Annotated in this window: 52 protein-coding genes, 3 tRNA genes and 3 pseudogenes (2 of these 58 running past the window's edge); 28 read left to right on the top strand and 30 right to left on the bottom strand. The window is 71.8% G+C overall.

From position 1 onward, the window contains the following. From serS to ACIQ6Y_RS13170, 8 genes are all read right to left on the bottom strand, one after another. Nucleotides 1-191, bottom strand: the 5' portion of a protein-coding gene (gene serS, locus ACIQ6Y_RS13205; protein WP_404036802.1) for a serine--tRNA ligase. It extends 1087 nt beyond the left edge of the window; the window shows 191 of its 1278 coding nt (coding positions 1-191); the start codon lies at nucleotides 189-191; its stop codon lies off the left edge, out of view. Between the two features lie 569 nt (nucleotides 192-760). Beyond that, nucleotides 761-1693 (bottom strand): prephenate dehydratase, encoded by a 933-nt coding sequence (gene pheA / locus ACIQ6Y_RS13200; protein WP_404036799.1) that lies wholly within the window; start codon nucleotides 1691-1693, stop codon nucleotides 761-763. A gap of 113 nt (nucleotides 1694-1806) precedes the next feature. Further along, on the bottom strand, nucleotides 1807-3150 hold the full coding sequence (gene efeB, locus ACIQ6Y_RS13195; RefSeq protein ID WP_404036797.1) for an iron uptake transporter deferrochelatase/peroxidase subunit: 1344 nt from the start codon (nucleotides 3148-3150) through the stop codon (nucleotides 1807-1809). Nucleotides 3151-3155: 5 nt separating this feature from the next. Beyond that, complete coding sequence (locus ACIQ6Y_RS13190; RefSeq protein WP_404036794.1) at nucleotides 3156-5123, bottom strand: copper resistance CopC/CopD family protein; 1968 nt, start codon at nucleotides 5121-5123, stop codon at nucleotides 3156-3158. A gap of 13 nt (nucleotides 5124-5136) precedes the next feature. Beyond that, entirely contained in the window at nucleotides 5137-5577 is a 441-nt protein-coding gene (locus tag ACIQ6Y_RS13185) for a copper chaperone PCu(A)C (protein WP_404036791.1), read from the bottom strand. After that, on the bottom strand, nucleotides 5574-6230 hold the full coding sequence (locus tag ACIQ6Y_RS13180; RefSeq protein WP_404038297.1) for an SCO family protein: 657 nt from the start codon (nucleotides 6228-6230) through the stop codon (nucleotides 5574-5576). Before ACIQ6Y_RS13180 ends, ACIQ6Y_RS13185 begins: the two co-directional genes overlap by 4 nt. Before the next feature lie 96 nt (nucleotides 6231-6326). Then, nucleotides 6327-7079: a YcnI family protein gene (locus tag ACIQ6Y_RS13175; RefSeq protein WP_404036788.1), complete on the bottom strand. Its 753-nt coding sequence runs from the start codon at nucleotides 7077-7079 to the stop codon at nucleotides 6327-6329. A gap of 228 nt (nucleotides 7080-7307) precedes the next feature. After that, complete coding sequence (locus ACIQ6Y_RS13170; protein WP_404036785.1) at nucleotides 7308-8135, bottom strand: hypothetical protein; 828 nt, start codon at nucleotides 8133-8135, stop codon at nucleotides 7308-7310. A gap of 252 nt (nucleotides 8136-8387) precedes the next feature. Between ACIQ6Y_RS13170 and ACIQ6Y_RS13165 the strand changes: the two genes are divergently transcribed. Next, entirely contained in the window at nucleotides 8388-8837 is a 450-nt protein-coding gene (locus ACIQ6Y_RS13165; RefSeq protein ID WP_404036782.1) for an ATP-binding protein, read from the top strand. Here ACIQ6Y_RS13165 and ACIQ6Y_RS13160 read toward each other — a convergent pair. The 4 genes from ACIQ6Y_RS13160 to ACIQ6Y_RS13145 form a co-directional block, all read right to left on the bottom strand. Continuing rightward, a complete protein-coding gene (locus ACIQ6Y_RS13160) occupies nucleotides 8797-10122 on the bottom strand; it encodes an MFS transporter (RefSeq protein ID WP_404036779.1) in 1326 nt (441 codons plus the stop codon). The two genes, ACIQ6Y_RS13165 and ACIQ6Y_RS13160, sit on opposite strands and share 41 nt — an antisense overlap. A 131-nt stretch (nucleotides 10123-10253) precedes the next feature. After that, nucleotides 10254-11588 carry a PLP-dependent aminotransferase family protein gene (locus ACIQ6Y_RS13155; RefSeq protein ID WP_404038294.1) on the bottom strand — a complete coding sequence of 445 codons (1335 nt, stop codon included), beginning with the start codon at nucleotides 11586-11588 and terminating at the stop codon, nucleotides 10254-10256. 63 nt (nucleotides 11589-11651) lie between these two features. Beyond that, nucleotides 11652-13151, bottom strand: a complete 1500-nt coding sequence (locus tag ACIQ6Y_RS13150; protein WP_404036777.1) for an aminopeptidase P family protein — start codon at nucleotides 13149-13151, stop codon at nucleotides 11652-11654. 81 nt (nucleotides 13152-13232) lie between these two features. Beyond that, complete coding sequence (locus ACIQ6Y_RS13145) at nucleotides 13233-14630, bottom strand: PP2C family protein-serine/threonine phosphatase (RefSeq protein WP_404036774.1); 1398 nt, start codon at nucleotides 14628-14630, stop codon at nucleotides 13233-13235. 715 nt (nucleotides 14631-15345) lie between these two features. Between ACIQ6Y_RS13145 and ACIQ6Y_RS13140 the strand changes: the two genes are divergently transcribed. Next, the gene (locus ACIQ6Y_RS13140; RefSeq protein WP_404036771.1) at nucleotides 15346-16011 is read left to right on the top strand and encodes a bifunctional DNA primase/polymerase; all 666 of its coding nucleotides are present in this window, start codon (nucleotides 15346-15348) and stop codon (nucleotides 16009-16011) included. Between the two features lie 56 nt (nucleotides 16012-16067). Next, a complete protein-coding gene (locus tag ACIQ6Y_RS13135; protein WP_404036768.1) occupies nucleotides 16068-16814 on the top strand; it encodes a hypothetical protein in 747 nt (248 codons plus the stop codon). Between the two features lie 316 nt (nucleotides 16815-17130). Here ACIQ6Y_RS13135 and ACIQ6Y_RS13130 read toward each other — a convergent pair whose 3' ends face one another. The 3 genes from ACIQ6Y_RS13130 to ACIQ6Y_RS13120 form a co-directional block, all read right to left on the bottom strand. Beyond that, nucleotides 17131-18096 carry a DUF5926 family protein gene (locus ACIQ6Y_RS13130; protein WP_404036765.1) on the bottom strand — a complete coding sequence of 322 codons (966 nt, stop codon included), beginning with the start codon at nucleotides 18094-18096 and terminating at the stop codon, nucleotides 17131-17133. 126 nt (nucleotides 18097-18222) lie between these two features. Then, nucleotides 18223-18861: an ATP-binding protein gene (locus ACIQ6Y_RS13125; RefSeq protein WP_404038291.1), complete on the bottom strand. Its 639-nt coding sequence runs from the start codon at nucleotides 18859-18861 to the stop codon at nucleotides 18223-18225. A 70-nt stretch (nucleotides 18862-18931) separates the two neighbouring features. Further along, nucleotides 18932-19744 carry a glycerophosphodiester phosphodiesterase gene (locus tag ACIQ6Y_RS13120; protein WP_404036762.1) on the bottom strand — a complete coding sequence of 271 codons (813 nt, stop codon included), beginning with the start codon at nucleotides 19742-19744 and terminating at the stop codon, nucleotides 18932-18934. Nucleotides 19745-19972: 228 nt separating this feature from the next. Between ACIQ6Y_RS13120 and ACIQ6Y_RS13115 the strand changes: the two genes are divergently transcribed. From ACIQ6Y_RS13115 to ACIQ6Y_RS13095, 5 genes are all read left to right on the top strand, one after another. After that, complete coding sequence (locus tag ACIQ6Y_RS13115; RefSeq protein WP_404036759.1) at nucleotides 19973-21532, top strand: S1C family serine protease; 1560 nt, start codon at nucleotides 19973-19975, stop codon at nucleotides 21530-21532. A gap of 67 nt (nucleotides 21533-21599) precedes the next feature. Next, nucleotides 21600-21686, top strand: a tRNA-Ser gene (locus ACIQ6Y_RS13110). A 151-nt stretch (nucleotides 21687-21837) separates the two neighbouring features. Continuing rightward, nucleotides 21838-22281, top strand: coding sequence for a hypothetical protein (locus ACIQ6Y_RS13105; protein ID WP_404036756.1), 444 nt, complete (start codon nucleotides 21838-21840; stop codon nucleotides 22279-22281). A gap of 66 nt (nucleotides 22282-22347) precedes the next feature. After that, entirely contained in the window at nucleotides 22348-22689 is a 342-nt protein-coding gene (locus ACIQ6Y_RS13100) for a hypothetical protein (RefSeq protein WP_404036753.1), read from the top strand. 198 nt (nucleotides 22690-22887) lie between these two features. Continuing rightward, entirely contained in the window at nucleotides 22888-23481 is a 594-nt protein-coding gene (locus tag ACIQ6Y_RS13095) for a hypothetical protein (protein WP_404036750.1), read from the top strand. Nucleotides 23482-23566: 85 nt separating this feature from the next. Here ACIQ6Y_RS13095 and ACIQ6Y_RS13090 read toward each other — a convergent pair whose 3' ends face one another. Next, a complete protein-coding gene (locus ACIQ6Y_RS13090) occupies nucleotides 23567-24415 on the bottom strand; it encodes a bifunctional DNA primase/polymerase (protein WP_404036748.1) in 849 nt (282 codons plus the stop codon). A 369-nt stretch (nucleotides 24416-24784) separates the two neighbouring features. Here ACIQ6Y_RS13090 and ACIQ6Y_RS13085 point away from each other — a divergent pair, with 369 nt between their 5' ends. The 6 genes from ACIQ6Y_RS13085 (at nucleotide 24785) to ACIQ6Y_RS13060 (ending at nucleotide 30326) form a co-directional block, all read left to right on the top strand. After that, on the top strand, nucleotides 24785-25111 hold the full coding sequence (locus ACIQ6Y_RS13085; RefSeq protein WP_404036746.1) for a hypothetical protein: 327 nt from the start codon (nucleotides 24785-24787) through the stop codon (nucleotides 25109-25111). A 168-nt stretch (nucleotides 25112-25279) separates the two neighbouring features. Next, a complete protein-coding gene (locus ACIQ6Y_RS13080) occupies nucleotides 25280-26173 on the top strand; it encodes a bifunctional MaoC family dehydratase N-terminal/OB-fold nucleic acid binding domain-containing protein (protein ID WP_404036743.1) in 894 nt (297 codons plus the stop codon). Nucleotides 26174-26241: 68 nt separating this feature from the next. Next, complete coding sequence (locus ACIQ6Y_RS13075) at nucleotides 26242-26619, top strand: MaoC/PaaZ C-terminal domain-containing protein (RefSeq protein ID WP_404038288.1); 378 nt, start codon at nucleotides 26242-26244, stop codon at nucleotides 26617-26619. Continuing rightward, complete coding sequence (locus ACIQ6Y_RS13070; RefSeq protein ID WP_404036741.1) at nucleotides 26616-27758, top strand: lipid-transfer protein; 1143 nt, start codon at nucleotides 26616-26618, stop codon at nucleotides 27756-27758. Before ACIQ6Y_RS13075 ends, ACIQ6Y_RS13070 begins: the two co-directional genes overlap by 4 nt. Before the next feature lie 191 nt (nucleotides 27759-27949). Continuing rightward, on the top strand, nucleotides 27950-28516 hold the full coding sequence (locus tag ACIQ6Y_RS13065; RefSeq protein WP_404036738.1) for a SigE family RNA polymerase sigma factor: 567 nt from the start codon (nucleotides 27950-27952) through the stop codon (nucleotides 28514-28516). 163 nt (nucleotides 28517-28679) lie between these two features. Further along, nucleotides 28680-30326, top strand: coding sequence for a long-chain fatty acid--CoA ligase (locus ACIQ6Y_RS13060; protein ID WP_404038286.1), 1647 nt, complete (start codon nucleotides 28680-28682; stop codon nucleotides 30324-30326). 48 nt (nucleotides 30327-30374) lie between these two features. Here the strand turns inward: ACIQ6Y_RS13060 and ACIQ6Y_RS13055 are convergent, their stop codons facing one another. Together ACIQ6Y_RS13055 and ACIQ6Y_RS13050 are read right to left on the bottom strand one after the other, a co-directional pair. Beyond that, the gene (locus tag ACIQ6Y_RS13055; protein WP_404036735.1) at nucleotides 30375-30629 is read right to left on the bottom strand and encodes a GntR family transcriptional regulator; all 255 of its coding nucleotides are present in this window, start codon (nucleotides 30627-30629) and stop codon (nucleotides 30375-30377) included. After that, complete coding sequence (locus tag ACIQ6Y_RS13050) at nucleotides 30626-30769, bottom strand: hypothetical protein (RefSeq protein WP_404036732.1); 144 nt, start codon at nucleotides 30767-30769, stop codon at nucleotides 30626-30628. The genes ACIQ6Y_RS13055 and ACIQ6Y_RS13050 overlap by 4 nt, the downstream gene beginning before the upstream one ends. Before the next feature lie 45 nt (nucleotides 30770-30814). Between ACIQ6Y_RS13050 and ACIQ6Y_RS13045 the strand changes: the two are divergent. Further along, a pseudogene (locus tag ACIQ6Y_RS13045) lies at nucleotides 30815-31105 on the top strand (protein kinase family protein); the annotation flags it as partial. A gap of 66 nt (nucleotides 31106-31171) precedes the next feature. On the opposite strand, the gene ACIQ6Y_RS13040 reads toward ACIQ6Y_RS13045, so the two are convergent. Beyond that, nucleotides 31172-33412: an FG-GAP-like repeat-containing protein gene (locus ACIQ6Y_RS13040; RefSeq protein WP_404036729.1), complete on the bottom strand. Its 2241-nt coding sequence runs from the start codon at nucleotides 33410-33412 to the stop codon at nucleotides 31172-31174. Between the two features lie 134 nt (nucleotides 33413-33546). After that, a complete protein-coding gene (locus ACIQ6Y_RS13035) occupies nucleotides 33547-34755 on the bottom strand; it encodes an MFS transporter (RefSeq protein WP_404036727.1) in 1209 nt (402 codons plus the stop codon). 207 nt (nucleotides 34756-34962) lie between these two features. On the opposite strand from ACIQ6Y_RS13035, the gene ACIQ6Y_RS13030 reads away from it, so the two are divergent. Continuing rightward, nucleotides 34963-35553 carry a TetR family transcriptional regulator gene (locus ACIQ6Y_RS13030; protein ID WP_404036724.1) on the top strand — a complete coding sequence of 197 codons (591 nt, stop codon included), beginning with the start codon at nucleotides 34963-34965 and terminating at the stop codon, nucleotides 35551-35553. Nucleotides 35554-35568: 15 nt separating this feature from the next. On the opposite strand, the gene ACIQ6Y_RS13025 is transcribed toward ACIQ6Y_RS13030, so the two are convergent. The 3 genes from ACIQ6Y_RS13025 to ACIQ6Y_RS13015 all read right to left on the bottom strand — a co-directional run bounded on the left by ACIQ6Y_RS13025 (nucleotide 35569) and on the right by ACIQ6Y_RS13015 (nucleotide 40710). After that, nucleotides 35569-39960: a PAS domain-containing protein gene (locus tag ACIQ6Y_RS13025; protein WP_404036721.1), complete on the bottom strand. Its 4392-nt coding sequence runs from the start codon at nucleotides 39958-39960 to the stop codon at nucleotides 35569-35571. A gap of 289 nt (nucleotides 39961-40249) precedes the next feature. Continuing rightward, on the bottom strand, nucleotides 40250-40582 hold the full coding sequence (locus tag ACIQ6Y_RS13020) for an SSI family serine proteinase inhibitor (RefSeq protein ID WP_404036719.1): 333 nt from the start codon (nucleotides 40580-40582) through the stop codon (nucleotides 40250-40252). Then, nucleotides 40564-40710, bottom strand: a complete 147-nt coding sequence (locus tag ACIQ6Y_RS13015; protein WP_404036716.1) for a hypothetical protein — start codon at nucleotides 40708-40710, stop codon at nucleotides 40564-40566. The genes ACIQ6Y_RS13020 and ACIQ6Y_RS13015 overlap by 19 nt, the downstream gene beginning before the upstream one ends. A gap of 203 nt (nucleotides 40711-40913) precedes the next feature. Between ACIQ6Y_RS13015 and ACIQ6Y_RS13010 the strand changes: the two genes are divergently transcribed. Next, nucleotides 40914-41004 (top strand) — tRNA-Ser (locus ACIQ6Y_RS13010). A 135-nt stretch (nucleotides 41005-41139) separates the two neighbouring features. Here ACIQ6Y_RS13010 and ACIQ6Y_RS13005 read toward each other — a convergent pair. Beyond that, a complete protein-coding gene (locus ACIQ6Y_RS13005; RefSeq protein ID WP_404036713.1) occupies nucleotides 41140-41550 on the bottom strand; it encodes a peptidase inhibitor family I36 protein in 411 nt (136 codons plus the stop codon). Between the two features lie 101 nt (nucleotides 41551-41651). Next, nucleotides 41652-42671 (bottom strand): hypothetical protein, encoded by a 1020-nt coding sequence (locus ACIQ6Y_RS13000; protein WP_404036710.1) that lies wholly within the window; start codon nucleotides 42669-42671, stop codon nucleotides 41652-41654. A 279-nt stretch (nucleotides 42672-42950) separates the two neighbouring features. Between ACIQ6Y_RS13000 and ACIQ6Y_RS12995 the strand changes: the two genes are divergently transcribed. Next, nucleotides 42951-43023, top strand: a tRNA-Arg gene (locus ACIQ6Y_RS12995). Nucleotides 43024-43103: 80 nt separating this feature from the next. Here ACIQ6Y_RS12995 and ACIQ6Y_RS12990 read toward each other — a convergent pair. The 3 genes and pseudogenes from ACIQ6Y_RS12990 to ACIQ6Y_RS12980 form a co-directional block, all read right to left on the bottom strand. After that, nucleotides 43104-44387: a tyrosine-type recombinase/integrase gene (locus ACIQ6Y_RS12990; RefSeq protein ID WP_404036707.1), complete on the bottom strand. Its 1284-nt coding sequence runs from the start codon at nucleotides 44385-44387 to the stop codon at nucleotides 43104-43106. Further along, entirely contained in the window at nucleotides 44387-44587 is a 201-nt protein-coding gene (locus ACIQ6Y_RS12985; protein WP_404036704.1) for a helix-turn-helix domain-containing protein, read from the bottom strand. The genes ACIQ6Y_RS12990 and ACIQ6Y_RS12985 overlap by 1 nt, the downstream gene beginning before the upstream one ends. A gap of 183 nt (nucleotides 44588-44770) precedes the next feature. After that, nucleotides 44771-45094, bottom strand: a pseudogene (locus ACIQ6Y_RS12980) (DUF3631 domain-containing protein); the annotation flags it as partial. 44 nt (nucleotides 45095-45138) lie between these two features. Here ACIQ6Y_RS12980 and ACIQ6Y_RS12975 point away from each other — a divergent pair. Continuing rightward, the gene (locus ACIQ6Y_RS12975) at nucleotides 45139-45516 is read left to right on the top strand and encodes a UTRA domain-containing protein (protein WP_404036701.1); all 378 of its coding nucleotides are present in this window, start codon (nucleotides 45139-45141) and stop codon (nucleotides 45514-45516) included. Continuing rightward, nucleotides 45485-46210, top strand: coding sequence for a histone deacetylase (locus tag ACIQ6Y_RS12970; protein ID WP_404036698.1), 726 nt, complete (start codon nucleotides 45485-45487; stop codon nucleotides 46208-46210). The genes ACIQ6Y_RS12975 and ACIQ6Y_RS12970 overlap by 32 nt, the downstream gene beginning before the upstream one ends. Nucleotides 46211-46424: 214 nt before the next feature. Here the strand turns inward: ACIQ6Y_RS12970 and ACIQ6Y_RS12965 are convergent, their stop codons facing one another. Together ACIQ6Y_RS12965 and ACIQ6Y_RS12960 are read right to left on the bottom strand one after the other, a co-directional pair. Then, on the bottom strand, nucleotides 46425-46979 hold the full coding sequence (locus tag ACIQ6Y_RS12965) for a hypothetical protein (RefSeq protein ID WP_404036695.1): 555 nt from the start codon (nucleotides 46977-46979) through the stop codon (nucleotides 46425-46427). A 428-nt stretch (nucleotides 46980-47407) separates the two neighbouring features. Continuing rightward, a complete protein-coding gene (locus ACIQ6Y_RS12960; protein ID WP_404036693.1) occupies nucleotides 47408-47830 on the bottom strand; it encodes a hypothetical protein in 423 nt (140 codons plus the stop codon). Between the two features lie 210 nt (nucleotides 47831-48040). On the opposite strand from ACIQ6Y_RS12960, the gene ACIQ6Y_RS12955 reads away from it, so the two are divergent. The 8 genes and pseudogenes from ACIQ6Y_RS12955 to ACIQ6Y_RS12920 form a co-directional block, all read left to right on the top strand. Further along, the gene (locus ACIQ6Y_RS12955) at nucleotides 48041-48976 is read left to right on the top strand and encodes a Bro-N domain-containing protein (RefSeq protein WP_404036690.1); all 936 of its coding nucleotides are present in this window, start codon (nucleotides 48041-48043) and stop codon (nucleotides 48974-48976) included. Nucleotides 48977-49120: 144 nt separating this feature from the next. Continuing rightward, entirely contained in the window at nucleotides 49121-49996 is an 876-nt protein-coding gene (locus ACIQ6Y_RS12950) for a DUF2797 domain-containing protein (protein ID WP_404036687.1), read from the top strand. A gap of 7 nt (nucleotides 49997-50003) precedes the next feature. After that, on the top strand, nucleotides 50004-50501 hold the full coding sequence (locus ACIQ6Y_RS12945; RefSeq protein WP_404036684.1) for a hypothetical protein: 498 nt from the start codon (nucleotides 50004-50006) through the stop codon (nucleotides 50499-50501). A gap of 114 nt (nucleotides 50502-50615) precedes the next feature. Beyond that, nucleotides 50616-50987 (top strand): antibiotic biosynthesis monooxygenase family protein, encoded by a 372-nt coding sequence (locus tag ACIQ6Y_RS12940; protein ID WP_404036681.1) that lies wholly within the window; start codon nucleotides 50616-50618, stop codon nucleotides 50985-50987. 78 nt (nucleotides 50988-51065) lie between these two features. Further along, nucleotides 51066-51806 carry a response regulator transcription factor gene (locus ACIQ6Y_RS12935; RefSeq protein WP_404036678.1) on the top strand — a complete coding sequence of 247 codons (741 nt, stop codon included), beginning with the start codon at nucleotides 51066-51068 and terminating at the stop codon, nucleotides 51804-51806. Further along, a complete protein-coding gene (locus tag ACIQ6Y_RS12930; RefSeq protein ID WP_404036675.1) occupies nucleotides 51803-53398 on the top strand; it encodes an ATP-binding protein in 1596 nt (531 codons plus the stop codon). The genes ACIQ6Y_RS12935 and ACIQ6Y_RS12930 overlap by 4 nt, the downstream gene beginning before the upstream one ends. 56 nt (nucleotides 53399-53454) lie before the next feature. Continuing rightward, nucleotides 53455-54690: pseudogene (locus ACIQ6Y_RS12925) on the top strand (glycosyltransferase); the annotation flags it as partial. 35 nt (nucleotides 54691-54725) lie between these two features. After that, nucleotides 54726-54744: the start of an ArnT family glycosyltransferase gene (locus tag ACIQ6Y_RS12920; protein WP_404036672.1), read on the top strand. It continues 2135 nt past the right edge of the window; the window shows 19 of its 2154 coding nt (coding positions 1-19); the start codon lies at nucleotides 54726-54728; its stop codon lies off the right edge, out of view.

Genomic DNA, 54744 nt, shown 5'->3' with positions numbered 1-54744 from the left:
GGCGAGGCCTTGGGGATCAGCTTGCCGAGCGCCTTCTGCTCGGAACGGAGCTCGTCGAAGCGGACGCCGGACGACCTGCGCCGCTCGTCGGCAGACAGGAGAGCGTCGACGAGCTCGACATCCTCTCCACGGGCGCGCTGGGACGCGCGCACACGGTCGGGGTCCTCACGGAGCAGGCGAAGGTCAATCACGTGGTCAAGGCTACCGGGGACGGATGACGGCCCACGACTCACTATTCCGAGCGGCGGCTTACGTACCGTTATGGGGGAATTGCCTGCCGTGTCGATGTCTGTCGACGCCTGCTGATGTCCTGTCGATGCCCGTCGGGGGCGTGTCAATAAAAAGTGTCTCACTCCCTGGGACGGGGCAGGCCCGGGGCGCCCTGTTGACCGGATCTCCTTGTGGAGAACGGGATTTGAGGGGCCTACGGCCTGGCTTTGTCCACAGGGATCCACGACTCCCGAAAGTTATCCACAGGCTGTGTGGAAGATCTGTGGACGTCGGAATTGATCACTCCGCTAAGCGTTGTCGCCCCCTGCGATTCCCTGGGCAAACCTTGAATAGGCCCACCTTCGAGTGGAAATGCGTCGCCCCAAAGGATTGATCAAAGGAAACGAGTGGACGAAGGGTGACTTACATCCTGGTGGGCGCACTTGATCCATCCAGGGTGATTTGTCGACTGCATGCCGCTTCGTTGTCGACTTGTGCACAGGTCGAGAAGCAGACCTGTGGATAACTTCTGTGGATAACGAAAATCTGACTAGAAACGGCCGTCCTGGCAGCGGGCCACCCAGTCGGCCGCCGTGACGAACTCGTCGTCCGACGTCCCCTGTCGCGGGGCGCTCACGTCCTCCACGCCGATGTCCGCGCGCGGGTACGAGCCCAGGTAGCGGACCTCGAGGCAGATCCGCTTCAGCCCCATCAGGGCCTCGGCCACCCGCCGGTCGGAGATATGGCCCTCGGCGTCGATGCAGAAGCAGTAGTTGCCGATGCCGGCGCCGGTCGGGCGGGACTGCAGCAGCATCAGGTTGATGCCGCGCGTGGCGAACTCGCCGAGCAGGTCACGCAGCCCGCCGGGGTGGTCGTCGCGCTGCCACAGCACGACGGACGTCTTGTCGGCCCCCGTCGGCGCGGCGGGCCGGGCCGGACGGCCCACGAGCACGAACCGCGTCTGCGCGTTCTCCGCGTCGTGGATCTCGGTCTCCAGGGCCTCCAGGCCGTACCGGGCGGCCGCGAACTCACCGGCGAACGCGGCGTCGTACCGCCCCTCCTGGACCAGCCGGGCGGCGTCCGCGTTGGAGGCGGCCGACTCCCAGTGGACGTCCGGGAGGTTCGTCTTCAGCCAGTTGCGCACCTGCGGCTGGGCGGCCGGGTGCGCGGAGACCGTCTTGATCTCCGACAGCTTGGTGCCGGGCCTGACCAGCAGCGCGAAGGTGATCGACAGCAGCACCTCGCGGTAGATCATCAGCGGCGCGCCCGCGACCAGCTCGTCGAGGGTGGTGGTGATGCCGCCCTCCACGGAGTTCTCGATGGGCACGAACGCGGCCTCGGCCTCGCCGGTGCGGACCGCGTCCAGCGCGGACTGCACGGACACATACGGCACCAGCTCCCGGGTCGCCGCCTCCGGGAGCGTGCGCAGGGCGACTTCGGTGAAGGTGCCCTCGGGGCCGAGATACGCATAGCTCGCTGGCATGCCCTCACCCTAATGGCCGCAAAGGCCCCCGGCGGGCCCGTCTCATGACAACCACCCGTGCGGGTGGTTTGAAACGCCCCGGCCTCAGCCCTGCAGACCCTGACCCACCCCCCTCAGCCCTCCAGGAGGCGCTGGCCCACGTACTCCCCCTCCGCCGCCCCGCCCGGCACCGCGAACAGCCCGCTCGCCTCGTGTCGTACGAACGCGGACAGCGCGTCCCCCCGGTCCAGCTTGCGCTGCACCGGTACGAAGCCGCGCAGCGGATCGGCCTGCCAGCAGATGAAGAGCAGTCCCGCGTCGGGCACCCCGTCCGTGTCGATGCCGTCGTGGAAGGAGAAGGGCCGCCGCAGCATGGCCGCTCCGCCGTTCTGGTCCGGCCGGCTGATCCGCGCGTGTGCGTTGATCGGCACGACCAGGTTGCCCTCGGCGTCGACCTTCTCCAGGTCCATCTCGGTCGTCTCCGAGCCCCCCGACAGCGGGGCCCCGTCCGCCTTGCGACGCCCGATGACGTCCTCCTGGGCCTTCACCGACAGCTTCTCCCAGTCGTCCAGGAGCATGCGGATACGGCGTACGACGGCGTAGGAGCCGTGCGCCATCCACGCCGGGTCCTTCGAACCGGAGGAACCCGAGGAACCGGAGGAACCCGAGGAACCGGAGGAACCCGAGGAACCCGAGGCAGGCACGAAGATGCGCCGGTCGAAGTCCGGCTCGGCCGGCTTGGGGTTGCGTGTGCCGTCGACCTGGCCCATGAGGTTGCGGGCCGTCATGGGGTGGGCGGTGGCACCCGGCGACCGGTTGAAGCCGTTCATCTGCCAGCGCACCCGGGCCGCGGACCCCGCGTCCTTCTGGATCGCGCGCAGCGCGTGGAAGGCGACCAGGGCGTCGTTCGCGCCGATCTGCACCCACAGATCGCCGTTGCTGCGCGACTTGTCCAGTCGGTCGGAGGAGAAGTCCGGCAGCGGGTCCAGGGACACCGGCCGCTGCTTCTCCAGGCCCGTACGGCCGAAGAAGCTGTGGCCGAAGCCGAAGGTGACCGTCAGGGACGACGGGCCGGCGTCCTGCGCGATGCCGGTGTCGTCGTGGGCCGAGGGCTCGCCCGCCATCAGCCGCCGGGCCGTGTCCGACCAGCGGCGCAGCAGCGCGGCGGCCTCCCTGCGCCCGGCGCCGGGGGCGAGGTCGAAGGCGACGAGGTGGCCGTGCGCCTGGAGCGGGTCGGTGATGCCGGGCTGATGTTTCCCGTGAAACATCGCCTGCCCCGCGCCCACCGAGCTGAGCGGGGTCGCCCCGGCGGGCGCGGCCGCGTAGCCGACGGCACCGCCCGCCGCGCCGAGCGCGAGCCCGGTGGCCCCGGCGGTGGCGAGCAGGGTGCGCCGCGAGACGCCCTCACCGGCCGGGGCCTCGGCAGCGGCGGGTGCCTCCACGGAGGTCCGGGCCTGGGGGATGGACTGGTCAGCCATGTGGTTCAGCCGATCTTCGCGTTCTTGTCCACGGTCACCTGGTCGATGTCGGAGGTGCGCACGGTCACGGCGACCTTCCAGTCGCCGGCCATGGGGATCTGCACCCCGCTCGCCGCCCAGTGCCCGGTGGTGATGTGATCCGGGACGACGGGCAGCGGCCCGACGTCCTTCGACTCGAGGGTGAAGGAGAGCTTCACCTCGGGGACGTCGAAGGCACGGCCGTTGGGCCGTTCGACGTAGACGTGCAGCTCGTTGCCGCCGACCCGCGCGGGATCCAGGTCCACGCGGACGACGCCCTTGCCGTCCTCGCCGCCGGTGTCGAACGGCATGTCCAGCGTGAGCGTGCCGGACGCCGAGGCCTCAGCCGCCGACGCCGTGGCCGCCTTGGCCTCCTCCTCCGTACGGCCCGGCTCGGTCGACGTCAGCATGGTGGTCACGGCCAGCACCACGACGGCCACGGCCGCCTCGGCGAGCACCGAGCGCCGCAGCCCGAACCGCCGCGGGTCGGCGTCGCGCGCCTGCTTGCGCCGCGCGGCCTCGGCGGCGGCCTTCTGCCGCGCGAGCTGAGCGGCCCGCGCCGGATCGGAGGCCCGCGTGCGGGTGTTCTCGGTGTCCCCGGTGTCCCCGGTGTCCCCGGTGTCCCCGGTGTCCCCGGTGTCCCCGGTATCCCCGGTATCCCCGGTGTTCTCGGCGTCCGACGCAGCCGCGCCTACGGCCACCCGCTCCCGCTCGGCCCCCGCCGGTGCCTGCGCCAGCTGGGACGTCCACCGCCGGGAGATCCACGCGATGCCCACCAGCAGCACCACGAGCCCGATCTTCACCAGCAGAAGCTGCCCGTAGCGGGTGCCGGTCAGCGCCGACCAGGAGCCGAGCTGCCGCCAGCTCTGGTAGACCCCGGTCGCCACCAGCGCGACCACGCTGCCGAAGGCGACCCGCGAGAAGCGGCGTACGGCGGTCGAGTCCAGCGGGGTCTCCACCGGCGCCCGGTAGAGGGCGACGAGGAGCGCGCTCAGTCCGCCGAGCCAGGCGGCGACGGCCAGCAGATGGACGACGTCGACCGGCATCGCGAGCCCCGGCTGCAGCCCGGTCGAGGCGTGCTCTGCCATCGCCCAGCTCGCCGCGAGACCGGCGGCCACGACACCGCCGCCGACCGCGAGCCCGAACACCAGATCCCGCTTCTCGTCCCCGTCCCGACGGTCGTACGCCCCGAAGAGCACGGCGATGAACAGCGCCGCCGCCGCGAGCAGCAGCAGCCGGGAGACCAGGGCGGCGCCGGTCTTGGTCTGGAGCACCTGGCCGAGCAGGTCCAGGTCGAAGACGTCGCCGAACTTCGACGAGGTGGTGTACGAGCCGCGCAGGAGCAGCAGCGCCAATGTGGCGGCGGTCAGCGCGACCCAGCCGGAGACGACCAGCCGCTGCACGGCCCGCACCCCGGCGCCGCGCGGCCAGCAGGCCGGCACGAAGGCGCAGCCGCCGACCAGGACGATGAACCCGGCGTACGACACATAGCGCCCGAGCCCGTAGAGCCGGCCGACCAGGCCCTCGCCCGCGGCCTGTCCTTCGACGGACACGGACGTCGAGGAGGGCGCGCCGATGGAGAAGGTGAAGGCGCCGGAGACGGGATGGCTGTCGGCGGAGACGACCTGGTAGGTCACCGTGTAGGTGCCGTCGGGCAGCCCCGAGTGCAGCTTCACGGCGTACGTCGTGCCGCCGGTGCCGGCCGCCTCGCCGGTGTCGGCGCGCTTGCCCTTGGGGTCGAACACGCGCAGCGAGTCGTCGGACAGGGAGACGGTCTCGGAGAAGGTGAGCGAGACCTGCTGCGGGGCCCGGTCGACCACCGCCCCCTGCCGGGGGTCGCTGCCGGTGAGCGCGGCGTGCGCGGAGGCCGGTGCGGCACCGGCCAGCAGGGCGCCGGCGACGGCCAGGAACAGCAGCACCAGCGTGCGGACGCGCGGGGCGATGGCCTGCGTCAAGGTGGTCCCTCCCTCAGTTCCCGGACGTGGGGCGGTAGGTGGCCGGCTTGACCGGCAGGTCGACCTCGACCGGGTCGAGTCCGGTGAAGTGCAGCGTTATCGGGACGGTCTGGCCCTCCCGCGGCTGCTGCGCGAGCTGCTCGAACATCAGATGGCTGCCGCCGCTCTTCAGTACGAGCGTGCCGTGCGCGGGCACGTCGAGGGAGGTGACCTCCTGCATGGCCCCGCCGTCGGTCTCGTGGACGGTGACCTCGCCGAGGTCGCTGGTGACCTCGGTCAGCTTGGCGTCCTCGTCGCCCTTGTTGGCGATCGTCAGGAAGCCCGCGGCCATGTCGGAGACCGGCTGGGGCATGTAGGCGCCGCTGACGCTGAGGTCGGGCCCGGTGGACTCGTCGCCGCCGCAGCCGGCCAGCGTCAGCACCAGTACGCCGGTCGCCCACCACAGGCGCCTCACGGGTTCTCCCCCTTGATCAGCTTCGGCAGGTCCGCGGTGTAGTCGTCGACGGTGGCGTCCTCGCCGTAGAGCACGTACCCGGCGTCGGTCTTCGGGGAGAAGGCGATGACCTGGGTGCCGTGCATGGAGACGACCTTGCCCTTCTCCTTCTTCGGCGCCTCGATGGAGATGCCGAGGGTGCGGGCGCCGGCCTGGACGGTGGCGAAGTCGCCGCTGAGGCCGACGACCTGGGGGTCGATGCCCTTGAGCCACTTGCCGAGGGCCTCGGGCGTGTCCCGCTCGGGGTCGGTCGTGACGAACACGATGCGCAGCTCGTCCTGCTGGGCCTTCGGCAGCGACTTCTTCGCCACGGCGATGTTGTTCATCGTCAGCGGGCACACGTCGGGGCAGTTGGTGTAGCCGAAGTAGATCAGCGTCGGCTTGCCGGCGGTCTCCTTGCGGAGGTCGTACGTCTTGCCGTGGGTGTCGGTGAGCACCATGTCCGGCTTCTGGAACGGGTTCTCCGACAGGACGGTGGCGGCCTTGTCGGAGCCGGGCTCCTCGGAGACGACGGAGACGGGCGAGGCGGCGCTGTCGTCGTCCCCGCCGCCGCACGCGGACAGGGTCAGGGAGGCGGCGGCGAGGAGCGCGGCCGCCGCGAACTTCGTACGCAGAGGGTGCAGAGAGTGCATGGAGAGATGTCCCGGAGGTGAGTGCTCCGGCGGGCGCCGGGACCCCGCGAGGTCCCGGCGCCCACCGAGGTGGGTGGGTCAGGCAGAGCGCCGGCGTCCGGCCAGGACGCCGTAGGCGACACCGGCGGCGCCGACGACGATGCCCACGATGCCGAGCACCCGGGCGGTGGTGTCGGAGCTGTCGCCGGAAGCCGCCTCCTCGGTGGCGGAGGTCTGGGCGGCGGCGTGGTCCGCGTCGTCGGACGGCGCGTCGGAGGGCTCGGCGGTGGCGGAGCCGGAGCCGTGGTGGCCCTCCTCCTCGGCGGCGGACAGGGCGAGCACCGGCGCCGGGTTCTCCGGCTCCTCCGCGCCCTCCTGCACCTCGATCCAGCGCACCACCTCGTTGTTGGAGTACGTCTGGATCGCCTTGAACACCAGCTCGTCGGCGTCCTCGGGCAGGGCGCCGATGTTGACGGGGAACTTCTGGAAGAAGCCGGGCTTGATGCCGCCGCTCTTCGCGGTCCAGGTCACCTTGGTGACGGCCTCGGTGATCTGCCGCCCGTGCACCTCCAGCGGCTTGTCCAGCTTCGCCTTGGTGATCTTGATGTCCCAGCCGTTGATCGGCTCCGGCATCACCGAGGACAGCGGGTGCTCGGCGGGGAAGTTGACCTCGACCTTGGTGGTCGAGGCGTTGTCGCGCTCGTTGGGCACCTTGAAGTCGACGACCGCGTAGCCGCCCTTGGCCGCGGCGCCCTCCGGCTGGACGCTGACGTGCGCGAGCGCGGGGGAGGACAGGGCGAGGACGGCGGTGCCGGAGACGGCAGCGGCGGCGGCGATACGGGAAACCTTCATGACAGCAAGCACTCCACTTCGAGACTTCGGGAGATCCGGTGATCCCAGTGATCTGGTGATCCGGTGAATCCGGTGATGAAGAGGGATACGAGCGCGCGCAGGTGACCGCCGGTCAGCGGTGAGGACGTCACAGAGGGCGGCGGAGATCGGCGCACACGCGTGTGCCGCTCGGCGCGGCCGTCCCTCCCACCGGATCGCGGAGGATCCCGGGGCGGTGCTGCGGTCGCGTCAGGCGGCGAGGGCGAGCGCGGCGGCGGGCGGGCCGCGCCGGATCACCGTGTGCTGGAGTGCGGTCGTACGGAGTTCAGGAGGCGCGAGAGCAGCGGCGCGTGTCGGCAGCGGACCTGCCACGGGCGCGCCCGGAAGCCCGGCACGCAGGGCGCGCACCAGGGCGAGCGCCCCGCGCAGGGAACGTACGAGCGCCCCCTCGGCGACCCCGTGCGCCGACAGCCGGACCAGCCGCAGCAGGGCCAGATCGCCGTGGCGCAGCAGCCAGCCGACGGCCAGCGCCGCGAGGGCGTGACCGAGCAGCATGGGCAGCGAGGGCAGCAGCGACGCGGAGGAACCGGCCGTGGTGGACAGCGCGTCCGCCGGATCGTGCGCGGTGTGCACACCGGCGCCCGCGCCCGCGCCGCCCGTCGGCAGCAGGCGCGCGTCGGTGAGGATGCGCTGGGCCTGGGCGGGGCTGAGCGCCGCCGCGGTGGTCCCGCACAGCAGGCGCGCGGCCCGGTCGACCAGTGCGGTGTCGCTCCCGGCCGGGGCGGCCATGACCGCCGTACCGTGCTGGCCCAGTCCGAACAGGGTGTGCAGCACCGTCTGTCCGACCGTCAGCAGGGCCGCGATCCCGGGCAGGGTGCGCTCGCGCCCGGCGAGCGGCGCCGCCACCACGAGCACGGCCACGAAGCCCGCGCCCAGCGCCCACAGCGGAACGGCGGCGCAGGAGGCGAGGGCATGTCCGGCCCCGGACAGCACGACACAGACCGCGGCGAACACCGCGGCCCGCAGGATCCGGAGCCGGACTCCGGAGCGCATCGCGCGCGCGTGGGGGGCAGACATGGCGGGCTCATCATCGCACTGGCCTTATGGGCGCCATACGGCAGGTCCACAAGATTCCGTACGCGTCCTACGATCCGGAAGATCACCTTCTGCCCGGACCGCTCCCCTCCGGCGCCCTCCCGCCCCACATACACCGAATGGCGCGCCCGGCACATCCCCCATATGGGCGGCATCACGCTGAATGAACGCTTACGTTCGGGCACTCGTGGCAATAGGTATCGGTATGTCGAGCCGCGGCCAGGAGGCTGGAGCATGAGCATCTGGTGGTCACTCCACTTGCGGCGCGAGGCCGCGAGCGTCCCGCTCGCCCGGCGTCTGCTGCTCGGCACGATGGAGACCGCGGGGGTGGACCCGGACATCTCCTACGACCTGTCGGTCGCGCTCACCGAGGCCTGCGCCAACGCCGTCGAGCACGGCGGGGGCGCCGCGGGCGGGAGCACGTCGGAGGCGTACCGGGTCACCGCCTACCTCGACGGCGAGAAGTGCCGCATCGAGGTCGCCGACTCGGGCCCCGGCTTCGCCCGCTCCCCGGCGGCCCGGCCGGCTCGCTCGGACGCCGAGCACGGCCGGGGCCTGTGCCTCATCGAGGAGCTCGCCGACCACGTCCACATCGGCAACAAGCCGGGGCGGGGCGGGGCGGTGGTGAGCTTCGACAAGATGCTCAAGTGGCGGGACAACGCTCCACTTGTGACAGCGTCCTGACCTCGGGCTGGGTAGCCGCCTCGGCATCGGCCAGGACCGCCGTGTCGGCATCGGCTCCGGCTGCCGCCTCGCCGTCGGCCCGTCGCCCCGTCGCCCACCGCGAGACGGGACCCATCCCGTACGACGCCGCCACCGTCGCCGCGCCCAGCAGCAGCCAGCCCGGGGTGCCCCACTCCACCACCAGGGTCGTCAGCACCAGCGGGCCGAGGGTGCGGGCGACGGTCACGCCGGTGCCGAACAGGCCCTGGTACTCACCGACCCGACCCTCCGGCGCCAGGTCGAACGACAGCTGCCAGGACCCCGCCGACTGCCCCATCTCGGCGATCACCTGAAGCACCGCCCCCAGCACCAGGAACCCGACGGCCGCCCACAGCGAGGCCCCCGCCGACAGCGCGAACACCGCGCACGCGGCCAGCATCACCCAACCGGCGTGCCGCAGCGCCCGGTTCGCGGAGCCGACCCCGGTCACCCGCCGGGCCGCCCGCACCTGGAACAGCATCACCGCACCGGTGTTGAGCACGAACAGCGCCGACAACAGCCAGGCCGGGGCGTCGGTCCGCCGGGTGATCCACAGCGGCAGCACCAGGCTCAGCAGCGGAAGCCGCAGCAGCAGCACGGTGTTCAGCAACGCCACCAGCGCATACGGCCGGTCCCGCAGCACCCCCAGCCGATCCGGTGCCCCGCCGCGGCGCCGGTCCCCCGTCGCCGGCGCCACAGCGGGAAGCCTCAGCAACAGCAGCGCACAGACCAGGAAGCTCACCGCGTCCAGCGCGAACACCGCCAGATAGGCGCCACGCGTCCCCGCCTGCAACGCGAGCCCGCCGAGCCCCGCCCCGACCGCCAGACCGGCGTTGAGGGTGGACTGCAGATGCGCCAGCAGCCCGGTGCGCTCGGCGGCGGACACCAGCCCTGCCAGCAGCGCCTGCCGGGCCGCCGCGAGCCCGGACTGCGCGGCCGCGTACGCGCAGGCCACCAGCACGAACGGCACGAACCCGCGCACCACGGTGAAGGACGCCACCGCCAGCGCCGTGGCGAAGGCCAGCAGCACCGCCGTACCGCGTGCCCCGCGCCGGTCGGCGAACCGCCCGAGCGGCACCCCCACCAGCGACCCGACCGCCCACCCGAGGGTCAGCCCCAGGCCCACGCGCGCGGGGGCGAGGCCGACGATCTGGGTGAAGTAGAGGGCGGACGTCGTGTAGAAGGCGCCGTCGCCGACCGAGTTGCTCAGCTGGGCGAGGGCGAGGGTCCGGCGCGGACCGGCGGGAGGGACGAGCGAGTTCGTCATGCCTACGACACTAGGAGCGCGGTGGACCGGCGGGCAGACCCAATTCCCGGCCTGATCATTGGCCCAATTCTGCCGGGCATGCAGCTCGGCTCCCAGCCCGGCATCCAGGACTCCTGGGGTCCGCCCGGCCCTCAGCCCAGCACCCTCACCAGCACATCGAGCGCCTCCGCATAGGCCGATTCCCGAGGGGTCCCGTATCCCACGACCAGACCCTGCGGCCGCCCCGCACCGGGCTCGTGCCAGTGGTCCCCGAGCCGCCCCACCGCGAGGCCGTGCGCCTCGGCCCGTCCGAACGCCGCCTCCTCGTCGTCGACCTCCACCAGCGCGTGCAGCCCGGCCGCGATCCCGCGCACCCGCCGCCGCGTGCCCAGCCGCTCCAGGAGGAGGTCCCGGCGGCGCCGGTAGCGCAGTCGGCAGGCCCGTACATGACGGTCGTAGGCATGACTGCCGATCAGTTCGGCGAGCGCCAGCTGTCCGAGCACCTCGGTGTGATGGTCGCTGTACAGCTTCGCCTCGGCGACCGCGTCGACCAGATGCCGCGGCAGCACCATCCAGCCCAGCCGCAGCGCGGGCCCGAGCGTCTTGGAGGCGGTGCCCACATAGACGACCTGCTCCGGCGCCACCCCCTGCAACGCCCCGACGGGCTGCCGGTCGTAGCGGAACTCCCCGTCGTAGTCGTCCTCGACGATCAGTGCCCCACGCGCGCGTGCCCAGTCGGTGAGCGCACGCCGCCGCTCGGGACGCAGGGTGACCCCGGTCGGGTACTGATGCGCGGGCGTGACGACGACGGCGGCCGGGTCCCTCAACGCCTCGACACGGAGGCCTGATTCGTCCACCGGCACGGGCACCACGGTTCCCCCGCCCCGCCGCACCACCTCCCGGTGGAACGCCAGCCCCGGGTCCTCCATGGCGAACTCGCCGCCCCCGAGCACCCGCGTCAGCAGCGCGAGCGCCTGCACATACCCGGAGGTGACGACGATCCGCTCGACCGGCGCGACCACACCCCGTGTCCGCCCGAGGTACTCCGACAGCACGGCCCGCAACTCGATCCGCCCGCGAGGGTCCCCGTAGTCGTACGCCGCGGACGGCGCCGAGGCCATGGCCTTGCGCACGGCCCGCGACCAGGCCGCCACCGGAAACGTGCCCACGTCCGGGCTCCCGGGCCGCAGATCGTGGAGCGGCCCACGCGCGCGTGCGGCGACCTCCACCGGCGCGGCGGCGACCGGCAGCAGCGCCGCGACCTGCGTCCCGGCGCCCTGCCGAGCCGTCAGATACCCCTCGGCGACGAGCTGGTCGTATGCGGCCTTGACGGTCCCCCGCGACAGCCCCAACTCCTCCGCGAGCCGCCGAGTGGCAGGCAACAGAGCCCCGGGAGCGAGCCGCCCGTCCCGAACGGCGTCGCGCAGGGCTCGCTCAAGCCCCGCACGAAGCCCAGCAACGGGGTCGGCTTCTAGATGCAGATCCAGCCCAACGCTGCCAGGGGCGCGGGGAACGGCGCGATCAACCACGAACGACCCGCAGACGGCAGATCAGCGACGGTCCCCCTTGAGAGCCGCCATCCACGCCTCGACCTCCTCAGAACGCCGAGGCAGACCAGCGGACAGATTCCGGTTTCCGTCCTCCGTCACCAGGATGTCGTCCTCGATCCGCACCCCGATGCCCCGGTACTCCTCGGGCACGGTCAGATCATCGGCCTGGAAGTACAGCCCCGGCTCCACGGTGAGGCACATCCCCGGCTCGAGGACGCCCTCCACGTACGTCTCGGTCCGCGCGGCAGCGCAGTCGTGGACGTCCATGCCCAGCATGTGCCCGGTCCCGTGCAGCGTCCAGCGCCGCTGGAGCCCCAGGTCCAGGACCCGCTCGACCGGCCCCTCGACCAGGCCCCACTCGACGAGCTTCTCGGCCAGCACCCGCTGGGCCGCGTCATGGAAGTCCCGGTACTTCGCGCCCGGCTTCACCGCGGCGATGCCGGCCTCCTGGGCCTCGTACACGGCGTCGTAGATCTTCTTCTGGATCTCCGAGTAGCGGCCGTCGACCGGCAGGGTCCGCGTGACGTCGGCCGTGTAGTACGTGTGCGTCTCGACGCCCGCGTCGAGCAGCAGCAGGTCGCCGGAGCGGACGGGACCGTCGTTGCGCACCCAGTGCAGCGTGCAGGCGTGCGGACCGGCCGCGGCGATGGTGCCGTAGCCGACATCGTTGCCCTCCACGCGCGCGCGGAGGAAGAAGGTGCCCTCGATGTAGCGCTCGGAGGTGGCCTCGGCCTTGTCGAGGACCTTCACCACGTCCTCGAAGCCGCGCACGGTCGAGTCGACGGCCTTCTGCAGCTCGCCGATCTCGAACTCGTCCTTGACCAGGCGCGCCTCGGAGAGGAAGACCCGCAGCTCCTCGTCGCGCTCGGCGGTGACCTTGTCGGTGAGCGCGGCCTCGATGCCGGCGTCGTAGCCGCGCACGACGCGGACCGGGCCGGTGGCCTCGCGGAGCTTGTCCGTCAGCTCGCGGACGTCGGAGGCGGGGATGCCGTACAGCTGCTGCGCCTCGGTCAGGGAGTGCCGGCGGCCGACCCACAGCTCGCCCTGGCCGGACAGCCAGAACTCGCCGTTCTCCCGGTCGGAGCGCGGCAGCAGGTAGATCGTGGCCTCGTGGCCCTCGCCCTTGGGCTCCAGGACGAGGACGCCGTCCTCGGTCTGGTTGCCGGTGAGGTACGCGTACTCGACGGACGCCCGGAAGGCGTACTCCGTGTCGTTCGAGCGGGTCTTCAGGTTGCCGGCGGGGATCACCAGGCGCTCGCCGGGGAAGCGCGCGGACAGCGCGGCGCGGCGGGCGGCGGTCTCGGCGGCCTGGGCGATCGGCTCCAGGTCGCGCAGCTCGGTGTCGGCCCAGCCGCTCTTCATGTTCTCGGCAAGCTCGTCGGACACGCCGGGGTACAGACCGTTCTTCCGCTGCTTGACGGGGGCTTCTTCAGAGGTCTCCGGGCCCGCTGCGGCAACAGCGTCGTCGGGCACAGCCGGGAGTTCGTCGGCCACGGTCATCCTCCTTGGTACGGCATTGGACCATGTCCATCGTACGGTCGTACGTAAGGTGCCCAAGGCCCCAAGGACCTGTTACCAGCCTCACTCGAAGCGGGCCGCCATGAGCACGACATCCTCGTCGCTGTCGGCCGAATCCAGCCCGTCCGGCAGTACGGTGCGCAGCACATGGTCGGCGAGCGCCTCGGGGTCGCGGCGCACGGCCCGCGGGGCGCCCGAGGCGGCGGCGTGCAGCCGGGCGAAGGCGCGGTCGACGGGGTCGCCGGTGCGGTGCAGCAGGCCGTCGGTGTAGAGCAGAACCGTCTCGCCCTCCTCGGCCTCGATCTCCACGCTCGGCGCCTCCCAGCAGGCGAGCATGCCCAGCGGCGCCGACACGGAGGTCTCCACGAACTCGGTGCGCCGCTCGCCGACCAGCAGCGGCGGGCAGTGCCCGGCACCGGCCAGGGTGAGCTTGCGCCCGGCGGGCTCGCAGTAGGCGAACAGGGCGGTCGCGGAGCGGGCGGGCTCGGTCAGCCGCAGCAGCAGCTCCAGGTCGGACAGGACGGCGACCGGGTCCTCGCCCTCCATCACGGCGTACGCCCGCAAGCTGGCGCGCAGCCGGCCCATCGCGGCGACCGCGCTCGGCCCCGACCCGGTGACCGAGCCGACGGCGAGCCCGAGGGCCGCGTCGGGCAGCGGCAGGGCGTCGTACCAGTCGCCGCCGCCGAGGGCGCAGGTGCGGTGCCGGGCGGCGAGCTGGACACCGGCCACGCGGGGGAGGCGGGAGGGCAGCAGTTCCTCGGACATGGTGGCCATGCAGGCGCGCGTGTGCTCGACCTCCAGCAGCCGCGCGAGGTGCTCGGTGGCGTAGCGGGCGTAGAGGCCGACGAGGTGGCGCCGGCGCTCGACCGGCTCGGCGGGCTCGTCGTACAGCCACACCGCGGCGCCGAGACGGCCGGCGGACTCGGTGGACAGGGGGAGGGCGTAGCTGGCGGCGAAACCGAGGCGGCGGGCCACCTCGCGGTGGCGGGGGTCGAGGCCGTCCTCGGCGAGCAGATCGGAGCGCACGATCTCGGCCACGCCGCCGGGCAGCCCGGCCGGGGTGTCGAGGAGTTCGCCGTACGGCAGTGAGCCGCGCGGCACGGTCTCGATATGGCCGAGATCGGCCGGGGCGAGTCCGAGGCCGACGGTCGTGCGCGGGCCACGCTCCGCGCCGGGTTCCAGGACGACCAGACCGCGCCGGGCACCCACCAGGGCGGCTCCGGCGCGCAGCAGTTCCTGGACGGCGTCGGCCATGGTGTCGGTGCGGACCAGGCGTTCGGTCAGTTCGTGCAGGGTCGTGAGGTCCGAGACCCAGCCGGCGAGGCGGTCCTGGAGCAGGATGCCGGGGCCGGTGGTGACGGAGGAGACGTCGGCTGCGACGGGCGCGGGCGCGACAGTGTGTGCGGGCGAGGGAACCGTTGAATCGATTCCGGCCACTTTCGGAGGGTGCGGGGCGTTCATGGCGTCCGGCTTTCCGACCGGTTCGTTTTGCTGAAAAGCATCGCAAACCCCCATGTCATTCTGCACTGCTGCAGTGTCTCCACATGTACACGCACTCGTGAGGGGATGTCCAGCATTGTCCTGCCGGGATTCCTGGTGTCCATGTGCCTTCCGGGATGGGTGGACGTTCCTCTTGCAGAAAGGCAAAGTTGGCTTAAAACAGACTCGGGCAACGCCCTCTTGCGGTCGACTGGGCTTGCTCGACGGAGCGTCACAGCGGTCGTGATGGGTACGTACTCGGAGAAGGCCAGGGGTGGTTGGGGGCCACCCGGAACCTGGCGACGGACCCGGGCGTCCTATCCACCGACGACCGTGCCCCATCCTCCCGTGGCGGAGGCGGAGAGAACTACGCGGGACGGCAAACGCCAGACTTCGCCACCCCACGCCACGCCCGTGCAGCAGCAGAACCGGTACGACGAGTACGACGCGCACGGCGAGTACGGACAGACGAGTACGGACAGAACGGTCGGCACGGCCCCGGTGGCCCGCCGGCAGCATCGGCCGCCGACACGGCCGAAGCCCGACGCTGGATCCGTCAGGGATGATCCCCGTGTTGTTCGCAGGGGTGTTTCGCAGGGGTGTGATGCGCCGGCAGGTACGCACAGTGCAGTGATCGACACATGGTGTATGTGGCCCACGGTGTTGCCAGGCGTGCAACGGAAAGGAACGAGCGCTGATGCGCGAGATCCTCGGAAGGCGACGCAGGCTCCTGTCCAGGCGTGGTGACGGGAGGCCTGAGCTGATCGGCACGGCCCTGACCATCGCGACTCAGTGGCAGTGGCCCGTACTTCCCGGCGTGGCGGCCGATCCGCAGGGGCGCTCCCGCTGCGGCTGCCCCGACCCCGAGTGCACGGTGCCCGGCGCCCATCCCTTCGACCCCGGGCTGCTCGCCGCCAGTACCGACGAGCGCATGGTCCGCTGGTGGTGGACCAACCGGCCCTCCGCCCCGATCGTGCTCGCCACCGGCGGCCAGGCCCCGTGCGCGGTCAGCCTGCCCGCCGCGGCCGCCGCGCGTGCACTGGCCGCGCTCGACCGCGGCGGCATGCGCCTCGGCCCGGTCGTCGCCTCGCCCACGCGCTGGTCCGTCCTCGTGCGGCCGTACACGATGGAGCAGTTGGGTGAGCTGCTCTACGCCAAGGACTTCGTGCCCGGCTCCCTGCGCTTCCACGGCGAGGGCGGCTACATCACCCTTCCCCCGTCCTCGACCGGCGAGGGCGCCGTCCGCTGGGAACGCGCACCGCTGCCCGGCTCGGCCTCGCCCTGGGTCCCCGACGTGGAGGCCGTGGTGGACGCGGTCGTCGACGCCCTCACTCGTACGGGTGTGAGCGCCCCCGAGTTGTAAGGGTGTCGGGCGCGCGGGGAACCGGGCGCCCGTTTTTGCTCGTTATCGTCCCCCTCATGAACCTTCGTCTCCTCGCCCTCGCGGGCGTCGCGGCGTGCGCGATCGCGCTGCCGCTGGCCGTGGCGTCCGCGGGGCCCGCGGGGGACGACGAGCGCACGACCGTACGTCTGCCTGCGCATGCCTCGCGCGAGGTGCGGGAGGCCGGTGTGGCGGGGGCGTCTGGTGCCCCCGGTGCTTCTGGGGCCTCCGGTGCTTCTGGGGCCTCCGGTGCTTCTGGGGCCTCCGGTGGTTCAGTTGGGGCCGAGGGGGCCAGTGGGTCAGGTGGGTCCGGCGGTGCCGGCTCGGGCGGCGTCGGTGCGTCCGGCGGGCTCGGTACTTCCGATGGGGTCGGTACGTCCGACGCGTCCGGCGGCGTCGACGCCAAGGGCTCTTCGGCCGGGGCCGCGCGTACGCCGCTGCTGCTCGGCGTCGGTACGGCCACCGCGGCCCGCTGCGGACCCGAACTCACCTCGCCCGAGGGCGTGGAGGCGCAGACCTGTGTGCTGAGCCAGGGCGATGACACCTGGGCGCGCACCTACTACCGCAACGGCACCGGGGAGCCGCTTCGGGCCGTGCTGAGTCTCATGGGGCCCGGTGCACGGACGGTGCAGATGCGCTGTGCGGTCAGTGCCGGGGACGAGCCGGCCTCGTGCGAGACGCCCCGGGAACGCACTCGGGCGGCGGCGGGTTACACCGCGGTCGCGGAATTCGCGGGCACTCGCCCCGACGGGCCGCTGTTGCTGCGGTCGGGGAGCAACTCCTAGCGCCGACCCCGGCGGAAACCGGTCGGACCGCTCAACTCCCCTTCGCTCACGGCGAGTTGACGCGCGGCCGCGTTCCGTACAGCCGGCCGTGCGACGGTCCGGAGACGCAAAGACCCGGTTGCTGGCGACGGGGGATGCACCAGCAACCGGGCTACTGGAACGGTAACAAGAGATCGGCTGTTCGCAAATTCGATCTCCGATTTTCCTCGGCTATTCGGACACCGATCGGGCGCTCGCGGAGCGGGAATCGGGCGCGATGCCGTCGCGGCCGGGGAGCCGGGGGTGGCTGACCGGTCGGTCAGCCACCCGCTGTGCGTCAGCTGAGCGTGACCTGTCGGTTGGTCAGACCGCCGCGGGCGCGGCGCTCCTCCGGGGTGAGCGGCGCGTCCGTCGCGAGGGCCGTGGCGAGGCGCTCGGCGAACTCGGCGGCCGGCTTCTCCACGTCCTCGGCACCGACCCCGCTCGGCAGGTCCCAGACCGGGACCGTGAGCCCGTGAGCACGGAAGGAGCCCACCAGACGGGTGCCCTCGCCCAGGCTGGAGCTGCCCGCGGCGTGCAGGCGCGCGAGCGCGTCCAGAAGCTGCTCCTCGGGGTGCGGCATGACCCACCGCAGGTGGTTCTTCTCCGGGGTCTCGCACCAGTAGGCCGCGTCCACGCCAGCCAGCTTCACGGTGGGGACGGCGGCGGCGTTGGCCCGCTCCAGGGAGGCGGCCACCTCCGGCGTGGCGTTCTCCGCGTCCGGGACCCAGAACTCGAAGCCGCTGTGCACGACCGGCTCGAAAGAGGCGTCCGCGTCGAGCAGATCCTGCAGCCGCGGACCGTCGGCCGGGGCGCGGCGGCCCTGCACGGGCGTGCCCGGGTCGGCCTCCAGGGCGCGCTGCAGGGTGTCGGCGAGGTCGCGGCTGATGTCGCCGGACGCCGTGTCGTTCTGCAGGCCGAGCAGCACCGAGCCGTCCTCGCGGCGCAGCGCGGGCCAGGCCATCGGCAGCACCGTCGCCAGCGTGACCGAGGGGACGCCGTCGGGCAGGCCGCCCTTGAGCGTCAGCTCCGCCGTCGCCGCCGGAACCAGCTCACGCAGCGCGACCCAGTCGCACTCGCCCGCGAGGCCCTCGAACGGACGGTGCACCAGCTCGGTCACGGCCTGCGCGGCGGCCCGGCCGTGACAGGCCTTGTAGCGGCGGCCGCTGCCGCACGGGCAGGGCTCGCGGGCACCGACGACCGGGATCTCTCCGTCGGTGAGCTGGGGCTGCTTGGCCTTTGTCTGGGGTCGCTTCTTGGCCATCGTGGGGTCTCCCGGTTACGGCGCGTCTCGTACGGGCGCCGAGCCTAGCCGTTCGCGCCACGAGCGACGGGACCCTGTGGACGACGGGGCGATTGTGGACAACCGCGCCGGTGCCGGAGGGGGCCTTCAGTCCAGGTCGTCGAAGGCGTCCGCGAAGTCCAGCCCCGCGATGACCGGCACCGCCGGGGCTGTGACGCGCGTAGCGAAATCGGCGCGGCGGTGCCCGGCATCAGGATCATGAACGTCGTCGTGGACCACGACCCATACGGTGACCTCGCCGCAGGCGTCGTCGCGTACGCCCCAGTCGTCGGAGAGCGCGGTGATGATGTTCAGCCCGCGGCCGCCGTGCGCGGTGACCGACGGGGTGGCCGGGGCCGGGCGGGTCGGTCCACCGCCGTCCGTCACCTCCACCACGAGACGGCCGTCCGGGTCCACGCGCCATGCGGCCCGGACGTCACCGTCTCCGGCCAGGGCGTCGCCCAGGGGCCGGCCGTGTTTGCACGCGTTGCTCAGCAGTTCGGAAAGGATCAGTACGGCGTCGTCGATGACCGATTCCGCCACCCCACCACTGCGCAGCTGATCGCGCATACGGTGTCTCGCTTCCCCCACGCCCGCAGGGCCATGGGGTACGGCCATGCTCGACGACGTGGGCACCTCCTGTGCCACCACCAACGCCACCCCCGAGACCTCCTTCGCCCCACGCCACGGAGTGGATGCCCCATTGGCCTGTACCGGAAACCGGCCAATACGGTTCCGGTGACGCATTCGCAACGATCGAACACGCAGCGAACGCGCCGGTGCACTCCCCGTGATCGCAAGGGGCGTGAACATGTGTTCAGCGGCGGCCGAGAAGCTCCGCCACCGCGCGCGGGCGGTTGGTGATGATGGCGTCGACGCCGAGATCGAGGCAGAGCGCGACGTCCTCGGGCTCGTTCACGGTCCACACGTGCACCTGGTGGCCGGCCCGCTTGAGGCGCTCGATGTACGCCGGGTGGTTGCGCACGATCCGCATCGACGGGCCCGCGATGTGCACCCCGGCGGGCAGCCGGCCGTCGCGCAGCCGGGGCGAGACGAACTGCATCAGATAGACGGTCGGCAGGACCGGTGCCGCGGCCCGCACCCGGTGCAGCGAGCGCGCCGAGAAGCTCATGACGCGCACCGGGGACTCCTCGGCGGAGGCCGGGGAGTCGAGGCCGAACCGCTTCAGCAGGAGAAGCAGCCGCTCCTCGACCTGGCCGGCCCAGCGCGTGGGGTGCTTGGTCTCGATGGCCAGCTCCACCCGTCGCCCGGCGTCGGCGACGAGTTCGAGCAGCCGCTCCAGGGTGAGCACGGAGGTGTCCGCGGGGTCCTCGGGCCGGGTCTCCCAGTCGGGCTCCTCCTGGCCCCGCTTCCAGGAGCCGAAGTCGAGGGCGGCGAGGTCGGCGAGCTCCAGGGCGGAGACGGCCCCGCGGCCGTTGGACGTACGGTTGACGCGGCGGTCGTGCACGCACACGAGGTGCCCGTCCGCGGTGAGCCGTACATCGCATTCGAGGGCGTCGGCGCCGTCCTCGATGGCCTTCCGGTACGCGGCCAGGGTGTGCTCCGGGGCGTCCTCGGAGGCCCCTCGGTGGGCGACGACCTGGACGTGGTGCTGTCGAGCGTGGGTCACCGCGTCATGGTGCCACCGTCCGGGGGTACGTGTGACGCCCGAGTGGCATTCCGATCGCCTACGCGATGGACCGGCCATGCGCCCGATAAGCGAAGAATGTTCTATATAAAGGATGGCCCTGGACCCACAGGCACCGCTTATGGTGCTCTGACGGCCCGTGGGAAAAGCTGACGGCATACAAAATTGCAGCTGCGCAGCGACGACAGCCGTGGATCGAGGAGAGAAGCTGTGAGCACCGAGAACGAGGGCACCGAGGTTCCCCCGGCCCCGTCCGCACCTCCCGTGCCGGTGGACACTCCCGCGGCCTCCCCGCAGACGCCCGAGAGCACCGCGCCGGCGCCTTCGACGCCTTTGACACCTCCGACGCCTTCGACACCTCCGACGCCTTCGACGCCTTCGACGCCTTCGGCACCGGAGAGGGACCAGGTCCAGGAGGCGGCGTACGCCCAGGCCGCCCCGCAGCCCCCGGCCCCCGCTCATGGCGCTCCCGCACAGCAGGCCGCCTGGCCGCCCCCGCCGGCGCCTGCCTACGACGGCGGTGGCGGTGGTCAAGACGGCGGCTACGGCGGCGGTGGTCACGACGGCGGATACGGCGGCGGATACGGCGGCACGGACCCCGCGCCCGCCTGGGGAGCCTCGTACCAGGCGGCCCAGCCGCCCGTCCCGAAGCAGCAGCGGCGCGGCCGCGGCGGGCTGCTCGCGGCGGTGCTGGTGGCCGCGCTGGTCGCGGGCGGACTCGGCGGCGGCCTCGGCTACACACTCGCGAAGGACGACGACACCAGCTCCACCACCGTCTCGGCCGTCGACAGCGGCGGCGACCTCAAGCGCGACCCGGGCACGGTCGCGGGCGTCGCCGCCCGCGCGCTGCCCAGCACGGTCACCATCCAGGCCGAGTCCAGCAACGGCGAGGGCGGCACCGGCACGGGCTTCGTCTTCGACACCGAGGGCCACATCGTCACCAACAACCACGTGGTGGCGGAGGCCGTGGACGGCGGCAAGCTGTCGGCGACGTTCCCCGACGGCAAGAAGTACGACGCCGAGGTGGTCGGCCACGCCCAGGGCTACGACGTGGCGGTCATCAAGCTCAAGAACGCCCCCTCGGGCCTGAAGCCGCTGACCCTCGGCAACTCCGACGACGTGGCCGTCGGCGACTCCACGATCGCCATCGGCGCCCCGTTCGGGCTGTCCAACACCGTCACCACCGGCATCATCAGCGCCAAGAACCGCCCGGTCGCCTCCAGCGACGGCTCCGGCAGCCTGGCCTCCTACATGAGCGCCCTGCAGACCGACGCCTCCATCAACCCGGGCAACTCCGGCGGCCCGCTGCTGGACGCCAAGGGCAACGTCATCGGCATCAACTCCGCGATCCAGTCCACCAGCAACGGCGGCTTCGGCTCCGGCCAGTCCGGCTCCATCGGCCTGGGCTTCGCGATCCCGATCAACCAGGCCAAGTACGTCGCCCAGCAGCTGATCAAGACCGGCAAGCCGGTGTACGCCAAGATCGGCGCCTCCGTCTCCCTGGAGGACACCACCGGCGGCGCCAAGATCACCGACACCGGCGCGAGCGGCTCCGACGCCGTCGAGCCGGGCGGCCCCGCCGCCGAGGCCGGCCTCAAGCCCGGCGACGTGATCACCAAGCTCGACGACACCGTCATCGACTCCGGCCCCACCCTCATCGGCGAGATCTGGACCCACCAGCCCGGCGACAAGGTCACCCTCACCTACGAACGCGACGGCAAGATCAGGACCACCGACCTCACCCTCGCCTCCCGCACCGGCGACAACTGACCCACGCGCCGCCTCACCAACCCGTTACTCTTGTCCCCGCGCCGCCCGCCCACCGTGGGCGCCGCGGGGAGGCGTGCCCGAGCGGCCTAAGGGAACGGTCTTGAAAACCGTCGTGGCAGCGATGTCACCGTGGGTTCAAATCCCACCGCCTCCGCGCAGAGCACAGTGAGAACGGCCCCCGACCGGATGCACCGGCCGGGGGCCGTCGCGTTGTCCGGGGGCCGTTGCGTGTTTTGGGGCCCCGCCGATGTCAGTGCCCGCTGTTACTGTCCGGCCGTTCTCTTGGACTGGTTGGGGAGGGGCGTATGGGTGCGTCCGGGTGGGACTACTCGGTGCCGTATCAGGAGGATCTGGGGGCGGCGTTCGAGGGGTTGCGGCGCAGGGTTTTCGAGCAGCGGGACTACCACTGGGGACCGGGGGACGCGTGGCTGCCGGAGGAGGAGCGGGAGCCGTGGCCGGAGAGCGAGGAGGAGCTCTGGGCGCATGAGCTGGTCCAGCACGACGGCACGCACTCGATCCTCGACATCTTCCGGCTGATCGGGCCGGACGACGAGCCGGAGATCGGGACGGTCAAGCCGGTGACCGAGGAGGAGGCCCTGCATGTGCTGGGGGCGCGCAAGCTCACGCGGGCCGATGTGCCGCGGTTCGAGGAGTTCGACCACTGGCGCTGGTACGGGCGTTGTGCCGTCCTGCACGATCAGCGCGGTGAGCCTCGGGAGATCTATTTCTGGGGGTACTCCGGCGACTGAACCCGGGCCGGGATCTGAGTAGTTGTGCTCATGTGCCGTCCCTGACGAACCGGGATGCTGGCCCGTATGCGGTCAACGGGGCAACATCCGCTGACGGACGAACGGGCCCGGCCGTCCGTCGGTGAGCAGGTCGGGGTCTGTGTCGCGCTGCTCGTGCTCGATCTGATGGTCATCGCGTATCTGGTGATCCTCCGCTACGGGATGGCGAGTTGGGGCGACGCCTTCGACAGCGGCAATGCGCCCGACGCGCCCGAGGAAGCCGTGCGGGGGATGTGGATCCTGGCCGGTGGCGCGGTCGTCACCGGTGGGGGGCTTCTGCTGCTGCGGTGGTGGGTACCGGGCTTCCTCCAACTCGCCGTCCTGGGCGCCGGAGCGGCGCTGCTCGGCTCCTACGGCGCCGGCCCCTGAGGCTCGGCCGGTGCGCCGTGCGTCCCTTTCGGGTGACGGGTTCGTCCCGGATCCGTGACGTAAGGGTTTTCTGTATCGCGGCAGGTCAGGGCCATTGGCTACGGTCCCCCGACCGACCGGACACGGCCGTCGGGGCCGTGCGGGGACAGGGGGGACGAGACGATGAACACCCGAAGCCGTCGTAGATCTGCTGCCGTGATGCTCGTGGCTGTCGCGCTGGGTGCCGTGCTGACCGGGTGCAAGGGGGACGAGGCCCGGGCCGTCGGGCCCGGCGCGAGCGCCACGCCGTCCGGCGGCGCTGGTAAGGGGGACGGCTCGTCCTCCGCTGTCCCTTCCTCCTCGCCCGACGACGGCAGCGACGCCCCTGACGCCCCGGCCGGTACGCCCGCCGGTACCGCCACGCCCGCCGGCAAGCCCGCCGACTGTGTCACCAAGGCGCCGTACCCCGAGGACTACGACCCCGACGAGTTCGCCCTGTACGGCTACGAGGAGCTCGACGGCATCACCGACAAGGTGAACCTGATCATCCAGCACGGGGCGTGGGGCTGCCCGGAGCCGGACACCGACGGGGCGCCCTTCGTGGTGTCGGGCGAGGAGTCCCGCTGGGCGCTGGACCAGGGCGCGTACGTCACCGCGACCAACCCGATCGTCGAGAGCACGGAGAACCAGCGGATCGGCGTACAGGAGCTGCTGGACTGGCTGGACGCGCACCCGGACTCGGGCCTGGTGTTCAAGTACGAGCTGGGGGACGACGGGGCGATCCACCGGCTCGACGAGGTCTTCACTCCGTGACCTCGGTCTGGCCCTGGTCCGACCCTGGTCCGATCCGGGGTCCGACGCTGGTCTGACACCGGTTTGGTCCGGGGGCTGACCCCCGTCAGACCCCCGTCATCCGCCGCGCCGACGCGACCGTCGCCCGGGCCTCCCGCTCCGTGAGCCCGGTCGTGCGGGCCGCGTCCACCAGGGCATCGGCGAGGGCAGGGCCGATGCCGTTCTCGTAGGCGCGGCAGGCCGCCCAGAACAGGCGGGTGTTGCGCTGGCCCTCATGGGCGGCCAGGACGAACTGGATCAGGCCGTGACCGTGGCCGCCCCCGGGGCTCCCCGCGGAGGCGCGCGGCGGCGGCAGCAGCAGTCGCAGCAGGGCGGGCGGGCAGGGCGCGGGCGGCAGCCGGTCCGTGCCGGGCGCGGCCGCGTACACGCCCTGGTCCGTGCGGGAGCCGGGGCCGACCAGGTAGCCGCCCGCGCCCCGGATGTCGATGCCGGGGGCGAGGCGGCCGGCGGAGTTGGGGACGACCACGTCCGGCGGGCCGGTGAGCCAGATGTGACGGCCGCCGGAGGGGGTCTGCACGACGACCGTCGGTGGGATCGTGAACAGGTGACGCAGGGCCAGCTCGCGCAGGGCGGCCGGGGCGTCCTGGCCGGACTTCACGTCCAGGTCGACGCCGATCAGGTGGTGCGGGGGCAGTCCGCAGGCGATGCCGTAGCCGGTGGCCCAGGGCGCGGCGGCGAACAGGGCGCGGATGCGGGCCGGGTCGGTGGAGGCGTCGTACACGCCGTGCCCGAAGCGGCCGCACTCGCCCCGGCAGGGCCGTTCCGAGCCGTGGTGCGGGGAGCGCAGGGCCGGGAGCTTGGTGCGGGACAGGGGGATGACGGCCAGACCGCGTTCCGCGGCCGACAGCGCGTGTGCCAGGGCCAGTGTGCAGGCCTGCCGGTCGATGGTGGCCATGACTTCATTTTCGTACGGATGTTCGAAGAAGGGAAGAGGGGACCGGTGCGGCGCGCCCGGAGTGGCTGGAACGGCCGGAAAGTGCCGGAACGCTTCACCCCTTGCGGCGCTTGGGCGTGAGTCACCCGAACAGCCCTGACCTGCGGATTCCCGCACGGGAAAGATGCTGAAAGGGGTTTATCGACTTGTCATCACGCTTGAGGGCGAATCGGGGCTTCCGTGGTGGTTCGCCGGGGATTCGGTGGGCAACTCTGGACTCGCGACGTCGAACACAGCACCGGGGCGGTCGGCCAACTGCCTTGGTACAAGCCGTACTTCGCGCACGAGCGGCCCAACGGGCCGGTGCGCACCTGGTTCTGGAGGAAATACATGGCAAGCATCCGTACCGCCCGCGTCATCGCCGCCGTCTCCGCTCTGCCGCTCGCGGCCGCCCTCTTCTCCGGTGTCGCGGTGGCGGACAACGGCGCCTTCGCGGACAACGGATCCAGCGCAGCCGTCACCAACGCGTTCCAGGGCATCGTCGGCAGTGGCGTCGGCGGGGACAACAACGGCAACTCGTCCACCACCCAGCAGCAGGCGATCGGCTCCGGCGCCTCGAACCAGAGCAACACCGCCCAGGTCGACGGCTCGGCCTTCACCGGGATCAACCAGGGCAACGACAACGTGTCCGTCGGCTTCACCCCGCTGTGGTGGTGAACTGAGGGGGCCCTGCCCCCTGCGTGGCGTGCTCTCCGTGGGGTGTGACAGCGACTGCGCGGCGGTGCTTCGGCGCCGCCGCGCAGTCGTGTTCTTGACACTTCCGCGCACCTGACGGACAGTCAGAAACTGTCGTGCGAACGGCCCTTGTCCGGGAGGAGGTAAGCCGTGACCGACGACCTGGCCGTACGGCTGAAGGCCTACGAGGGGCGGCCCGCCGTCGCCGGGGCGACCGGCAAGGACCCCGTCAACGCGCCCATGATCCGGCACTGGTGCGAGGCCCTCGGCGACACCCACCCCGCCTACACCGGCCCCGACGCCGTCGCGCCGCCCGCCATGCTCCAGGTGTGGACGATGGGCGGGCTCAGCGGCCACGAGGCCCGCACCGACGCCTACCAGGAGCTGCTCGCGCTGCTCGACGCGGCCGGCTGCACCTCCGTCGTCGCCACCGACTGCGAGCAGGAGTACCTGCTCCCGCTGCGACCCGACGACACGGTCACCTTCGACACCGTCGTCGAGTCGGTCACCGGGCCCAAGTCGACCCGGCTGGGCAGCGGTTGGTTCGTCACCACGCGGACCGACATCCGCGCGGACGGCCGCCTCGCCGGCGTTCACCGCTTCCGCATCCTCAAGTACGCGCCGCGTGGCACACGAAAGGAGCGCCGCCCGCGACCCGTGATCAACCGCGACAACGCCGCCTACTGGGAGGGCGTCGGCCGGCACGAACTGCTGGTCCAGCGGTGCACCGCGTGCCGCGCCCTGCGTTTTCCCTGGCTGCCCGGCTGTCCGGACTGCGGCTCGCCCGACTGGGACACCGTACGAGCGAGCGGGGAGGGCACGGTCTTCAGCTACGTCGTCCTGCACCATCCGCCCTTCCCGGCCTTCGACCCTCCCTACGCCGTCGGCCTGATCGAGCTGGCCGAGGGCGTGCGGATCGTCGCGGACCTGGTCGGGATGCCGTACGACAAGGTGCGGATCGGGATGCCGGTGCGGCTGGAGTTCCTGCGCTGCGACGAGGAGTTGACCGTGCCGGTGTTCCGGGTGCGGGAGGCGGCGGCGTGAGGGGCGGAGACCGGTTGCCGCCGCCGGAGACCGTGAGGGCCGGGGACCGGTTGCCGGCGCCGGAGACAGTGAGGGCCGGGGACCCGCTGCCGCCGCTGGAGATCGAGGTGACGCGGACGCTGGTCGTCGCCGGGGCGATCGCCTCGCGCGACTACCAGGACGTCCACCACGACCCCGAGGCCGCCCGGCGCGGCGGCGCCCCCGACATCTTCCTGAACATCCTCACCACGAACGGCCTGGTCGGCCGGTACGTCACCGACCGCTTCGGCCCTACGGCGGTGCTGCGCAGCCTCGCCCTGCGCCTCGGCGCGCCCGCCCATCCGGGCGACACCCTGCGGCTGACCGGCGTCGTGGAGGAGAGCGAGGGCCGGCGGGCCGTGGTCCGGGTGAGCGGGGACAACGCGGCCGGGCGGCATGTCACGGCCACCGCGGAGGTGACCTGGTGAACAGAGGCGTCGCGATCGTAGGGATCGGCGCGACCGAGTTCTCCAAGGACTCCGGGCGCAGCGAGCTGCGGCTGGCGGCGGAGGCGGTGCGGGCCGCGCTCGCGGACGCGGGGCTGGCGGTGGCCGACGTGGACGGCATGGTCACCTTCGCCATGGACACCAGCCCTGAGATCACCGTCGCCCAGGCCTGCGGCATCGGCGAGCTGTCCTTCTTCTCCCGCGTCCCGTACGGCGGCGGCGCGGCCTGCGCGACCGTGCAGCAGGCGGCGCTCGCGGTCGCCTCCGGCGCGGCCGAGGTCGTCGTCTGCTACCGCGCCTTCAACGAGCGTTCCGGCCGCCGCTTCGGCTCCGGCGTACGGCACCGGGAGCCGACCGCGGAGGGCGTCGCGCTGGGCTGGGTGATGCCGTCGGGGCTGCTCACCCCGGCGTCCTGGGTGGCGATGGCCGCACAGCGCTATCTGCATGTGCACGGGCTGACGGCGGAGGTGTTCGGGCATGTGGCCGTCGCCGCCCGCCGGTACGCCGCGACCAACCCGGCCGCACACTTCCACGGCCGCCCGATCACCCTCGCCGACCATGCCGCCTCGCGCTGGATCGCCGAGCCGCTCAGGCTGCTCGACTGCTGCCAGGAGACCGACGGCGGCCAGGCCCTGGTCGTCACCTCCCTCGACCGCGCCCGCGACCTGCCCCACCCGCCGGCCGTCGTCGCGGCCGCCGCCCAGGGCGCGGGCCGGGGCCAGGAGCAGATGACCGGCTTCCACCGCGGGGACCCTGCCGTGCTGGACGAAGCCCGGGTCGTCGCGCGGCAACTGTGGCGCGGGGCGGGCCTCGGGCCGGGCGACATCGACGTGGGCATCCTCTACGACCACTTCACCCCGTTCGTCCTCATGCAACTGGAGGCCTACGGGTTCTGCGGGCCCGGCGAGGCCGCCGGCTTCGTCTCCGACGAGCGCCTGCCCCTGAACCCCCACGGCGGCCAGCTCGGCGAGGCGTATCTGCACGGCATGAACGGGGTCGCGGAGGCGGTACGGCAACTGCGCGGGACCTCGGTGAACCAGGTGGCGGGGGCGGGGCGGGTGCTGGTGACGGCGGGGACGGGGGTGCCGACTTCGGGGCTGGTGCTGGTGGGGGACGGCTGAGCCCCAGGCTGTTTCCGGACGTCATGCCCGTTCTGTCCTCAGGGTCCACCCTGAGACCATCCCGCACCGTCCTCCACCCCCCGTCCACCTACAGGAGGTGGAGCCAGCCCCACCCCTACAACCTGAGGGGGACCGCGCTTCGGGACCTGCGGCCGATCCGCGTGGGCGGCCGCGCTCCTAGCGTGGAGTGCATGACCACACTCGTCTGCACCAGCGCCCCGGAGACGGCCCGACCGGCGGGTCGGGCGCTGCCGTACGCGACGTACCCGTCGTTCTCCTCGTACGTCAGAGCCCGCCGCCCGGTGCTGCTGCGTACCGCGCGGTCGCTGACGTCGAACCCGAGCGACGCCGAGGATCTGCTGCAGACCGCGCTCACGAAGACGTACGTCGCCTGGGAGCGCATAGAGGACCACCGCGCGCTCGACGGCTATGTGCGCCGCGCACTGCTGAACACCCGCACCTCGCAGTGGCGCAAGCGCAAGGTGGACGAGTTCACCTGCGACGAGCTGCCCGAGCCGGAGCCGCTGCCCGGTGAGGGCGACACCGCGGAGCGGCAGGCGCTGCACGACGCGATGTGGCGGGCGATCATGAAGCTGCCGGCGCGTCAGCGGGCGATGGTCGTGCTGCGCTACTACGAGGACCTCAGCGAGGCGCAGACCGCGCAGGTGCTGGGCGTGTCCGTCGGCACGGTGAAGTCGGCTGTCTCCCGGGCGCTGGGCAAGCTGCGCGAGGACGCGGAGCTGGGATTCGTCCGCTAGCGGACCCGGCTCCGGGGCGACCCCTGAGGCGACCTCCGGGGCGGCCCGGATCTGATCGATCATTCTCCCTAGTGACATACCGCGCGGTATGTGCGCAGAATCAGCGCATCCCTTACCGCCGCGTAGGCAATGTCGCCCCCGGGAGGACGCCGTGCTGAGCACCATGCAGGACGTACCGCTGCTGATCTCGAGGATCCTGACCCACGGGTCGACGATCCACGGGACCTCGCAGGTGACCACCTGGACGGGTGAGGCGGAACCGCACCGCCGCTCCTACGCCGAGATCGGCACCCGCGCGGCCCAGCTGGCGCACGCCCTGCGCGAGGACCTCGGCGTACAGGGCGACGAACGGGTCGCGACCCTGATGTGGAACAACGCCGAGCACGTCGAGGCGTACTACGCGATCCCCTCCATGGGCGCGGTCCTGCACACCCTGAACCTGCGGCTGCCCGCCGACCAGCTGGCCTGGATCGTCAACCACGCCGCCGACCGGGTGATCATCGCCAACGGCTCCCTGCTGCCGCTGCTGGCCCCGCTGCTGCCGCACCTGAAGACGGTCGAGCACGTCGTCGTCTCCGGCCCCGGCGACCGTTCGCTGCTCGCGCAGACGACCGCGCAGGTGCACGAGTACGAGGACCTGATCGCGGGCAAGCCGACCGCCTACGACTGGCCCGAGCTGGACGAACGCCAGGCCGCCGCCATGTGCTACACCTCCGGCACGACCGGCGACCCCAAGGGCGTGGTGTACTCCCACCGCTCGATCTACCTGCACTCGATGCAGGTCAACATGACCCAGTCGATGGGCCTCACGGACGAGGACACGTCTCTCGTGGTGGTCCCCCAGTTCCATGTCAACGCCTGGGGCCTGCCGCACGCCACCTTCATGACCGGCGTCAACATGCTGATGCCGGACCGCTTCCTGCAGCCGGCCCCGCTGGCGGAGATGATCGAGCAGGAGCGCCCGACGCACGCCGCCGCCGTCCCCACCATCTGGCAGGGCCTCCTGGCGGAGCTGACCGCGCGGCCGCGTGACGTCTCGACGCTCGTCCAGGTCACCATCGGCGGCTCGGCCTGTCCGCCCGCCCTGATGGAGGCCTTCGACAAGCTCGGCATGCGGGTCTGTCACGCCTGGGGCATGACGGAGACCTCTCCGCTCGGCACCATCGCGCGGCCCCCCGCCGAGGCCGTCGGCACCGACCGCGAGTTCGCCTACCGCCTCACCCAGGGCCGCTTCCCGGCGAGCGTCGAGGCCCGGCTGAGCGGCCCCGGCGGCGAGCGCCTGCCCTGGGACGGCGAGTCCGCGGGCGAGCTGGAGGTCCGCGGCCCGTGGATCGCCGGCGCCTACTACAACGGCCCCGACGCCGAACCCCTGCGCCCCGCCGACAAGTTCAGCGAGGACGGCTGGCTGAAGACGGGCGACGTAGGCACGATCTCCCCGGACGGCTTCCTCACCCTCACCGACCGCGCCAAGGACGTCATCAAGTCCGGCGGCGAGTGGATCAGCTCGGTGGAACTGGAGAACGCCCTGATGGCCCACCCCGAGGTCGCCGAGGCCGCGGTCGTCGCCGTCCCCGACGACAAGTGGGGCGAGCGCCCCCTGGCCACGGTCGTCCTGAAGGAAGGCGCCACCGCCGACTTCCACACCCTGCGCACCTTCCTCGCCGACCAGCGCGGCATCGCCAAGTGGCAACTCCCCGAGCGCTGGACCCTCATCGAGTCCGTGCCCAAGACGTCCGTCGGCAAGTTCGACAAGAAGGTGCTGCGCAGGCAGTACGCGGAGGGCGAGCTGGATGTGACGCAGCTCGGCTGACGTACCCGTACGACGAAACAGCCCCCGGTGCGTGCCGGGGGCTGTTCGTCATGAGGGGGTTTCGGGGGAGGACGGCAGATGGTCCACCACGTAGGTGCCCAACCCGACCTCGCCCCGCGTCCACCCCTGTTCCCGCACGAACTTCATGGCCTTGGCCGCCGTCGCGTTCACCACGCCGAACTCCTGGGCGATCTCCAGCGTCGAGGGCACGCGGGCACCCGGCGGGTATGTGCCGTCCTGAATCCGCCGGATGATCTCCGCGGCGATCTGGCGCCAGAGGGGACGCGTGCGATCAAGGGTCATGCCGGGGCGTCCGGAGCGGGCGGCAGCGGGTCGGCCACGAACGATCCGCGTGCCCGCACCGTCACGACCAGGCCCTGGTCCCGGAGGATGCCCAGCGCACGGCGGACGGTGCCCGGGCCGACCTTGTAGTCGTGGGTCATGGTCAGCTCGCCGGGCAGCCGGGTGCCGGGCGGGTACTCGCCGGAGCGCCTGAGATCGCACGCAGCGTGCTCGCAACAGGCGAGGCCCAACCCACACAGGCAGCCGACATCTACGCGCTGGGCGCCTCGCTGCTCATCTCCGCCACCGGTCGGCGGGCTGTCGAGTACCCGGACGATGCTCCACGCCCCGTCCAGAGGGCGGCCGTGGCGAGCGGGCGACGGCGGGCCGTGGAGGTGCGTGGCGAGATGGGCGAGGTGATCGACGCCATGCTCAGCCACGCTCCCGAGGACCGGCCGACCATTGACGAGGTCGGCAAGGCGCTGAGCTGTCTCTGACGCCCCGCCGCGGCGCTGCTCACCGGCTTCGGTGGGCCCCCGGCGCAAACCGGGGGCCACCCGGGATCAGGCGATGTGGTTGAACTTGCCGCCCTCGCCCGCGTACAGCCCCGTCGTCTGACGGGTGAACGGGGTCGTCGCCGAGCCCGTAGAGCGGTAGACGTACGTGCCGTTGGGGCCGTAGCCGATCAGGTCGGGGCGGCCGTCGGCGGTGACGTCGGCGGTGCCGACGAGGTGGGAGAAGCCCTTCCAGCCGGTGCTGACCTTGATGCGGCCGGTGAAGCCGCCGCGGCCGTTGCCCTGGTAGAGCCACAGGACGCCGGAGGTGTCGCGGGCGACGAGGTCGCCGGCCGAGGTGCCCGCGATGTCGCCGAGGGCGGTGATCTGGTTGTAGATCTGCCAGCCGGTGGCCACCTTGACGCGTGCGGTGAAGGGGGCGGTCGCGCTGCCGGTGCCCTTGTAGAGCCACAGTGCGCCGGAGGTGTCCGTGGCCAGGACGTCCGAACGGCCGTCTCCGGTGAGGTCGCTGCCGCCGGTGATCTTGTTGTAGATCTGCCAGCCGGTGCCGGCCTTCACGCGGGAGGCGAAGGTGCCGTTGCCCTTGCCCTGGTAGAGCCACAGGACACCGGAGGCGTCACGGGCGACGACATCGCCCGCGGACGTGCCGCCGATGTTGCCGACCGCCTCTATCTGGTTGTAGATCTGCCAGCCGGTGGCGACCTTCGTGCGCTTGGCCGGGGTGACCTGGCCGCCCGAGGGCCAGTCGAGGAGGTCGTCCCGCCACAGCACGCCGGAGGCGTCCCGCGCGAGGACGTCCGTCGAGCCGTTGTCGTTGAGGTCGTGCGGGTTGGCCTGCCGTGTGACCTGCAACGTCCCCGAGGCGGTCGCCGGGCCGCCGATGCCGTCGGCAGGGGTGGCGGAGATCTGCCAGGTGTAGTCGCCGTTCGGGGCGCTGATGCCGTCCAGGACGCCGTCCCAGGTGAAGCCGAAGCGGCTGCCGGAGAGCGGCTGGGCCAGGTGCTGCGTGAGCTTTTTGCCGGTGGCCACGTGGGTGAGGGTGACGTCCACGGTGGCGTTCGGGCGGGACAGCGTCCACTCCATCGGGACCGTGGTGCCCGGCTTCTCCAGGCTCACCGAGGCCGGGACCTGCGCGTCGGTCACCTGCACGGCCAGGACCCGGCCGGTCTGCGCCACGAGGGTGGCGCTCGGACGGCCGTCGTCCCCGTCCCAGATCCGGAACAGTCCGTCGGCCTCGGCCGTGGCGCCGCGCACGAGCAGGCTGCCGTCCGGCGCGTGGGCCACGCTGGAGAAGTGCTCCAGGAGTTTGTACGGCGCGGCGGTGGAGGTCTTGATGCTCCGGGCGTACAGCGGGCTCAGTGTCTCGGCGTCGGCCTTGCCCGGGACGCCGTAGAGCAGCGTGTCCCGGCTGATGCCGGCGATGACGGCCCCACTCATGGAGCTGTCCATGGCGAACCGCTGGTGGGCGTACGTCCCGTCCACGACGAGTTCGGTGACCCCGGACCGGTACTCGACCGCCGCCTCGTAGTCGGCGCTGTAGGCGCCCGTCGACTCCTGGGTCCACCGGGCGGTGCTCCACCTGCTGCCCGACTCCAGCGTCTGGCCGCTGTCGACGGTCGTGCGCGTCCTCCAGAATTCGGTCCGGTACGTCGCCGAGCTCGGGAACACCCGGTTGCTGCTCAGGACGAGCAGAACGTCGCTCGTGGAGGCGACGACCTTGAAGTCCATGCTGTAGGGGCTGGCCGAGCGCTTCGTCTTCTTGGCGAGCCCGTCGACATGGGTGAGCTGCCACAGTTCGTGGTAGTCCCCGGTGGTCGGCACGCTCACGAACAGGTTCTCACCGGCCGCACCGACGAGCTTCGACCCGGGCGCGAACTCGGCCGCGAGGTCGAACGACACCGTGGTCCCTCCGGCGCCCGGCGTCATGTTCTGCAGGAAGACCGTGCTGCCGCCGTCGCCGGTCACGACGATGTCCGACTGGCTGTCGTATCCCACGACGCCGTGGCCGACCGGCAGCACCGAGCCGTCGGCGTACGTGTGCCACTCCAGGAGCGGGTTGCCGGCCTCGTCCTTGCGGGACGTGAGATAGCCGCTGTCGCCGGTGCTGACGATCTCGGCGTCGAGGGGCAGCTGCGCCACGTCGGCGGCGGTGGCGGTCGCCGTCGCCGTCACGGCGGCGGGCGCGGCCACGGCCCCGGGCGTGGCCAGGACACCGGTCCCGACCGTCACGGCGAGAACGGTGGCGACGCAGGCGCCGAGACGACGACGGGTGGTGCGAACGGAAGCCAAGGAAGTCCCTCCTGATGAACAGAGCGGCAGGCACATCGGTGCCAGCCGCTCGCTCAGACATACGAGAGACCACAGGGGTTGTACGAGTTGTTCGTGTGACTCCTGTTGCGACGGCCTGTCGCGTCACCCCAGCCTCACCCCCGCCTGGCCCGTACGGCCGTCAGCCCCCACCCCAGCACCAGCCACACCCCGGCCAGCCCCGCCACCCCGCTCCAGCCGAACCGGTCGAAGGCGGGGCCCGCGAGTGCGGAGGCGACGGCGCCGCCCGCGAAGCCGGAGACGACGTAGGCGGTGTTGGCGGCGGCCGGCGTGCTGGTGGAGGTCAGGGCGAGGGTCTGGTTGGCGACGTGCGCGGCGACGAGGGCCGCGTGGATGAGGAGCGCGGCGGCGAACAGGGCCGGCATGACGTGACCGCCCAGCCAGAAGAGGGGGACGGAGAGCGCCGCCAGCAGGTACGCCCCGCGCACCACCTTGGCCGCGCCGAAGCGGTCGACCAGGCCGCCCGCGGGCAGCGCCACCACGGCGGAGGCCAGCCCGAAGAGGCCGAACAGCCCGGCGGCCGCGGTCGACAGGTGGTACGGCTCCCCGGTCAGCAGCAGCGTCAGCGAGGTCCACAGCGCGCTCCAGGCGCCGAACATGCCGGCCTGCCGGACGTTGGCCCGCCACAGCTCGGGCGAGCGGCGGACCAGACCGGGCAGCGCGGCGATGCCGGAGAGCAGCGAACCCGTGCGCGGGCGGTGCTGCGAGGGCAGGACGACCGCCGTGGCCAGGCCCAGCACCAGCGTGAGCGCACCCGCGCCCGCGAAGACCCAGCGCCAGCCGAATGCCTCGCCGACCAGCGCGCCCAGCACCCGTGCGCCGACGATGCCGGTGAACAGCCCCGCTATCACGGCCGCGACATGACGGCCCCGGCGCTCGGCGGGGGCGCGTTCGGCGACCAGCGGCACCAGCAGCTGGGGCACGACCGTCGCGGCCGAGGTGACGAACACGGCGGCCGCCAGCGCGGTGGCGCCCGGCGCGACGGCACTGGCGGTCAGCGCGGCCGTGGTCAGCACGGTCAGGCCGATGACCAGCCGGCGCCTGTTGACGGTGTCGCCCAGCGGCGCGAAGAACAGCAGGCCGAGGGCGTAACCGGCCTGCGCGACGGAGGCGATCCAGGCCACCCCGGAGGGCGCCGAGCCGAAGTCGCGGGCGATCAGGGAGAGCAGCGGGGCGGCGAGATAGATGTTGGCCGCGGTGACCGCGCTGGCCACCGCGAGAAGGGTGAGGAAGAGCGCGGGCGCGGTCCGGGGCGGGGCCGTGTGCGCAGTCCTGGTGGGGGTCGCTGACGTCACTGACGGCATCGGGAAGGAACTCCTCCTTCGAGCGCGGCTCCGGCGAGCGGCTCTTCCGAGCGGCTTCGACGAGCGGCTCTTCCGAGCGGCTCCCTTCGAGCCGGCTCCAATAACTAACCAGTTGGTTGGAACGTGAGGTGCAACAGCATGCTCCGCTCGCGAATTCCTTGTCAACCAACTAGTTGGTTATGTGACTGCCGCCGTTACCCTGTCCCCATGGGAGCAGTCAGGGACCCCGAGGCCACCAGGGCCCGCATCTTCGACGCGGCCGTCGCCGAGTTCGCCCGCCACGGCATCGCGGGCGCCCGCATCGACCGCATCGCCGCCGAGGCCAAGGCCAACAAGCAGCTCATCTATGCCTACTTCGGCAACAAGGCCGAGCTGTTCACCCACGTCCTCGAGAAGAAGATGCTCGACCTCGCGGCCGCGGTCCCCGTCCTCCCCGACGCCATGGACGCCTGGATCGACCGGCTCCTCGACTACCACGCCGCCCACCCCGAGCTGCTGCGCCTGCTCTTCTGGGAGGGCCTGGAGTACGGCACCCGCGAACTGCCCGACGAGGCCGAACGCCAGGACCACTACGCCCACAAGGTCGCCACCCTCCGCGACGGCCAGGAGCGCGGGATCATCAGCGACGCCATCCCCGCCCGCGACCTGCTGTTCCTGCTGGTCGCGATGGCCAACTGGGCCGCCGTCGTCCCGCAGATGAAGCGCATCCTGGTCGGCGGCGAGGACACCGACGCCGACCGCCTGCGCGCCTCCATCAAGGAAGCGGCACGCAGACTGGTCGCGACGCAGCCGACCTGATCCGGGAGACAGGCCCTAGTTGGTCCCGATGCGGGCCAGCAGGTCGACGATCCTGGCCTGCACCTCGGCGCTCGTGGAGCGCTCGGCGAGGAACAGTACCGTCTCGCCCGACGCCAGACGCGGCAGGTCCGCCGGGTCGACCGCGGCCGTGTACACCACCAGCGGGGTGCGGTTGAGCTGCCCGTTCGCGCGCAGCCAGTCCACGATGCCGGCCTGGTGGCGGTGCACCTGCATCAGGTCCATCACCACGAGGTTCGGCCGGAACTGCCCCGCCAGCGCCACCGCGTCGGCGTCGCTCGCGGCCCGCGCCACCTGCATCCCGCGCCGCTCCAGCGTCGCCGTCAGCGCCAGCGCGATCTCCGCGTGCTCCTCGATGAGGAGGACCCGCGGCGGGTGCTGCTCGCTGTCGCGCGGCGCCAGCGCCTTCAGCAGGACCGCCGGATCGGCGCCGTACGCCGCCTCGCGCGTGGCCTGCCCCAGACCGGCCGTCACCATGACCGGCACCTCGGCGGTGACGGCCGCCTGCCGCAGCGACTGCAGCGCCGTCCGGGTGATCGGCCCGGTCAGCGGGTCGACGAACAGCGCGGCCGGGAACGCCGCGATCTGCGCGTCCACCTCCTCGCGCGAGTGCACGACGACCGGCCGGTACCCGCGGTCGCTCAGCGCCTGCTGCGTGCTGACGTCCGGCGCGGGCCACACCAGCAGCCGCCGCGGATTGTCCAGCGGCTCCGGCGGCAGCTCGTCGTCCATCGGCTGCGGCCGCGGCGTGTCCGCGACCTCCACCGCACCGCCCGGCCCGTCCAGCGGCTCGGGCCCCTCGGCGGCGTTCTCGTCCGGAGCGCCTATGGCGTACGACCGCCCCGCGCCCTCCGACGCGTTCGCGCCCGGCAACGGCTGCCCGGCCGGCGTCTGCCCGGCCGGCGTCTGCCCGGCAGGCGCCTGCCCGGCCTGCGGATGCGGCCGCGCCGACTGCTCCGCCCGTACGTCGCCCGGCCGCACGTCGCCCTGTCGTACGGCGGTGGGGTCCGGGGGCGTGCCGAGCTTGCGGCGTCGCCCGGAGCCGCCCGGCTGGTGCGGGGCCGGAGTGGCCGTCGGCAGCGGCTGGGGCTGCTGCACCTGCTCGGCCTGCCGGGTGAACGGCACACCCTGCCCCAGCGTGCGCACGCTTATGGCACGGCCCTGCGTCGAGTTCGGGTCCACCGGGACGGAGGCTTCGGCGGGCAGCGGCTGCGCCGCGGGGGCGCCGGGGGGCCAGGCCGTGGGCCTCGGGGTGCCCGCGGCCGGCGTGCCGGGCGTCTGCTGGGCCGGGGGCAGCGGTGCCGCCGGGGTGGGGGTGCCCGCTGCCGGGGTCGCGGGCGCCTCCGCGGGGAGCGGAGCCGCGGCCGGAAGGGGCTGGGCCGGGGCGGGCGCGGGCTGGGATCCGGCTTCTGCTGCCGTCCTCGGCTGGGCTGCGGGCGGGGCCTGCTGGGCCGGGACGGTCTGCGCCGGGGCGAGCTGGACGCCGTGGCCGTGGGTGCCCTGGGCGGGGAGGGGCTGGGGCGGGGCCATGGGGGTGCCGTGGCCGTGGGTGCCCGTGACCGGGACGCCCTGGCCGTGGGTGCCGTGCGGGGCCTGCGTGCCCTGGGGTGGCGTCGGCGTGCCCGGAGCCGGAGCCGCCGGGACGTTCTCGCCGTGTGTGGCCTGGGCCGGGACGCTGACCTGGCCCGTCGCGTTGTCCGGCTGCGCGGCCGGGACGCCCTCGGCGGACGGCGGCGCCACGGCGCGGCGACGGCGTCCGGTGGGCGCGGTCGTGGGGTGTGGCTGCGGCGGGGTGTGGTCGGCGGACTGGTCGTGCGGGACCGCGTCGTGCCGTCCGTCGTCGTCGGAGGGGACGGCGGACGGGAGCCCCTGCGCGGGGACGGGGGCGGGGGCGGCAACCGGTGCGGGTGCCGGTGCCGGTGCCGGAGCAGGTGCGGGCAGTGGCTGACCGCCGTGCCCGCCGTGCCCGCCGGGGGCGTCGGGAGTGGCGTCGGCCGGCCGGTCCGCGTCCGCGGGGGGCAGCGCGAACACCGTACGAGGCGCCGCCTCCTGCGCGTTCGCCCGCTCCTGCGCGGCCGCGAGGGCGCGCCGGCGGCGCCCGGTGGGCTGCGCTCCGGAGGCGAGTTCCAGGGCCCGCACCTCGGCCGGCTCGGCGGATGCCATGGGCAGCGCGGCCGGCAGCGCGTGCTGGTCGGGGGCGTGGCGGGCCCGCCGTCCGGTCGGTGCGGGCACGCCCTGCGGCGGCACGGTCCCGCCCAGCCCGGTCCCGACGGCCGCGGTGCCCGCGGCATGCTCGTCGGCGGTGACGACGGAGCCCTCGGCGACGCCGTTCACCGCCACGGCAGCCCCGTGCGGCACCGGCAGACCGGCCCCCGCGCTCGCGTCGGCCGTCTCACCGCCCGCAGGCTCCGCCGGACGCCCGCGACGCCGCCCGGTACCGCTGCCCGAGGGCTCGGCGGCCTCCAGTGCGGCGGGTGCCTGCGGCTGCGGTACGTCCGCCGCGGCGGCCGCGCGCCTGCGGCGCCGTCCGGTCGGCACGCCCGTCTCGGTGTCGGTGCCGCCGTCGGCCGCGCCAGGAACTTCGCCGGGGACCTCACCGGGGAGCTCGGCGTCCAGGAAGGCGTCGGTGGAGCTCCGCCGGGCCCGCCGTCGGCCGCCCGAGGTCTGCCCGGCCTCGGTGGGCGCCTCGGGCGCGGGGGCCTGCGCGGCCTCGGCGACAACGGAGCCCGCGCCGCTGCCGATCGGCACTTCGAGGACGTACGCGTTGCCGCTCATCCCCGGCACCTCGTGCGTCTGCAGGACGCCGCCGTGCGCCCGCACGATCCCGCGGACGATCGGCTCGTGCACCGGGTCTCCCCCGGCGTACGGCCCGCGCACCTCGATGCGGACGACCTCGCCGCGCTGGGCGGCCGCGACGACGACCGTGTTGTCCATGTAGCCGCCCGCGGACACGGGCGCGTTGCCGGTGGCGTCGACCCCCGCGACATCGGCGACCAGGTGGGCCAGCGCGGTGGCCAGCAGGGCCGGCTCCACCTCGGCCTCGATGGGCGGCGCGTGCACGGCGAACTGCACGCGGCCGGGCCCGATCAGCTCCACGGCCCCGTCGACACCCGCGGCGACGACGGAGTCGAGCATCACCTTCGTACGGGCGATCTGGCCGCTGCCCGCGTCGAGGCGCTGGTAGCCGAGGACGTTGTCGATGAGGGTGGTGATGCGGGAGTAGCCCGCCGAGAGGTGGTGCAGGACCTGGTTGGCCTCGGGCCACAGCTGTCCGGCGTCGTCGGCGGCGAGCGCGGCCAGCTCCCGGCGCAGCTCGTCCAACGGCCCGCGCAGGGAGCCGCCGAGCAGCGTCAGCAACTGCTCGTGCCGGGCGGCCAGCGCCTCGTAGCGGTCCTTCTCGCGCTCGGCGAGGGCGGCGTACCGGTCCTCGCCGGCCGCCAGCTCCTCCGCATGCGCCTCGCGCAGCTCCTCCAGGTCGGCGGCGTGCTGCTCGCGCAGCGCGGTGAGCTCGGCGGCGTGCTCCTCGGCGAGCCGCTCCAGCTCCTCGGCGTGCGCGGCCTCGAGGGCGGCCTTCTCCTCGGCGAGGGTGTCGTAGGGCCGGCGGTCGGCGAAGGTCAGGACGGCGCCGACGAGCTGGTCGCCGTCGCGCACCGGAGCGGTGGTGATGTCGGCGGAGACCTTCTCCCCGCTCTTGGACCACAGCACCTGCCCGCGCACCCGGTGCTTGCGCCCGGAGCGCAGGGTGTCGGCGAGCGGCGACTCGTCGTACGGGAACGGGGAGCCGTCGGCGCGCGAGTGCAGCACGAGCGTGTGCAGCTCCTTGCCGCCCAGGTCGCTGGCCCGGTAGCCCAGTATCTGCGCGGCGGCCGGGTTGACCAGGACGATCCGGCCGTCGGTGTCCGTGCCGACCACGCCCTCCGAGGCGGCCCGCAGGATCATCTCGGTCTGCCGCTGCGAGCGGGCCAGCTCGGCCTCGGTGTCGATGGTGCCGGTGAGGTCGCGCACGACGAGCATCAGCAGCTCGTCGGCGGCGTAGCCGTAATTGTCGTACGCCTGCTGGCCGTTCTCCAGATTCGCGCTGGTGACCTCGACCGGGAACTCGGAGCCGTCGGTGCGGCGCGCGATCATCCGGGTGGGCCGGGTGCGGGCGCGCGGGTCGACGTGGTCCGGGCGGCGCATGGAGCCGGGGATCAGCTTGGAGTCGAACTCCGGCAACAGATCGAGCAGCCCGCGCCCGACGAGTGCCGTACCCGGTGCCTCGAACGCCTCCAGCGCGATGGCGTTGGCGTTGACGACGGTGCCGTTGGCGTTGACCAGGACCAACGCGTCGGGCAGGGCGTCGAGTATGGCTGCGAGGCGAGCAGCGCCTCGGGGTGGCCTGCTGCTCACGAGACGCTTCCCTCCTGTTACCGCACCTTGCCGACCGCTCGGGCCATCTTGCCGACCGCTCGGGCCATCTTGCCAACCGGCCCGCAGGGTGTCACGCGAGGGAGTCTAAGGGCTGACGTTGCGCTCGCGACGCCCGATACGGCAGACGTCGCACGACCCGGGGACAGCTCGGCGCGAGACCCGCACCGGCCGGGCGCGAGACCCGCACGGGGCCTCCACAGACGTCTACGCGCGCGTGTGCCCTGGTCACCCCAGACGTGTACGCGCGCGTGTGCCCTGGTCACCCCGGTCAGCCGCCCGCCGCGGGCAGCAGCGGCACGAACCGGTCCCAGCGCTCGATCTCGCAGCCGTTGCTGCGGTCGAACCGCGCGTCGACGGGCCGCCCGGCCCACACTCCCGTCACATGGGCGGTGGCGGGCCCGCCGTACTGCATCGTGCAGACACTGCCGTCGGGCACGGGCGCGAAGGGGTCCGTGCCCCAGCGGGTGTTCTGCTCCAGAGCCCGGCAGGCCCCGGCCGGATCGCGGTGGCTGCCGCCGCTGGGCCGGCAGGTCACCTCGTACGTCCCGTCGGCCGCGCCGCGCGCGTCCCGCACGGTGACGGTCAGCCGGTCGTCCTCCACGGCGGCGGCGCGGCCGGGGAGGGCGCGGCGGAGGCGACGGGCGCCGAGCCGAGGACGGCGAGCGAGACGAGGGCGAGCCTGCTCAGGGTGCGAGAGGAGAACAGGGTGCGAGGGGAGAGGTGAGACATGCCCTGCCCAACGCGTCCGGGGCCCGGACGTTGCGCCCCGCGCACCCGGACGTTGCTCCCGGCGGGCCCGGGCGCGCATGAGCCGGGAAGCCCTTTGCCCTGCGGGCCGCCTGCCTAGTACCGTGGGAGCCGATTGGTGGCACGCCGCTCGACTGTGTCATCATCTGCACGCACCCTTCGCGCTCGCGCGGGTGGGTTGTGCTGGAGGCGTCGCCTAGTCCGGTCTATGGCGCCGCACTGCTAATGCGGTTTGGGTCTTAAAGCCCATCGAGGGTTCAAATCCCTCCGCCTCCGCTCTCTGCTCAGGGAGTTCGGTCGATATCCGATATCGGCCGGACTCCCTGAGCTTTTTGCATTCCTCCGCCATGTAGGGCGAACGAACCCGCCGAGCGGCATGCCCGGCGGGTTCGAGGCGGGAGAGAGAAGTGATCAGCCGGTGGGGCGGGCGGAGCTGATCGCGTTCTTGAAGGTGGAGGAGGCGTTGCCCGCGTAGCCGGCCGGGATGTAGCCGACGGTGCCCGAGTAGTCGGAGCCGGTGTAGACGGACCACTGGCTGACGTCCATGTTGTGGTACGACGCCGCGTTGTTGTTGACGCTCTGGCCCGAGCCGGCGCAGGAGCCCTTGAAGACGTCGCCGCTGAAGTTCGAGTCCGGGTAGAAGATGTCGAAGACGCAGCCGCCCTGGTCGGAGTTGTAGTAGAAGCCCATCTCGTACTGGGTGAGCAGGCCGTTCTTCTCGGTGAGGGCCGAGGCGGGGCCGGCGGTCAGCAGGGTCATGCCGACGGCGGCGGCGACGGAGCCGACGGTGAGGCCTATGCGGGAGCCGGTGGTGCTGAACATGAGTACCCCTTCTTCATGAACGCGTCATACCTGACAGCGCTCTGTGCAGTGGTGGTGCGGTGCTGGGTGGTGCTTCTGGCCACTGTTTCTGGCCACGCCGGTCAGCGGGTCAGGCCGGCCGCTCGCTTCAAGCGGTCCGCCTGCTGCTTCCTGGCGAGTTCGAGGGTCTCGGCGTGCTGGGCGACGAGCCGCTTCTGGTACGCGGACTGGACCGTGTACCGGACGCCGACGAGGTTGACCTTCTTCTTGCAGGCCACGTCCGCCTGCGCGGCGGCGATCGCGGCGGGCCCCGAGGGGGCGTCCTGCAGCCCGAGCTGCTGCACGGCCTTCATCGGGTCGGCGGCCTTGTCGTACCCGGCCGTCCGCATACAGGCGGCCCACGCCGCGTCGTTGCGCCGCACGCGCGTGTCGGCCTCGCTCTGCGCCTTCGACTGGGCCTTGAGGTTGAAGACGAACATGATGTCGACCGAGTCGGCGGTGGGCGCGTACAGCCTGAGATAGGACTCGCGGTTGCAGCCGCCGACGGGCACGGCCTTCCCGCCGACCTTCCGGCTGCTGCCGCCCTCCCGCTCGGCCTCCTCCTGGCTCATTGGCATCGCAGCCGGAGGCACCCGTTCCCCGTACAGCGTCAGCCGCCCCTCCTCGGACAGCTCCGCCCCGACCGGCGCCCGCCGGTCACCGGCGGCCCCGGGATCGCCGTACCCGTACCGGGCGGCCTCTTCCTTGTCGACCACCCCGAAGACCCGGGCGTTGAGGGGCCGGGTCGTGTGGGCGGTCCGCTCCGGCGGTACGTAGTCGAAGCCGTACCGCGCCATGCACCGCACGGCGAGTTCGTCCTGCGCCCGCTCCAGCAGGGCCTGGTCGGAGGGCCGGTGGTCGTAGGCGTCGAGGGGGAAGGTGAGACGGGCGGTGTCGGACAGGACGGGGATCGCACCGAGGCCGGGCGGCGAAGCGACGGGGGTGGGGGTGATGGGGGCGGCGGGAGCCGAGGCGCCAGGGGCGCCAGGGGCGTCAGGGGCGTCCTCCCCGCCACCGCAGCCGGCCAGCATCAGCGCCGCGACACCGATCCCGAGCGCACGGCACAGATGTACGGACCGGCGACTGGGGCGTACGGCGGGCATACGGGTCCTTCGGCAGGAGTGCGGGGGCTCGGAGGCGGCCAGGCAGTGATCATCTTCGAGCGGAACCCGAGCATCTGTCTACTGCCGCGAACCCACCGGCCCGGCCGGATCCACCCCGCCCCCCGCTTGCGCCCGTCACACCGCCACATTGACGTTTCCGCAGGTCAGGCCGGGTGTGCCTAACGGATTTCACATGTCGGCGGCAGTCATGTAATGTTCTTCCTGTCGCCGCGAGCGGGCCGAAAGGGCCGGGAGCGGGGGCGGAAAACAAAAAAACAAGCACTCGTAGCTTAACGGATAGAGCATCTGACTACGGATCAGAAGGTTGCAGGTTCGAATCCTGCCGAGTGCACACAGGTCAAAGGCCCCCTGGGATCATCCCAGGGGGCCTTTGACATCAGCGGGTGACATCAACGCGGTTGGAAGCGGGGCTCATTCCTCGTCGTCCGGCTCTGCCTCGCTCGTCAAATCCTCGGCGGAGTCGTCGTAGCCCAATGCGTTGTCCATCTGATCGGCGGCGGCCCGGAGCGTCGTCCCCATCACATGCGCGTAGGTGTCGAGCGGCATGGTGATCGTGCTGTGCCCAAGCGTCTCCATGATCGTGCGGGCGTCGACTCCCTGAGCGAGCAGGAGCGAGGCGCAGGTGTGCCGGAGGTCGTGCACCCGCACCCGGCGAACGTTCGCGTCCCGGCAGAGGATCGTGAGCATGCGGTTCAGGCTGCGGGGGTCGGTCACCCGGCCGGACACCGTGGTGAAGATCAGCCCGTCCGGCTGCCCCGGCGCCGGCTGCCACTTCGGCCCCGCGATCTTCCGCTCGCGCTCTTGTTGCTCGCGGTGGCGGATGAGTGCCTGAACGCATCCCTTCGGCAGGGACACCGTACGGATGGACCGCTTGGTCTTCGGCGTCCCGAAGAGCAGTTCCCGCCGGATGCGCTGGACGTTTCGGCGCACACGGAGTTGCCCGTTCGCGAGGTCGACGTCCGACCAAGTGAGGCCGAGTGCCTCGCCTCGGCGCAGGCCAGCGGATACGAGCAGCAGCCACAGCGCGTACAGGCGGTGGGGGCGAGCGGTCTTGAGCAGCAGGCGGACTTCCCCGGCGTCCAGCGGACGCACCTCCTTGGGGTCGACGGTGGGTGTCTCCACGATCCGAGCGACGTTGCGCGCGATCAGTTCCTCTCGCATCGCCTGTTGGAGTGCTGACCGCATGACGGCGTGGATGTACTGGACGGTGCGAGCCGAGGGGCGCCGCTTGCAGCAGCGGCCCACGGCGCAGCAGGAGCGCTTCTCTTCGGGCCGCTCCTTGTCGGCTCCGCGCAGGCAGCACAGACAGGAGGACTTGAACTCCAGCAGGAAGCGGCGCACGTCAGCCGGAGACAGGCGGTTGAGCTTCTTCTTGCCGAGCGCCGGCCGGATGTACAGCCGCGTCAGTCCCTCATAGCTGTTCAGCGTCGAGGGCTTGAGCCGTTCCGGCGCGATGGCCGCGAGCCAGTAGGTGAGGTAGTCGCCGAATGCCATGGTGGACTCGGCGGCCGGGATGCCTTTGCGGGTCTTCTCCTGCAACTCCGTGAGCTTGTCGGCCACTTCGTCACGGGTCTGGCCGTAGACGAACTTCCGGTGTCGGGTTCCGTCAGGGCGAAAGACGTAGGCGGCGGCCTGGTAGCGGCCATCCGAGCGCTTGGTGATCGTTCCTTCGCCGTTGGCGCGACGCTTGGCCATTAGGCGGCTTCCTCCAATCGATCGCGCATGTAAGCGCTGACGGCGTCGGCCGGGATACGACGCGCCCGGCCGATCGTGAAACTGGGCAGTTCGTGCGAGCGGATGAGGTCGTAGACCTTGGACCGGCTGATGCGCAGGGCTCGCATGACCTCAGGCACCTTCAGTGCTTCCGGGGTTGTGGCGGGAACGGCGGTGAGCACGTCGAACCTCCGTGATCGCGAGGGGCCGGCGGGGCCCCCTTCTGAGGGCCGCTACTTCCGCTACCGCCGCTACCGCGCAGGTCAGGGGCCTGTTCGGGGTAGCGGGAAGGGGTAGCGGTAGCGGATGGGTAGCGGGGCGGTAGCGGCAGCCGGGGCGGGTTGCCGCTACCGCGTTGTTGCTGGTCAGGCAGCGTTTTCGGTGCCGGGTAGCGGAGGTAGCGGACTTTCCGGGGGTGGGGGGCAGTAGCGGGCCCAGGCGTCTCGGAGATCGGCGGCGTAGTAGCCCTTGAGGACGCTCCCGCCGGTCTTGATGTTGCGGGAGGTGATGGGCTCGTTGTCGGCCGTCATGTACTCCGCGAGCATCCGGGAAAGGCGCCGGTTGTCGAGGGGCTTGCCGCCCAGGTCGGCCCAGGGTGCGTCGTCGAGGGCGTTGAGCCGGTCCAGGATCGCGACGGTGGGCAGGCGGTCGATGCCGACCATGACGTGGTCGCGCAGGTCGGCAGGAAGTGCGGGTTTCCATCCGGCGCCCACCTGCTGAAGTCGCTGAGCGATTGGAACTGGACCCTGAAACGGCCCTCACTGTGGTCCGGGAGCGAGTGCGGATAGTCGACCAGGACCCCTACGCCCTTGCGGACTCGTACTTTCCTGAGGAGCTGGTGCGGGGTACCCCGCTCATGCTGCCTGAGGACGTGTCAGCACCTGGCGGTGTCCTAGCTAGCGTCGGTCTTGTGCAGGCCCGCTACCGTGACGAAATCACTGTAAGGATGCCGACACGGGCGGAGATCGAGAAGCTGTCTCTGCCGTCTGCTACCCCCGTCGCCGTGTACATGCGTACGGGCTACGACAACGATAACCGCCCCCTGCGGGTAATGATCACGATCCTTCCGGGAGACCGACATGTCATCAGGTACGACGTTTCGGCGGACTGAGACCGGCGCCCAGAATCGAGTGATCACGAAGGCCCTACACAGCATAGACTCGGCATTGCCGGTCACCCGGCATCCCGAGCGTGTCTGGTACACGTCCTATGGCTCCAACATGCACCTTGACCGTCTAGCCGCTTACATCCAGGGTGGTCGCCCGTCGGGAGCGGCGAGGGAGTATCCGGGGTGCCGCAACCCCGCGATGCCGGCCCGTTCCATCCCTGTGGAACTGACCGGCGCCATGTACTTCGCCACCGAGTCACCGGTCTGGGGTGGAGGCAGGGCCTTCTACGACCCCCAGACCGACGGGCGAGTGCTGGCCCGAGCTCACTTGGTGACGGCTGACCAGTTCGCTGACATCGCTGCTCAAGAGATGTACAGGGCTCCGGATGTAGATCTCGACCTGGAGGAAGTCCTCACGACAGGACGTGCGGTGCTGGGTGACGGTCGCTATGAGACGCTCGTCTGCGCTGGTCAAGTCGACGGTATGCCCGTCCTGACCTTCACAGCGCCGTGGCAGATGAACGAAGTGCAGTGGGTTGCTCCCTCTGCTGCCTACGTACGATTCCTCGCCGCGGGGCTGCTCTCTGCTGGCGCATGGGACCTCGAAGCAATCGCAACCTACGTAGCGGCCTGTCCGGGGGCAGAAGGCTGCTGGTCCGTGCAAGACGTTCTCGACCTGCTGGCACAGGAGGCGTGACACGACTGGGCTGGCGAGTGAACGCTTAGGCCGCAAACGCGCGTCACGCCCTGCCGGGCGGCTACGGAGAGAAAACCGCAGCTCCCCGGTCTGTTGCCTGACATCAACGTGGCGCACAAGCATGTACCCGAGGGCATCGCGAGACGGCGCAGATGATGTTCGGGCCTTGCCGAAGGCCCGGCGGGAGAGCCGCCTCCGATGGGTGCACGCGCCATCAGTCCGAGGGCGGAAAACCGAAGCAGTGCGAAACGTCGAGTTCCTTGAAGTCCTGTTGTGCTTTGGCCGCCGGCTCATCGTGCCGATCCTTGGCGGCCTCGCTTCCTTCGGTGAGGACCTCTGTCCCGAGATCCACAGCTAGCATGCCGTCTGCGTTGCCCGTGGCAGTCAGGTCATCGAGCAGGCGGGAGATGTTCTCCTTATGGGAGTTAGGCATCTCGATCTTACCGATCTCACTGGTGAGCTTCCTCACGCTCTGTTCCGCGGCCAACCAGGCATCCGCTGCTGATTGATAGTCGGCTGATTGATAGCCGCCTTCCTCAAGAGTGCCGACCGCGCCCGCCGCCGTGGCCCACTTATCAAGGAGGGAGCCGCTCAGGTCGTCGCATACTGCGTCGGCCTGTTGCCTCCACTCCTTTAGAGTGAACTCATCTTTAGTGGTAATCGAGAAAATCAGGCCTGCGATGCCACATAGGCCCGCGATCACCCCAATCCACCAACCGACATGTTTTCGGATTCGCCCTCTGCTGTCACCCTCTGGGTCTTCAGTCATATGCCAGGGATTCCCCGCCGACGAGCGGCCAGGTCGGTAAGGATGGAAAATGCACTCATGTGGTGTGCAGAAAGGCACTACCTGGGCGGAGAAAGCCAGTACAGGCTTCATCCCTCTGCCCACTCGGTTGGCGTGGGCCATCTGGGCTCAGCGGACATGGCGGCGGATTGTACCTTGGGCCCAAACTGCCCAGCGTTACATCAGTAGCTGACATCAACAGTCGCGTGCACCAGCACATGAGTGGGGACTCACACTGGAGCCGCGCGGCAGTCCTTCGAGAGGCACGGGCCAGGTACGAGCTAGGCCCCTATAGGAGCCCACCCGCCTACGGATCAGAAGGTTGCAGGTTCGAATCCTGCCGAGTGCACATGAATCAAAAGGCCCCGGTGATCACCGGGGCCTTTTGCTGTTGGCGCCCAAGTCGGTTGTCAGCCGGAGGCGGTGGACGGAGGGCCGTTCCTTCTTGTGGCGGTGAGTACGGCGTCGATCACGGCGGACAGTGCAGCCGTCGTGGCGAAGCTGCCGATCAGGACCATGCCGACGCCGATCACGAAGAGGCCGCTGGCGTCGTCCGACCAGTCGACGAAGGCGGAGACGGTCAGGCCGAGGGAGATCCCGAGCACGGCAGCCACGTGGTGGCGGCGCGAGGCCGCCCAGTACAGCGGGGGCAGCAGGCTCAGCACCAGGCCGATGACCTGCCAGGCCTCGTAGGGGCCCGTCGTCGAGCCGTCCGGATGCACGTCGCGGTGCTGGTCCCACCCCAGCCAGCCCACCCACGCACCTGCGGCCACCGCCGTCACCCCGAGGGTGGCCAGCAGCTGGTGGAGGGCTTTCGGTCGTCGTCGTTCCATGGCTCCAGCGTCGGGGCTGCGGGGGGTGGGCGGCCAGGGTGCATGTACTCAGGTTCTTCCGAGTACTTGGGTGTCGGGGGGAGGGCTTGACTGGGGGCTTGCTCGGAGGTGGTGAATCGATACCTCTGTCATCTATCGGGTGAACGTGCTTTCTATGGCAGGCAGTTGGGCCCTCTGCGTCCCTAGCTTCCGGGGTGGAGGTGATGCTCGATGTATGAGCAGAACGAGATGCCGCCGAACGGATCGGCGGCGCAGCGGCGGGAAGCGATCGGTGTCGACGACTTCGTGTTCGCGGCGACCGGGGCGCGGGTGCGGAGGCTGACGACGCCGGAGGGGGAGTACTGGTTCCCGGCGGCGGACCTGGCGCGCAATCTCGGGTACGCGAACACGCGCCAAGCCCTGAGGCTGCACGTCGACCGCAGTCTGCAGAAGACCCTCGGTGAGATTGCACGAGGCGTCTATACAGTAGACGCCTTGAGGCAAATCGCAGGTCAGAGGCTTCAACGGTCGATGTGGATGGTGGACCTCAGGGGGCTCATCCAGCTGGTGAACGGCTGCACCAAACCCGAGTGCAAACCCTTCAAGCTATGGGTCTCCGAGGTCATCGCCACCCTTCAGCGCGACGGCTCGTACACCCTCGAACCGGCCCCGGTGCAGCCCGCGGCCGGGGGTGGGACGGCGTATGTCATGCCGGAGGAGGTCGCCGAGGCGATCGTGCGGCTGGAGGAGCGGAACCTCCGGGCGGACGAGATGTTCGCCGCCGCGCAGGCGGAGCAGACCCGTGTTCAGAGCTCCATCGCCGACGCCCTCCACCACATCGCCCACAGCCTCGACCGGCTCGCCGATCGGTTCGACGGGCCGCGGCAGGGCGGTGCGAGGGAGGCGTCCACCGCCACGCCTCAGCAGTTGCTCGCCGCCTGGCGGGCGAAGAACCTCGTCGTCACGGAGGACGTGCACGCGGTCGCGGCGTACCTCGCGCCGGCGCTCGTGCGAGGGGAGGCGCGGTGCCGGGTGGAGGACGTGGCGGAGCGGACCGGGCTGACGGTCGAGCGGGTGGTGGACTGTGTGCGGATGCTGCTGAAGCGGGGGTGCATGCGGCAGCGGGGGTGCGCGGAGGACGGGACGCCTGTGTACGTGCTGCCGTGAGGCGGGGAAGGCGCCGGAGGCGGACCGGAAAAGGCCCGAAGTCGCAATGCGAGGTTGCGGCTTCGGGCCTTTCCGTGTGCGTGACCCTAGCGGGCCTCGGCGGTCCGGGGGCGTTGTCAGTGGTGGGTTCTACTCTCATGAGTGATGGGACAGGCGTGGAAGTGCTCGGGGCTGCGGTGGTCGGCGGACGGGCCTGTGCTCGTATGGGACGGGGGCCGGGCAAGTGCGCTGAGCTGGGGGAAGCGGGTTGCTTTCGAGGTCGGGGAAGGGGGTGTGCGGACGTGTGTGGGAGCCAGGGGGCATCCGTGTCCGGTGGGGGCGGTGGTGTCGGGGCGCAGTACCGGCGCGCGGTGCGAGGAGTGCGCGCGGCTGGACCGGGCGCACTCCGTCGCCGCGGACACGCTCGCGGACGACCCGAGGCCGTATCACGTGTATGTGGCGTGGTTCGGGCCCGGCCTGGTGAAGGTCGGCATCACCGCGCTGGAGCGGGGTTCGGCGCGGCTGCTGGAGCAGGGGGCGGTGTGTTTCAGCTGGCTCGGGCGGGGGCCGCTGATGGCCGCTCGCCGCACGGAGGAGCTGCTGCGGGCGGCGCTGGGGGTGCCGGACCGGATTCCGTACGCCGAGAAGCGTGCCGTACGGGCCTTTCTGCCGGCCACCGAGGCGGAGCGGGCCGCCGAGATCGAAGACCTGCACGGCCGGGCGCTGGCGCTGAGCGGCTGGCCGGAGTCGCTGCAGCGTGAGGCGTTCGTCGCGGTCGATCATCTGGAGGTGTTCGGGCTGCATGCGGCGTCGGCGGCCGTCGGGGAGGTGAGCGAGCTGGTCGCCGGGGGTGGCGTGAGCGGTGAGCTGGTGGCCGCCGCCGGGCCCGATCTGCATCTGGCGACCTCGCGCGGGGTGGTCGTGCTCGACACCCGGTTGATGACCGGGTGGGAGCTGGGTCCGGTGACCGCCGGGCACTCATTCGCCCTGCCCCTGCGGGAGTTCAAGGGCGAGCCGCATCAACAGGACGGGTTGTTCTAGGGAGTTCGTGGAACGGGGGATACAGGTGGAGCATGACGTCGTCGTGCAATGGGTGCAGACGCGGTGGACCAAGCGGTCGCGCGGAGGTGAGGCCGCGGCCCGGCGGAACGCGGTGCCCGCCGGGTTCCTGCTGCCCGCCGGGGTGCCGCCCCTTGCGCACACGGTGGGGATGCTGGAGCGGGACGACTTCGCGCCCTTCGAGGGCCGGGTGGAGCGCAAGCGGGTCGATGTCCGGCTGCGGGAGGCCGACGGACGGCTGGCCGTCCTGCCCAGGGTGCAGCCGCTGTTCGGGCTGCCGCCCCGGCGCCGGCGGCCTCCGGCGGTGCGGCTGATACCGGGGCAGTGGGTGCGCTGGCAGCTCAACTACCGGTTCAGCAGCGCGGCGGGCATGCAGGACTGGTCGTACTGGCTGGACACCTTCAACATCGGCTACGGCGAGTTTCCGGACGACGTGTTCCTGGGTGAGCCCATCTTTCTCGTCGACGAGCGGGGGCCGCTGCGATAGGCCGGTGCGCCTGTGCCGTCCCCGAGGGGGCCGAGGTAAAGACTTGGATCCCCTATGGATCCCTTTCCGTAAGAGGCGTGGATCAAGGGCGGGCCGCGGGGCATCGTGGCGGGCATGACCGAGAACGCCATAGCGCCGGTGGGCGCCCATCAACCTCCGTACTACGCCGTCGTCTTCACCTCCGTACGGACCGACCGGGACGAGGACGGATACGCCGAGACCGCCACGCGATTGGGGGAGCTGGTGCGGGACGTACCGGGGTTCCTCGGGGAGGACTCGGCCGGTGCGCCGGGTGGGCTCTCGATCAGCGTGGCCTACTTCGAGGACCTGGCCGGGATCGAGCGGTGGCGGGCGGACGCCGAGCATCGTGCGGCCAAGGAGAGAGGAAGGGAGAACTGGTTCGAGCGGTACACGATCCACATCGCCAAGGTCGAGCACAGCCACTCCTTCGAGCGGGCGCGGCCGGCTTTCCCAGCTGGTTCCTGAGAGGTACCTGTGTGCTTCTAAGCGAATTCACAGATTCCAGAAAGGGTGCTCTCAGAGGCCGCCGACACTCTGGGGCGTATGACCACGACCTCGCCCCAGGGGCGCACCGAACTGCTGAGGCCGGACGGGAGCCCCGTCCGCGTGCTGGTGGTGGACGACGAGCAGTCGATCACCGAGCTGCTGTCCATGGCCCTGCGCTACGAGGGATGGCAGATCCGGAGCGCGGGAGACGGCCAGGGCGCCGTGCGCAGCGCGCGGGAGTTCCGGCCGGACGCCGTCGTCCTGGACATGATGCTGCCCGACATGGACGGACTGGCCGTCCTCGGCCGGCTGCGCCGGGAGCTGCCGGATGTGCCGGTGCTGTTCCTGACGGCCAAGGACGCGGTGGAGGACCGTATCGCCGGGCTCACCGCCGGTGGCGACGACTACGTCACCAAGCCGTTCTCCCTGGAGGAGGTCGTCGCCCGGCTGCGCGGGCTCATCCGGCGCGCCGGGGCGGCCGACCGCCGTTCGGAGTCCGTGCTGGTCGTCGGTGACCTCACCCTCGACGAGGACAGCCACGAGGTCACCCGCGGGGGCGACGGCATCCACCTGACGGCCACCGAGTTCGAGCTGCTGCGCTTCCTGATGCGCAACCCGCGGCGCGTGCTCAGCAAGGCGCAGATCCTGGACCGGGTGTGGTCGTACGACTTCGGCGGGCAGGCCAATGTCGTCGAGCTGTACATCTCCTATCTGCGCCGGAAGATCGACGCCGGACGGGAGCCGATGATCCACACCCGGCGCGGTGCCGGCTATCTGATCAAGCCTGCCGTCTCGTGACGGGGCGGCGGCGGACGCGTGCGCGGCGGTTCGGGGCGGGACAGCCGCGCACGCTGCGGACGCGGCTCGTCGTCGCGTCCGTGGTGCTGATCGCGGTGGTGTGCGCGGTGATCGGCACGGTCACCGCGATCGCCCTGCGGTCCCATCTGTACCAGCAGCTCGACAAGCAGCTGGACGAGTCCGTGATGCGCGCGGTCGTCGGGCCGCCCGACGGGAAGCCCGGGGGCGCGGGGCGCGCCGCGACCGACCTCGACGACTTCGTCACCCGGGGCCCGCAGCCCGAGGGCACGGTCCTCGCCGAGGTGCGGGGCGGCACGATCACCGACGCCAAGGTCGGCATGGAGACCGACGACCCGTACGGCGACCCCGAGGACCTCACCGCGGCGCAGACGGAGGCGCTCGACTCGGTCTCCCAGGACGGGCGCAAGCACACCGTGGACCTGCCGGGCCTGGGCCAGTACCGCGTGCAGTTCGGCACCGGCTTCGACGGCTCCCGCAGCTACTACGTGGCCCTGCCGACCAGCAGCGTCACCGGCACCGTCAACACCCTCATCCTCGTCGAGGTCAGTGTCACGGCCGCCGCGCTGATCGCCGCCTCGCTGGCCGGCACCGTGATCGTCGGTGTCGCCACCCGCCCGCTGCGCCGGGTCGCCGCGACCGCCACCCGGGTCTCCGAACTCCCCCTGCACAGCGGCGAGGTGAACCTCGACGAGCGGGTGCCCGAGTCCGAGTGCGACCCGCACACCGAGGTCGGCCGGGTCGGGGCCGCGCTGAACCGGATGCTCGACCATGTGCACGGCGCCCTGCACGCCCGCCAGGAGAGCGAGACGCGGGTACGGCAGTTCGTCGCCGACGCCAGCCATGAGCTGAGGACCCCGCTGGCCTCCATCCGCGGCTACGCCGAACTGACCCGGCGCGGCCAGGAGCAGGTCGGCCCCGACACCCGGCACGCGCTGGGCCGGATCGAGTCCGAGGCCGGGCGGATGACCCTGCTCGTGGAGGACCTGCTGCTGCTCGCCCGGCTGGACGCGGGCCGGCCGCTGCGGTTCGAGGAGACCGACCTCGTCCCGCTCGTCGTCGACACCGTCAGCGACGCGCGGGCCGCAGGCCGCGACCACAACTGGCGCCTGGACCTGCCCGACGAGCCCGCGCCGGTCGCCGCGGACGCGGCCCGACTGCAACAGGTGCTGGTCAACCTGCTGGCCAACGCACGCACCCACACCCCGCCCGGTACGACGGTGACCGCGCGGGTGCGGCGCGCCGGGCCCTGGCTCTGCGTGGACGTCCAGGACGACGGGCCGGGGATCGCGCCCGAGCTGCTCCCGCATGTCTTCGAGCGGTTCGCGCGCGGCGACTCCTCGCGCTCGCGGGCCTCCGGCTCGACCGGTCTGGGCCTCGCCATCGTGCAGGCCGTCGCGACTGCGCACGGCGGTGCCGTGACCGTGGACAGCGTGCCCGGGCGGACCGTCTTCACCGTGCACCTGCCGGTCCCCGTCCTGGCGACGGCCCCGGTCCCCGCGGCGGCCTCGGTCCCCGCGGCGGCCTCGATCCCCGCGGCGGCCCCGATCCCCGCGACGGCCATGGACTCATAGCTGCGGCACGGCCTCACCACACCAGCAGAACAGGGGACTTGACGACTGTCGTCGTCATGCGAACCGACCCTTCTCCCGGCACCCTGCCGGCGCGGGAGCACCTCCCGGCCGTGGCAGCCGGTACGCCGGTCCTGGACGTAGTGATCCCCGTATACAACGAGGAGAAGGACCTCCAGCCGTGCGTGCAGCGGCTGCACGAGCACCTGGCCCGCACCTTCCCCTACCCCTTCCGGATCACGGTCGCCGACAACGCCTCCACGGACGCCACCCCGCAGGTGGCGCAGTGGCTCGCGGCGCAGCTGGCCGAGGTGCGCTCGGTGCGCCTGGAGCAGAAGGGGCGCGGCCGGGCGCTGCGGGCCGTCTGGTCGGCGTCCGAGGCGCCGGTCCTGGCCTACATGGACGTGGACCTGTCCACCGACCTGAACGCCCTGCTGCCGCTGGTGGCCCCGCTGATCTCCGGCCACTCCGACCTGGCGATCGGCTCCCGGCTCAGCCGCAGCAGCAGGGTGGTGCGGGGGGCCAAGCGGGAGTTCATCAGCCGCTCGTACAACCTGATCCTGCGCGGCTCGCTCCAGGCCCGTTTCTCCGACGCCCAGTGCGGGTTCAAGGCGATCCGGCGGGACGTGGCGCGGGTGCTGCTGCCGCTGGTGGAGGACACGGGCTGGTTCTTCGACACGGAGATGCTGGTCCTCGCCGAACGCGCGGGGCTGCGGATCCACGAAGTCCCCGTCGACTGGGTCGACGACCCCGACTCCACGGTCCACATCGTCAGGACGGCCACCGACGACCTCAAGGGCGTCTGGCGGGTCGGCAAGGCGCTGGCCACCGGTTCGCTGCCGCTGGACCGGCTCACCCGGCCCTTCGGCGACGACCCGCGCGACCGGGAGATCAAGGACGTGCCCAGGGGCCTGGCCCGCCAGCTCGTCGGCTTCTGCGTGGTCGGCGGCCTCTCGACCCTCTTCTACCTCCTTCTCTACACCGGCTTCCGCTCCCTCACCGGTTCCCAGACCGCCAACGCGCTCGCGCTGCTGGTGTCCGCGGTCGCCAACACGGCCGCCAACCGGCGCCTCACCTTCGGCGTACGCGGCCGGGGCGGGGCCGTACGGCACCAGGCGCAGGGCCTGGTCGTGTTCGGCATCGGCCTCGCCCTGACCAGCGGCTCCCTCGCCGCCCTGAACACGGCGACCACCGACCCCGCGCACTCCACCGAACTGGCCGTCCTGATCGCCGCCAACCTCGCGGCGACCGTGCTGCGCTTCCTGCTCTTCCGGGCGTGGGTCTTCCCCGACCGCCCCACCGACACCTACCACCACCAGGGGGACTCCCGATGACCGCCCAACTGGCCC

The sequence above is a fragment of the Streptomyces sp. NPDC096205 genome (genome assembly GCF_044763135.1).
Classification (GTDB): Bacteria; Actinomycetota; Actinomycetes; order Streptomycetales; family Streptomycetaceae; genus Streptomyces.
This window is presented reverse-complemented; position numbering and strand designations above follow the sequence as displayed.

Excerpts from the sequence above, each read along its gene's own strand:
- pheA (WP_404036799.1), bottom strand. The coding sequence starts at position 1,693 with ATGCCAGCGAGCTATGCGTATCTCGGCCCCGAGGGCACCTTCACCGAA.
- efeB (WP_404036797.1), bottom strand. The coding sequence starts at position 3,150 with ATGGCTGACCAGTCCATCCCCCAGGCCCGGACCTCCGTGGAGGCACCC.
- ACIQ6Y_RS13175 (WP_404036788.1), bottom strand. The coding sequence starts at position 7,079 with ATGAAGGTTTCCCGTATCGCCGCCGCCGCTGCCGTCTCCGGCACCGCC.
- ACIQ6Y_RS13170 (WP_404036785.1), bottom strand. The coding sequence starts at position 8,135 with ATGTCTGCCCCCCACGCGCGCGCGATGCGCTCCGGAGTCCGGCTCCGG.
- ACIQ6Y_RS13165 (WP_404036782.1), top strand. The coding sequence starts at position 8,388 with ATGAGCATCTGGTGGTCACTCCACTTGCGGCGCGAGGCCGCGAGCGTC.
- ACIQ6Y_RS13160 (WP_404036779.1), bottom strand. The coding sequence starts at position 10,122 with ATGACGAACTCGCTCGTCCCTCCCGCCGGTCCGCGCCGGACCCTCGCC.
- ACIQ6Y_RS13150 (WP_404036777.1), bottom strand. The coding sequence starts at position 13,151 with ATGACCGTGGCCGACGAACTCCCGGCTGTGCCCGACGACGCTGTTGCC.
- ACIQ6Y_RS13145 (WP_404036774.1), bottom strand. The coding sequence starts at position 14,630 with ATGAACGCCCCGCACCCTCCGAAAGTGGCCGGAATCGATTCAACGGTT.
- ACIQ6Y_RS13140 (WP_404036771.1), top strand. The coding sequence starts at position 15,346 with ATGCGCGAGATCCTCGGAAGGCGACGCAGGCTCCTGTCCAGGCGTGGT.
- ACIQ6Y_RS13135 (WP_404036768.1), top strand. The coding sequence starts at position 16,068 with ATGAACCTTCGTCTCCTCGCCCTCGCGGGCGTCGCGGCGTGCGCGATC.
- ACIQ6Y_RS13130 (WP_404036765.1), bottom strand. The coding sequence starts at position 18,096 with ATGGCCAAGAAGCGACCCCAGACAAAGGCCAAGCAGCCCCAGCTCACC.
- ACIQ6Y_RS13125 (WP_404038291.1), bottom strand. The coding sequence starts at position 18,861 with ATGCGTCACCGGAACCGTATTGGCCGGTTTCCGGTACAGGCCAATGGG.
- ACIQ6Y_RS13105 (WP_404036756.1), top strand. The coding sequence starts at position 21,838 with ATGGGTGCGTCCGGGTGGGACTACTCGGTGCCGTATCAGGAGGATCTG.
- ACIQ6Y_RS13100 (WP_404036753.1), top strand. The coding sequence starts at position 22,348 with ATGCGGTCAACGGGGCAACATCCGCTGACGGACGAACGGGCCCGGCCG.
- ACIQ6Y_RS13095 (WP_404036750.1), top strand. The coding sequence starts at position 22,888 with ATGCTCGTGGCTGTCGCGCTGGGTGCCGTGCTGACCGGGTGCAAGGGG.
- ACIQ6Y_RS13090 (WP_404036748.1), bottom strand. The coding sequence starts at position 24,415 with ATGGCCACCATCGACCGGCAGGCCTGCACACTGGCCCTGGCACACGCG.
- ACIQ6Y_RS13085 (WP_404036746.1), top strand. The coding sequence starts at position 24,785 with ATGGCAAGCATCCGTACCGCCCGCGTCATCGCCGCCGTCTCCGCTCTG.
- ACIQ6Y_RS13065 (WP_404036738.1), top strand. The coding sequence starts at position 27,950 with ATGACCACACTCGTCTGCACCAGCGCCCCGGAGACGGCCCGACCGGCG.
- ACIQ6Y_RS13060 (WP_404038286.1), top strand. The coding sequence starts at position 28,680 with ATGCAGGACGTACCGCTGCTGATCTCGAGGATCCTGACCCACGGGTCG.
- ACIQ6Y_RS13055 (WP_404036735.1), bottom strand. The coding sequence starts at position 30,629 with ATGACCCTTGATCGCACGCGTCCCCTCTGGCGCCAGATCGCCGCGGAG.
- ACIQ6Y_RS13050 (WP_404036732.1), bottom strand. The coding sequence starts at position 30,769 with ATGACCCACGACTACAAGGTCGGCCCGGGCACCGTCCGCCGTGCGCTG.
- ACIQ6Y_RS13035 (WP_404036727.1), bottom strand. The coding sequence starts at position 34,755 with ATGCCGTCAGTGACGTCAGCGACCCCCACCAGGACTGCGCACACGGCC.
- ACIQ6Y_RS13030 (WP_404036724.1), top strand. The coding sequence starts at position 34,963 with ATGGGAGCAGTCAGGGACCCCGAGGCCACCAGGGCCCGCATCTTCGAC.
- ACIQ6Y_RS13015 (WP_404036716.1), bottom strand. The coding sequence starts at position 40,710 with ATGTCTCACCTCTCCCCTCGCACCCTGTTCTCCTCTCGCACCCTGAGC.
- ACIQ6Y_RS13005 (WP_404036713.1), bottom strand. The coding sequence starts at position 41,550 with ATGTTCAGCACCACCGGCTCCCGCATAGGCCTCACCGTCGGCTCCGTC.
- ACIQ6Y_RS13000 (WP_404036710.1), bottom strand. The coding sequence starts at position 42,671 with ATGCCCGCCGTACGCCCCAGTCGCCGGTCCGTACATCTGTGCCGTGCG.
- ACIQ6Y_RS12990 (WP_404036707.1), bottom strand. The coding sequence starts at position 44,387 with ATGGCCAAGCGTCGCGCCAACGGCGAAGGAACGATCACCAAGCGCTCG.
- ACIQ6Y_RS12970 (WP_404036698.1), top strand. The coding sequence starts at position 45,485 with ATGTCATCAGGTACGACGTTTCGGCGGACTGAGACCGGCGCCCAGAAT.
- ACIQ6Y_RS12965 (WP_404036695.1), bottom strand. The coding sequence starts at position 46,979 with ATGACTGAAGACCCAGAGGGTGACAGCAGAGGGCGAATCCGAAAACAT.
- ACIQ6Y_RS12960 (WP_404036693.1), bottom strand. The coding sequence starts at position 47,830 with ATGGAACGACGACGACCGAAAGCCCTCCACCAGCTGCTGGCCACCCTC.
- ACIQ6Y_RS12955 (WP_404036690.1), top strand. The coding sequence starts at position 48,041 with ATGTATGAGCAGAACGAGATGCCGCCGAACGGATCGGCGGCGCAGCGG.
- ACIQ6Y_RS12950 (WP_404036687.1), top strand. The coding sequence starts at position 49,121 with ATGGGACAGGCGTGGAAGTGCTCGGGGCTGCGGTGGTCGGCGGACGGG.
- ACIQ6Y_RS12940 (WP_404036681.1), top strand. The coding sequence starts at position 50,616 with ATGACCGAGAACGCCATAGCGCCGGTGGGCGCCCATCAACCTCCGTAC.
- ACIQ6Y_RS12935 (WP_404036678.1), top strand. The coding sequence starts at position 51,066 with ATGACCACGACCTCGCCCCAGGGGCGCACCGAACTGCTGAGGCCGGAC.